Origin of the sequence: Nitrosopumilus sp., from assembly GCF_025699255.1 — an archaeon.
Taxonomy (GTDB): domain Archaea; phylum Thermoproteota; class Nitrososphaeria; order Nitrososphaerales; family Nitrosopumilaceae; genus Nitrosopumilus.
This window is the reverse complement of record NZ_JAILWA010000004.1, coordinates 1-57,671: the sequence shown is the minus strand read 5'-3', so window position 1 is coordinate 57,671 and position 57,671 is coordinate 1. Positions and strand designations below refer to the sequence as shown.

The window sequence follows — 57,671 nt, the reverse complement described above, 5'->3', positions numbered from 1 at the left end:
ATACAAGATGTTAGCATTGGGCAGTCCTGTTGAGTTTATGGAGTCATATGAATACAAATTATTAGCTCAGATGATTGTAGCAGCCAAAAAACAGATTCCACACAACATTCCTTTGCATCTATTTGGTGCAGGACATCCATTAACTATTCCCTTTGCTGTTGCGTTAGGATGTGATACATTTGATTCTGCATCGTATATGCTATATGCAAAACAAGATAGATACATCACAGAAGACGGAACACGTTATTTGTCAGACATTGTGTTTTTTCCATGTAATTGTGAGATTTGTTCAAAATATACTCCTGATGAATTACGTCAATTGGAACAAACTGAAAAAATCAATGAATTGGCAATTCATAACCTTTACGCAATAAAATTAGAGGTGGAAAAGGTCAAACAGGCTATTCATGAAGGAAGATTATGGGAATATGTCATCAAAAAGGCAAGAGCCCATCCAAAGCTATATGAAATGATAGAAGTGATGACAGAAAATGTAGAATTTTTAAAAGTTGGTACACCAAAATTCAAAGAAAAGGCAATTTTTCTATACGATAAAGAAGATCAATATAGACCTGAAGTTCAGTCATTTCACAAAATTGTAAGAGAATTCAAATCAAAGAAAAAGAAATTACTTGTTACAAAAGAATCATCAACAAAACCAGGATATCTGTCACATCAATTTGTAAATCTTTCAAAAAAACTCAAAGATTTTGATGAATTGCAAGTTTGTCAATACAATCCACATTTGGGATTAATACCAATTGAGATATCTGATATTTTTCCTGCAGCACATCATGAGACAGCAAGAATAAATTTTGAACCTCAAGAATTTCTAGAATTTGAAAAGACATGGAAAAAATTCTTTGAAAATAATAAATTTATAGAGATTAGATATGACAAAGAAGATGAGTTTCTAAAATATTTTACAAAGAAATTGCCTAAAGAGATAAAGAAAAAATCTGCATGATTTAAGATTTAAAATCATACTAGAAAAAATGATCACAGATACATTTTGAAAATTAAAAATAAGAAAAAAGAATGTGCTAAAAGATTCTGCTTATAATGCAGCGTCTTCTGCCCAACCTTTGATGAAGATACCGTTTTTGTGAAGAGGTACTGGTTGTCCAGCTGTGTAATTCATTGGTCTCATCCAAAAGATTGATTTTGTTGGGCATACACCGATGCATGCACCATCAGAAATACATCTTTCTGGGTAGAAGACAAATGCTTTACCTCTCTTCCAGCCTTCAACTGGTTTTACTCTAAGGACATCTGGACCAAGAGTTGTACAGATTTCTACACATAGTGCACATCCGATACATCTTTGTTCATCAATGTCTGGAAGTATTGCTATTGGCATTACAAAATTAAGAATGGTTGGTGACTATTTAAACCATGATTGAAATTCATAACCCTGTTATGAAAATGATCGATGCAAAAAACATGCACAGAGTTTAGACTAAAAAATTAAAAAACAAAAAGATAACGTGTCTTGCACGTTTATTTTCTCATTGCATCTATTTGACCAGAAGTAACCCAGTCAAGTAGTTCTGCTGAAGAAGGATTAAGGTCTGCTTTCTGATTCATCAGATTGTTAACCCAAATCCAGTTAATTTGGTTTAGGAGTGGTTTGTTTGCTTCGTCACCTGCACGTGTTTTAGCGACGACGGCTTGATCTTGTTGTCCTAACCATTCTTGGAAGCTTCTTCCCATGACGATCGAATCTTAGCTTACACTAATTAAAGCTTTTGTAGATTCTATGAAAGGCATAATGATCGGATCGCTTCAGAGAAGGTTTTAACGTAGATAAAAATTCATCATAATTCTTGAATGTTAAAGTTTTAGGAGCTGCTAATGAGGTTGGCAGATCAGGGTTTTTAGTTGATTGTAATGGGACTAAATTACTATTAGATTATGGGGTAATGTTTGGACGAAGAGGTACGCCACCACAATATCCACTTCATGTCAAACCAAAAGATTTGGATGCAATAATAATTACTCATGCTCATCTGGACCACTCAGGAAATGTTCCATCTCTTTTTGTTAGCGGGAATACAGATGTATACGCAACTCCACCTACATTTGATCTTTCAAAGTTATTAATTGAAGATATGCTAAAAATTGAAAAAAATGCCCATCCATTTGATCTTCCTGAAGTAAATAATATGATGAAAAATGCAAAAGAGATCGGATTTAAACAAAAAGTTACCAAAGGAAATGCTACCTTTGAATTAAGAGAATCAGGTCATGTGATAGGTGGGAGTACAGTGTTAGTAGAATCCGAGAAAAAACGTCTTTTCTATACAGGAGATATCAAAACAAATGGTTCAAGAATGTTACGAGAAATGGATTTGGATGTTGGAGAAATTGATTTGTTAATTACTGAAAGCACTTATGCAAAGACAGAACAAAAACCAAGAAAAGAATCAGAAAGAGAACTAATAGAATTTGCAAATGAAGTGATGGATAGAAAAGGAACATTATTTATTCCATCATTTTCAGTTGAGCGTTCTCAAGAAATTGCTTGTATTTTAAGAAGTTCAAACTTTAAACATAGAATTATCATGGATGGGATGGCACTGAAAGTCAATGAAATAATGTTTAAACATCCAGATTATTTGAGAGATCCAAAAGTATTTTCAGATGCTATCAAAAGTGCAACATCAATTAGAGAACATACTGAAAGAAAAAGAGCAATGGAAGAACCATGTGTTGTAATTTCTCCTGCAGGAATGTTAGTAGGTGGAAATGCTGTATACTATTTACAACAATTATCGTTTGATAGTAAAAATGGAATAGCACTCGTTTCTTATCAAGGAGAAGGAACACCAGGCAAAAAATTGCTAGATACGGGAATGGTTTCAACTAGAGGTAAAGATCTAAAAGTATCAGCTGAAGTAAAACAATTTCAATTTTCGGGTCATGCAGATAGAAAAGAGCTATTTGATATGATCAAAAAAATTAAAGGAAATCCCAAAGTATGTACTGTTCATGGAGATACGGAATCTTGTGAGATGTTTGCCAAGGAAATTCATGAACAATTTGGTCTAGAGACATTTTCACCTGCAGTAAATGATGAAATTACTGTATAAGATGCAAAAAAATCATATCATAAATGTCGAAAACTCAATCAATAGTGGCCAAGTATTTCTTTGGAAAAAAATTAACAATAATTGGTATGGGGTTAATGGTCAAGATGTATTAAAAATATCTAATTTAGGAAGTGTAAAATCATATCGAAATATCAAAACAGATTTTTTTCGTAAAAGAGACAATATTGAAAAAATAATCAAATCTATTTCAAGAGACACGATTACAAAAAAAGCAGTTAAACAGTATTTAGGATTGAGGATTTTGGAACAAGATCCATTTCAATGTTTAATTTCTTTTATTGTATCATCAAATTCTAATATTCAAAAAATCAAAACCAGTTTAGAAAACATATCAGAAAAATTTGGAACCAAAGTGAGATTTGAAAATCAGGAATTTTTTTTGTTTCCTAATTCGTCAAGGCTCGCTAAAGCGTCAATAGATGACATTAAAAGTTGTGGTGTAGGATACCGTGCAAAATTTATCAAAGAGGCATCAAGTAGAGTAGCGTTAAAAGAAATTGATTTTCAATATTTAAAAAAATCTAGTTATCACCAAGCAAAAGAGGAGATTTGTAAAATTCCAGGAATTGGAAACAAAGTAGCAGATTGTGTAATGTTATTTTCTTTAAACAAACTAGAATCTTTTCCATTAGACAGATGGATGATAAGAATTTTAGAAAAATATTATTCAGAACAATTCCAACTTGAAACTAAAACAATAACAGAAAAACAGTATGATATTCTTCATGAAAAGATTGTAGAACATTTTGGAGAATATGCAGGATATGCACAACAGTTTCTCTTCAAAATGGAAAGAGAAAATTATCAGAAAAAATGGCTGTAAACCCTTAAAATGGTAATTAATTGCTAGGTTTTTGGGCCTATAGCTCAGCATGGATAGAGTGTTGGACTTCTAATCCAATGGTCAAGGGATCGAAGCCCTTTGGGCCCACTTAACAAAATTATTATTCATACCAAATTCTAAACAATTCATGAAAGATCTAGAATTTGAATTAAATTCAATGGACATACATCCAAATTCTGAAATTAAAGGAACCATTTCAGTGGCATATCCAGGAAGATATGATGGTGTTGTTGTAAATACAACAATTTTAGATTCAAATGAACACATTATTTACAAATCATACAATGGAAAAAAAATATCACAAAATGTATCCAGACTGTTTATCAATAAGGATGTCATGCCAGAACACAAAGCAGAATTTTCAGCTGAAATTAATTTTAATACAGAAAAAGAACATGAGGTTAAATTCAGAGTTTCAATTATTGAACAGCACAAAGAGATTGAAAGTAAAATAATCTTTGCAAAATATTCTAACTAGAATCTACTAACCTCTACTATTATAGAGCCAGTCATCCAAGGATGAGGTTGACAGTGATAGTGTACTTCTTGTGCTTCTGTAAACAGAAATTCGTAAGTATCTCCTGGTTTTAGAACACCTGTAGAACCAAAGTCGCCACTGTAAGCATCAGCATGCCTATGATCAGGAGTTACAGTATGAGCAGTATCATCATGATTTTGCCAAATTACCTTATTGTTAATCTCCAACAATGCTTCAGCTTTGTTTGGAACATAGTTTTCATTTCCTTCAATCACAGCACCAGGAACAATTTCAATGATTAGTTCTTTTTCAGGATGTAAGATATGTTCAGATACCGAAGGTTTTGCCAATGATTCTGGGAGATAAAAAGAAGTGTAAAATACAGTTACAGCACTCATTCCAATGATTAGTGCAATCATTCCAATACCATATGCATGACTTGATGTAGCACTCATAATTTTTTCACTCCATCAGAACCAGAATTTGAATTGGCATCAGCACCAACTCCTAAATCTGCTTGAGTTTTTGGTGCAGGTACCTCAGGTGCCAATTCTTTTGCTTCAGGTTTACTATCAGATGTTGTTTCTCCTTCAGAGAGTTGACTTTGTTCAACTGGTTCTTCTGATTCTGCAAGCATTGGCTTCTCCTCAACTACAGGAACAGGAGCTGGTGGAGGTGCATTCTTTTGCTGACTCATAGCATACCTGTAAACATGGAAGAATGCTGCAAATACTAGCAGAATTATTCCAATATAGAACAATGAGATATTCTTCATTCCAATCAAGGCTGCATTGTAAGCTGCAATGTTGAGGAATACTTGGAATGCCAAAAGTGCAACTAATAACCAATTAATCCATTTTTCAGATAGGTTAATTGTAGCTACCTTTTGTGGACCATTACTTTTTGCAAGTTTAGATTTTCTTTCAGCCTCATTTGCAAGTTTAATCATCATGTAAGTGAACCCAAATCCTAATGGTACCAACAAGATCATTGTTGAATAGAAGAACAAAGGATCAATTACCAAACGCTCTACTAATGGAACTGAAATATCTGGAGAAATATAGAATCCCCAATATGTGGTTACCATAATCTGTGCAAGACTTGTAATTCCAAATGCAGTGATAATTGGTCTATCTCTCCAAGAGAATTTCTTGTACCTGTCAATAAATGGAATAAGTACAAACGATATAATGAACAATAACGGCCACAACAATCCTGTAACAAATTTGTCATATTGTGTCCTCATGAAAGCATAGATTCCTGTAAGATACCATTCTGGAACTGTAACACCAGGCGGTACAGTAGGTTCAAACTTGAATCCCATATCAATTGGGAACACACCTCCAGTTATCAGAATAGCACCACCTATTGCCATAACCATAGGGACATCAAACACCAAGAATCTTGGGAAATGTACTGCCATTAATCCCAGCATAACAATAGGTAACAAGAATACATGTTGGGCATAGAATCTTAACACAAAGTCGGAGAATCCACTTCCCAGTGCCGCATCTCTAATCGTCGGTCCTGCAATTGGAATAGAAGTAGTTAGAGACGCTGCAATACTAATTGCAAGTTCTGCTCTTTCACTGAAAATCACATCGTATCCTGTAAAAGCTTCAAGAATTGTAACTGTTCCAAGAATGACACCGGTCATCCATAGAACTTCGTTTCTAATTTTGTATCTTCCACTAAAGTATTGATAATACATGTGAAGAACAGCTAATAGTACCATAGCGTTTGAGCCATGATAGTGAATATTTCTTATGTGAAAACCAAATGGAACTTCATCGTTAATGAATTGAACACTGTCCCAAGCTCTATCAAGAATGGGTTGATAGTAAAACATCAGCAAAGCACCTGAAACACCAAGAATAATGAAAACAATGAAGGTAAGCATGCCCAAAAATCCAAACGGACTAACAAATCTTGCAGGGAATGAAAATTTAATTGCAGTAAAGATGGTTCTGTCTACTCCATCCCATAACCAATAAAGGAATGCTACAACTCCTGTTCTTCTTTCAAGCGAAACGGCCATATCCAATTACTCCATTATCATTTGCGTTAAACTTTGGTGGCATGATAAATACAAAACCATCCGAATCAATATCCAAAGTTAATTTAGGTAAAGTGTTTGATGGCGATGCTTGTACAGATGCAGGTCCAACAAACGCAGTTCCTGTCAACGGATCATACATACTACCATGACATGGACATTCACCTCGTTTTCTACCTTCATCAGGCCAATATTTCCAAAGACACCAAAGATGCAAACAAATCATACTGTAAGCTCTTATTGCAGAAGTGTCTTTTTTTCCTCCACCTAATTCTTCAGGAAGTCTAATGAATTGCCATTTACGAAATGCTTCTGCATCAAGAGCAGCATCGCCAGTGGCAGGATAAGTGATTACTTCAGCATGATTAATTGGATATGTATTGATATTTGCTTGAGTTCCATCAGGTAAAATTACTGGAACTCTTTCAAGAGAAGCCTGATTTGGATTTGGCATAAAATTGCCAAATGGGACAAATGGAGCAAAAGCCAATCCTGTACCTGCTGCCCCTATCAATTTTAGAAAGTCTCTTCGGGATAATCCGTCAGACTTTTTTGTCCCCAGTTCTGACATTCAGCTCTCGTACTCGGCAAATTGCTTATAAACCTTGTTCAGTTACTTAGGAGGTTTTTGTCTCATGATAAAAATCAAAACAATTCCGATCGCAATTCCAATGACTATACCAATACCAATACCAAGATTAAATGGCAATTCAGATTTTGAAGTAATAGAATCAGTATTAGATTTGGTTTCATTAATTATTACAAATTTTTCATTTGTTGTAGGAATTGACATTATCTCAATTTCATTTTGAACATCATCTATTTTCATTTCTGGAGAAATGTTGGTAAATTTAGCTGACAATGTAATAGGTTCAGTTGTTGAAGAACCACCAAACAAAGTTGAATGTGTTAAAAGAGTATAAGTTCCAGTTTGGTTAATTGGAACATATAAAACTGTTGAAGTATCATCTTTGTTCTTTACAGGGAAAAAACCACCACCCTGACTAAAGATAGAGTTACCAAGCCAATCAAGAGAAGCCCATCCCATAAAATGTCCAAATACTCCAGAAGGAACATTTGTTTGAATTATTTCGCCATAAGGATTCATGACAAATACAGACAAGTTTGTGTCATTACTAATCCATGAAAGTTCTATTGCAGCTGTATTGATAGATTCATTTTGAATATCAAAATAATATTGTCTCCAATCACCTGCCATGTAACGATTAACCATATCAAATGCTCCTTTTGTGTATCCATTTCCATAAAGTACATCATCATTTTGGGTTCCTTGTATTACAATAGTAGAATCATTTTCTAGAACAGGTTGTTTAATTACAAAAGATACTGGTGCATTTACTTTATGTTTGTCACCTTGAAAAGTTAGAAATCCTTGATAAACTCCAGTTTGAAGATCATTTGGAGTAATTAATGTGACATCAACAGTAGATGAAGTTTTAGGTTTAACGGTAATTGTGTCAGATTCAGACCAGATAAGAGGCCATTTTTCTTTTTGATAATAGCTAGCAGAAATTGTATAATCCATTGATGTAGAATTTTGTTTTGTATCACCTAACCAATATGAATACCTTGTTGGTACTGGATAAACACCAATTAATGGTACTCCTTCAAATTTATCATTGGGTTCTGAAACTCTAAGTTCTTGAACTGTTCCCCATGAACCAGCTCTATTAACCATAGAAATTTCATCACTTGTAATTTTAGTATCATTATTGTTATCGAGCCAATCATAAAGATAAAGAGATGAAATTTTCAAATCATCAGCATATGTATCAGATGTTTTATTCATAAAATCATTAAAATCAAAATTCACATTTAGTACCATTAATGAAGATTCATCAGGGATGGGATTTTTGTCATTAAAAAATGTCAAAAGTTCAGTAGAATTTCCAAGTTCAGATAATTTAACATAATTTGGTATGAACGTATCAGTCTTATTTAGAATAGAATCTTGTTGCTTAGGTATAGTCGTACCATTAAACTGGGATTTTAACATCAATGACAGAGTTTCTGGCTTTACATTAATTGTTAGAGTATCATTAGTGGGATTGTCAATTGTAAAAGTTGTTGTTGTTCTATCTCCTGGAAGAAGTTGTCCTGCAAACCAGCTCGTCATAGGAAATGAGCGTGAAGACAATTGGAATTTTTCAAATCCTATCGACGTAGAATTTATTTTTTCAACTGCAGGATCAAGTATGTTTTTGATGTTATGATATGAATTATCATTGTGAACAATAAAAACTCCATTTTCTCCATTTATATAATCTAGTGCAGATTCAATGTTTGCCAAACCAGAACCTTGAGTTAGCGGATCATTATACAGATCAGTAGCTGTTGACATTAGGATGTTCTTTATAGAAAATGAATCATAGTCTTGTGACTGTTTTTTTAGTTCTTCAATTAATACAGCTGCACTTCCTGAAACAATTGGTGCGGCCATACTTGTTCCTCCAAACAAAGAGAAGGATTCATCTTTAGAATCTTTTTGTGTCTTTAGAACGTTTGAAGGAGTGAAACCATGAGCACCAATACTCATGATATCAGGTTTAGGATCTCCTATAATACCAGGTCCTCTACTTGAAAAATCAACTATATGATTTGAATGAGTTGTAGTATTTCCAAATCTAGGTTGATCTTTGAATGGACCATATCCAACAAATACATTGTTAGTAGTTGCACCCACTGAAATTCCAAGCGGAGATGCATTTGGTAATCCAATTGTCCCATAGCCATGACCTGAATTTCCAGCGCTTGAAATAATTGTGACACCAGGATAGTTATCATCTAAAGAATTTGGAGTAGTCAATACACTTAGAATTAATGATAAGATATCCATTCCAGGAGATGCATTAAAGGTTGGAAAGTTTGAAACACCCCAGCTGTTGGAAATAATATCAACTTTAGGTTTACCTGAGAATTTCCATTCTTGATCTTTATTCTCAAATCCTGCAGACCATAACCATCCATATACAGTATCACCAAACCATAATGCCTTTACAGGAAGAATTTTTGCATCAGGTGCAACGCCAGTAATAAAATGTTTTTTTGAATCATTGTAAATATCATAAGGCATTATCCCACGTGACGTAATTGATGCTGCACTTGACGTTCCATGTCCCATAAAATCAGTCATCAAACCAAAAAATTCACCATCAGGATCTAATCCAGGAAGCAATGTTCCATTAATTGCTTTTAATGAATCATCAATGTTTGTGTGATTATTTTTGATTACACCATATACATCTAGAACTTGTGCTCCAAATGTTCCTGCGCTATAATCATTTTTACCATCATCGTTTGAATCATAAACAAGGAATTCCTTTCCACTACCTAAAATGATAGGTTTTTCATCAGTGAAATCAAAATCATAGTTTGGTTTTTCTCCAGATTTTAATTCAAACCGAGTGTAATCTTCCCATGAAGTACTTAGATCAGGTATCATTGTATCATATACTCCAGGTGTAAATGAATCAACTAAGAGTACAGGTACAACTTGAATTCTTGCAAGTTGTCCTTGCAAACCACCTTGGTATATTATTCCTACATGATACACACCACTTTTTGATTTTATGTAATTTCTATTGTCTTCTCCAATTTTCATATCAATGGCTAGAGTGCCATTAAAAATTACAGAGTTTCCATATTGTGGATAAAATGAATTGTAAATTGGGATTTGACTTCCTTTGCCATCTTGAGAAACATCAAGAAATACACCATCTCGGGTAACATATGCAGAAGAGGTCATGTGTGAAGGGATTGGTTTGCTATAATTTCTTATTATTTCATTTTCATCTATATATGCAAAAAAAGTTGCATTAGTAAGAACAATTCCTTGTCCATCAGGATCAAGCATTATTGGATGATTGTTTTTGTCACGTGCAACAGAATGCTGTATATCAGGATTGGAAAAATCTACTCCAGTATCAACTATTGCTATTACAGTTCCATTACCAGACGAATTATACTTTTTTTTAGCTAGAGTTGAACCTGTGATTTCACCTATTCTAGATGCATCTTGAAATTCTTCATCCGTGTTATGAAAATCTAATTTAAAATCTTCTATTACTGTATATCCTTGGGAGATTAAATTAAATGCAGATTTTTCAGATAAGACAGATACAGAAAAAAAACCAGTGTCAGATTGAATTTGATATAGTGAATTTAATTTTTTTAAATCATGTTCAGATAGGCCATTTCCAAAAATCAAATATCTTTTGAAACCATTTTCAACAAAAAAATCTTCATCAATATCAATAATATCTGAATTAAATATTATTGATTTTTGTAGATTGTCTTCATATATTGATTCTTTAGAAATAAATCCGTATGAATTTGTTAATGTAGACGATATAAGAATAATGAAAAAGAAAATAGCCGCTTTGGGCATCAGTTAACTTTTGTAATCTGTATTATTATAACTATCTTCTTCGTGCAAGTATAGCAATTTGTAATGCAACAATAATTCCTATGGATGCAATGATTGGGAACAATAATGAATTTAGTTGCGAGGATGCTTCGCTGATAAATTCAACAGAGGTAGAAATAGTTCCAGTACTTTCATCAATTTTTTGACTTGCAGTATCAAGTGTGGACCCAAATCCAGAGATTTCAGATTTTAATGTATCAAGCTCACTTGATGTTTCATCTAAAATTGAATTTAGTTTGATTATTTGTTCTGAGATGCCTCCAAGATCTTGGCTTAGAACATTTGTTGCAGCTGAACCGTGTGAAGTAGTTCCCTGACTAAATGCAACTACATGAAATACATGAGTTCCTTCTTCGATTGGAGTATAATCTACATAGTATAATCCTTGGTGCAGTGTCTTAAAGGAATTAGATAATAAAACAGATGTGCCAGAAGGTAAATGGACATGTGTAGTACCCAATAATTCTGATGGTTCATTTCCAATTAGTAAACCATCACTAGTGGTTTGTACAAATACACGAATTGGTTGATTGATTGCTGCAGTTTCAGGAGCAAAAACCAAAGTATTTACAAATCTTTCTACAGTTACATCAAGTAATTCAGTTGATGATGAAAATTTTACATCAATTTTTTGAGATATTCCATTTTGTTCTGTACTGATTACTTCAACTGTATACGTTCCATAAGGAAAATTTGTTGATGGTTCAGGCCAAGTAAGCAATCCGTAATTAAAAGAACCATCTTTATTAGTTGTAATTTGATCAAATTTTGCAATGGTTTCATCTGGTGCAAATATTCGTATGATGAGATTTTCTTCGGGCAATCCTTTGCCATATACTTGCAAAGTATGTGCAGGTGCATAGACTTTACTATTTGTAAATAATTCAAGTCCTTCTGAATAAGAATTTGGAATATTTACAAACAAAAGAATAATTAAAATAGAAAACAATATTCTATATTTCATTTTAATTAATGACTCATGTTCTCCTAGATATTACTTCTGGAAAAATTGTCTATAACTTACGTTAGGTAGTATTCAAAAAAAAGAAAAAAAGGATAATGTGAACTAGTTTACGCTTACAGTTGTACTGACTGGTGGTGATAATGCCGTTGGATTATCTACAGATTCCCATACAAATGCAGTTGCTGTGTAAGTTCCTGCTTGTGTTGGAATCCATGATAATGCTGGGCTGAATGATTGACCAGCAGATAGTGAACCTGTAATCCATGCTAGTGAGACTGTAACACCGTTACCATCTTGGATCTGTACCAAGTATGCGAATGATTGCTCTCTATCCTGACCATTTGCTAAGTCAGCACTGATTTGCACCTGTTGGTCAACAGAAACAGCATCTAAGCTGTTACCGAAGGCATCAACTGTTCTCAAGTTAGCAGCTGGTGCTCTCTCGAGAGGTGGTACAACAGTACCAATTAGTGAAGTGGCAGTGATATCAAGTTCATCTGCAGTTGTGTACGGATCTGGTAATGTATTGTCCTCATATTCTGCGGTGACAGTGTCACCTTCTGCGACTCTGAGTCTGTGACCAGATGATTCGTCAGAGACTGTAAAGAATACAGTACCTTCGAAGATTCCGGTTGCCTCATTAGTCTCAGTTACAGTAAGGTCAATACCTCCGGCATCGGAGTCAGACCACACATCGACATCGAAGTTGTCGACTGCTTCTGGATTTAAGTTCATGTCTGGATCAATTACTCTTACAACACCTGTTCCGCTAGCTGGATAGCTTGCTTCTAACCATTGTACCTCACCAATATTCCATCTGATAAGTGCTGAACCGACTACAGTTTCATCCTCTGAGAATTCAAAGGAGACTGTAATACCGTCATCATCATCAGTTGGTAGCAGTCCATCAGTTGGACCACTGCCGTCACTGGAAATTGAGCCGGATGCATCGCCTGTAGTACCATCGCCATCTGCATCATGTGCTGTAAATCCTGTGAGGATTACTTCACCTGTGAAGATGCCTGTGTCAGTTCCAGTTTCGACGAGTTTGTAGTTGTCAAGATTGAATCCTCTTGTGGAGACCTTTATTGGGTCTTCAGAAGTGTTTCCAATTTCATCAACTAGATCACCGTCAAAGTTGTGATCTGGAGCGACTATGGTAATGTAGACTTTGTCAGTCCATGAGTATACTTTTTGGTCAAGTTCGACAGTTGCACCGAAGTTAGAAGTGAACAATGTAATGTTTACATCTTCATCTTCATCACCTACATAATCTGAACCGGATGGACCCCAATCGGTGTACTCTAAGATAATTTCTTCACCTCTTTCGAGTTTATCATTACTTAGAGCATCAGGAATCTCGATAACAACCTGGAAGATACCAGTGCTGTCACCTGTTTCTCTGAAGGCGTCGGGTTCTGGGTCAAATGCAGTTGCACCTACACCAAGGTTACCCATGGTTGTGGTAGCAGCATCAGAGTCCCATTCAATTAAGTCCAAGTCATAGGTCTCAGCACTATCATTGTCAAGATCAAGGTCTGGCTCAATGAGTGTTAAGATCATGTCGGAACCGATAATGTATACGGATTTGTCGGATTGCAATACACCGTTTCTTAGGTCAAATGTAGCAGAATCAGTTACAGTGTTAATGTCACCAGAAGCATCAGCTGGATCAGTGTATTCTACTTGGAGAATATCTCCTTGTAGGATACAGTAATCACCAGTTGTTGCGGCAACATCAAATCTGGATGTTTCTGTTGTTGTGCTAGTACCAATAATGTTCTCAAACACAGTGGTTGGAGGACAGGTTGTACTTGCTGGACCATCAGTGTATCTTACGGTTAGATCTAATTCGTAAATTCCTGCATCTGGTGCAATCTCATCGATTGGACCAAATTGTCTGGCAGCTTTTGGTGCATTATCGGCGACATCAATTGGGCCGTCGAGTTCTGCTGGGCCACCAGCATAACCGAGTACAACTTCGCTAGAACCTCTAATTACAGAGATTTTAACTGGGCCATAGCCGGCTGTGGAGTTTGCGGCAATAGAATCTTCACCAGCTGGGTTAACGTCAAAGTCTGGATCATTTACTCTTAAGTGGACAATTAGATCACCGCTAACAAGGAATTCTCCTGCATCAAGTGTAGTATCAGTATCTACTCCAGTTCCTGTTTGGTGTACTGGGAATACTGATCTATTTGATGGAGTTTCAGTTGTACCTGCAGCAAAGTTATCTGGAATACCAAATGGTACTGGATAAACAGTTCTGTCAAGGCTTACTGAACCTGTGTTTGCGCGTACACCTGCTGAATCACCGACTTCGATGATTTCACCAGATGCGTCTCTGTAGTCTACGTAGTTGACTTCAATGTCGAGTCCAGTTACAGATTCTTTTGCTGAAGCTGGGACATCAGTTGTACCATCACTTCTACACCAATTGGATGGAATCTGGAAATCTCCGAGGAATTTTCCAGAATCTTTGCTTGTCTCTACCAGAGTAAATCCAGTAGCGGCAAGACCATCATCACCATCAGCGTTACATGTTGTACCGGTATTAGTCCATTTGAGATCATCGAATGTGATATCAAGGAGTCTACCTTGAGAACCAAATGAAAGGGTCTCTTGTGCAGTTGGTACATCTGAACCAACTTGATCATTATCAACATCACCAACGTCTATGACGGTAGTGTAAATATCAATAAGATCAGAGTCTACGTTAAGATCTAAGTCTTCTAGAGTAATAATTACAGTGTCAGCTATCTTGTAAGAGTCTTGATTGAAAGATACAACACCAGAGTGACTTGGAGCTTCTTCTTGATCAGATATTGGAGTTACTACACCATCTGCACCTAAGTCATTGTATGACAATCTAGGTGAATCTTCGTCAGTCAAATCTTCAATCACAATGAATGAAGGATCGTCTGCGATTGGTGAAATACCTGCAAATGTGTTAACATCAATAATATTGAGTTGGTTTACCATGATATACTCAAGTGAACCTTCAAATGTACTGGTGTTATCACCTGTTTCTTCAGCTTCAACTCTGATGATTTGGTGTGCAATCCTTTCGGATGCTTGTACACCATCATCTGTGAAACCGAATGAGAAGAAGTCAGCAACAATAGCCTCTTTTTCATCAATACCGTTAACACCAAGGCCTGAACCAGAAACATCATTGAATTCAATTAAGAGTCCAAGTTTCTGATCAGCGGCATCTCCAGTATTAGCAAACAACTGATCATCTGAACCGTCTAATGAAACGTAACCTTGACCTGTACCATTTGCTACAAGTACGATTGCGTTATTTCCGGTTGAATTTAGTTGCCAGTTGCTAGAGGAATCAAGAATTGTACTGGTTTGGTTAAGTAAGTAAATACTTACTCTATCTGTTCCAAATGATTCAACGTTATAGTTGAAAAAGTTGAAAATAGCGCCAGTGCTATCTGCTTGAGAGATAGTTTTTTGTAATTCTTCTAATGTTGTGTCTAAGTCAACTACAGCTAAACCAACTTGAGCAGTAGTATTTGCTGTTTGTGTAGTAATCAGTCTTTGACTGAATGTATCCACTAAAGCACTACTTACTGTTTGGTTACCAGCAGTAAAATTCAACACGGCTGAACTTAAACTACCTGCAGTTCCAACATCAGCATTACCTGTTGCTGAAATTGCACCTTTGTTCAAAGTTCCGTTGAATATACTTACTCTGTATCCATCACTGCCATTAGCGGCTTCACCAATTGTAAATGGATCACCGGTCTTTAAGGCAGGAACAAGTGTGATTTCTGTGTTGTCTAAATCTAAGTCTTCATCAACTCTGCTGTTTTTGTTTTGATCACTGTCAACGATGATTACTGGAATCTCTTCACCAGAGCTCCATTCATCATCTGTTGGCTGGATGTCAATTGTTGCAAAGCCGAATCCTACAAGAACAGTTACTGGTGTTTCATTATAATCAACGGATGCGGAGGTTCCCCTCTTTGCATTTGTTGTTATTTGTAATACTGATACATCTGATTCATCATATGTACCAAATACACCACTGTTTGGACCTTGTTCGGTGATTGTTACAGGAACTGAACCTAAACCTAAGGCAGCTGTTTGAGCTAAAATACCAAATGCAGTTGCATTGTTACTTGTAGCTGCAGTTGTTCCTCTGGTTGCATTCAAGTTATCAAGGATAGAATCATCGTTATCTTGAATGGTGAGTACAGGGTTAGTTGAACCTTGTACGTTAGGATTAACTAGAAGTCTACAGTTATCTTCACACATAAGTGAGGATACTGAAGAATCTATGTTAATTGCGGTACCACCGCTTGCTCCGTTTTCATCGAATACTTGGTAGTGAGCACCTCTACTTGTTGCATTAGTGCTAACTGTACCAAATGTCCAAGAGTCTTCATCAGTTGGGTCAATGTTTAACCATAAGTCAGTAATTGTTGCATGAATTTGTGCGCCTTTTGGATATATAGCTCTGTCTAATTCTGCACCAGCAAATTGATCAACAGTATCAAAGGTTAATGTGGTTGATTGAGCACCACCACCTTTGTTGTACTGTACGACAACATTACCAGTTGGATTTAGAGGATAGAGTTGTATAAATGGCCACATATCAGTACTAGCAAGACCAATTTGGCCTGTGCTAACAGCTGAATTGGTGTTTGGATCTTTTGCTTCTCTAACAACGTTTGCAGTGCCATTGGCATCACCAGTAGTTGCAGTAGTACATGTTGCTGTAAGTGCAGCACCAGTAGAAGTTCCATTAGAACCACCTACATCGTTATTTGGTACTGCGATACCTGAAGTATCGTCAACATTGAAACCTATTGCGGTATTGGTTGCTGCGCCTGTTGCACATAATGTACCGAAGTCTAAACCAGAACCACTAATGGTTGTGGTAGAATCTGCGATACTTGCCATTGTTCTGTCTGCAAAGTATCCATACCAGTTACCGTCAACACCTTGAACCATTCTCAGGATCTTTCCGTTGACTGTAACATCGGGTTCACCTTTTGCTTCATCTGTATCATTGATATCAGAATCAATTATGACTACCTCAATTACTTGAGGACCTGACATGTAATTGTCAAACTGTGAGTTTTCTGCGGAAACAAATAGGTTAGCGTTGGCTGCAAATGCAGCTGGCATTACACCAGGTGCTGCAAATGTTAAACCACCGGCTAACATAATTGTCATTAATGTAAGACTAGTTATTTTACGTCCTATTTCGTTATTCATGTTATTGACATTTTTCTTAAAAATTAGTATAAAAGCCTAATGGACGAATTGTCCACAATTACTTATTTTTTTAGAATTTTTTTAGATAATTGTAAATTTTGATATAATTTCTATATTATATGTATATAATTATTACATTTTAATCCTCAAAAGAAGATCTGATTACAATAATTTTTGTGTTTTACCAATAATTTATGAAATTTTTGTAGACTATAATGCCTTGATCTCTTTGCCTAGAAGACTTTTGTAAAGAGATATTGCTTCTGCTTCATCTTTTGGACCTACAACTACAGCAGAACCTTTTTTCATGAAGCTAACAGAAAGATCATTGGTTCTTAAAGATAATCCTAAACTGCCCTGATTGTCAACGATGAATCCTTTTTCCTTTGCGATTGCAGTAACGTCATTTACATCAAGATCAAATATTTCAGTGGGGGTAATAGAATAAGTTCTCTTACCACGATTGCGACCACATAATTCTTCTAAAATTAATTCTTCTTTTACAGCAACTTCCAATTTTCCTGTTCCACAAACTGGACATTCTTCAGCTCTGAATGTTCTAGTACTGTTAAAATTCAGATTTTCTAAATCAATGTGTAAAATTCTTTCAGATAGATTAGGAATCTTTCCAAGTATTATTTTAACAGCTTCTGCAACTTCAATCGCACCAACAATAGAAAGAATTGGTGGATGTACACCTTCAATACTACATGTTGGCATTGCATCTTCATTTAATTCAGGAAACATGCAAAAATAACATGCAGATTTTTTTGGTAAAATAGTAAAGACTTGTCCAGATGTTCCAACTGCAGCTCCAGTTACAAATGGAATTTCATGTTTTACACATGCTTTGTTCAATGCATATCTTGCATTAACACTATCAAGTGCATCAATTACAACATCACATCCTTCAATAATTTCTAATGCAGTATAATCATTTACAGATACAGCTAATGCTTCTACTTTACAATCAGGGTTTAGTTTTTGTAATTTTTTTGCAGCTACTTCTACCTTGACTTGTCCTACATCATCTTCATCAAACATCATTTGTCTATGTAAATTAGATAATTCGATTACATCTCTATCAATGATTCGCAAAGTTCCAACACCCATTGTAGCCAATCTAGAAATAATTGGATGTCCTAAACCACCAGTTCCAACAACACAAACTTTAGCATTTTTTAATTTTAATTGTCCACCATATCCAATTTCTTCTAGCATTACTTGTCTTGAAAATTTATCTAGTTCTTTAGGAGAAAGTTCTTCAGAACCTCCAGCAACTGCAGGTAAAATATAAACTTCATCACCATCTTTAAGATCAGTTTGCATTCCATTAGAAAACTTTGCATTCTTTCCATTGATGTAGATATTTATCAATGAACGAGGTGTCCCGTCACTCTCCAAAACTCTACGCTTAAAGTCATCACCCATAATTTCTGAAATCTTTACAAATGCATCAGTCAGAGAATCAGCTGAAATTTCTGTTTTCTTTTCTCCACCACTCTGATTTAGTACTGACGGAATTGTGAATGTAATATTTGCCACTAGTTAACTACCGCCGATATTTCCCCAACGTCTGCTTTCATGACAGCCGGTTTTTGTAAAACTTCCATAATTGATTCAGTTGCTTTAAGACCATTACCAGTAACATAGCATACTACTTTGTCATTTGTATCAATTTTTCCTTGTTCAACCATTTTTTGAAGAACAGAGATAGAAACACCACCAGCAGGTTCTGTAAAGATTCCTTCAGTTTGAGCAAGAAGTAAAATTGCATCCAGAATTTCTTTGTTGTTTGATTCTTCAGCAAATCCGTTATACTGTTGTAATCGTTTCAAAACATATCTACCATCACCAGGATCACCAATTGCTAAGCTTTTTGCAACAGTATCAGGATTTTCAACTGGAATTACTTCTTTGTTATTTTTCTTAAATGCATCAACAATAGGTGCACAACCATGTGGTTGAGCTGCAATCATATGCATATTTGAGACATCATCAAGAAGTGAAACTGTTTGTAGTTCCTCAAATCCCTTACAAATTGCATTAAGCATTGCACCACTTCCAACCGGAACTATAAGTTGATCAGGAACTTGCCAATCAAGTTGTTCTGCAACTTCAAAGGCAAAAGTTTTGGATCCTTCTACATAATGTGAACGCATGTTAATATTTACTACGCCAATACCTTTACTGTCACCAATTTGTGCAGCTATGGTATTTGCATCATCATATGTACCATCAACTGCAATATAATTAGCACCATAAGATAATGCTTGAGCAATTTTTGCCATTTCAATATTACTTGGTGCAAATACATGACATGGTAATCCAGCTTTTGCTGCATGTGCTGCAGTTGCAGATGCCAAATTTCCAGTAGATGCACAACCAACAGCAGATAATCCAAATTCTTTTGCTTTAGATATTGCAACTCCAGCAGGTCTATCTTTAAATGAAAATGTAGGATTTACAGAATCATTTTTAATGTAAAGATTGTTTAATCCTAATTTTTTACCAAGATTGTCAGCTTTGATAAGAGGTGTCATGCCAGCACCAATACTTACAATATTAGATTTCTCTTCTATTGGCAATAATTCAAAATATCTCCAATAGTTATGCTCACGGTTAGAAAAAGTTTCTTTAGTAATTGGGGGGAAATTGTATTTTACATCAAGTGGTCCAAAACACTCAGCACAAATGTATTTGAAAGCAGTATCATACTCTTTTTTGCATTCTCTACAACATAGTGAAGTTCTAGTCAAGATCAATATCTCCTCTAAGAATATAGATAAAAAATCCTAATATCAAGTTAAGTAACACTTAATTTTTATGATTAAAAAATATAATGAATAATAGTAATAATAAGGTGAAAAATAGGAAAAGCAGAATTTCTGGATATATAGTAAAAATCAAAATTTAAAATTAGAAATTAATGAGGAAGGTTTTTAGATATTTTTAAAATGATATTTTTGTGAACAAAAATGTTATAATTTCAATAGGAATTGGTATTATTATAATAGTTGTAGGAATCATTGCAATAACCAACCAAGAACCTAGTACAATGGAAGTAGAAGATACATTAAACAAAGAACTATTACCAAATGAAGAAATTACTCCGGAAGTTCAAGAAAAATTAGATGAAATTGAGAAAATCAATTTAGAAAATGAATATTCACCAAAAGATAGAGAATGGATTACTTCAGGTCCATTTCAGATAGATCGTAGTGAATATGTTTTAGGAGAAAAAATATTTCTACGTATTGGAGGATTAGGATACGATGAAAAAGGTCAAGTTGCTTTTCTAAGACCACTAAACACAACACATTACTCTGTTTATCTAACGATACCATTTGATGGTGCAGAAAAAACTACTTTTAATTATTATTTAGAACCACAACTTTCTAAGACAAGAGGTTACTGCACTATAGAAGATTTTATTGGAGATTGGAGAGTTGTTTTTAGAGGTACAGAGTATCCAAATTTGGAATTTAAAATAACAGAACAAATACTACCAGGAAGCGAAAGTAACTTTGAACCAGTTTGTTAGCTTATTTTTCTAAAGAATTATGAAAACAAACTTTTTCACCAATATGACATGCAGGTCCTGATGGTTCAACTAGATAAATAATTGCATCAAAATCACAATCAACCAAAATTTCTTTAATTTTTTGAGTATTACCTGATTCTTCGCCTTTCATCCAAAGTTTATTTCTTGAACGACTCCAGAACCAAGAATTTCCAGTTTTTTTTGCAAGTTGTAACGATTCTTTATTTGCATAGGCTAGAGTTAATACATCTTTTGTATTTACATCTTGAACAATTACCGGTACAAGACCACCACTCTTTTCAAAATCTATTTCATCAATAGTTTTTTCCATAAATGAAAATTTCTATATAGCTATTATAATCTTACAGGAATTTCATTTCTCTTCAAATAAGATTTTACGCCATTTACTCCATGAGTATCATAATGAAAAATAGATGCAGCTAATGCAGCATCTACATCTGATTTCTTGAAAACATCAATCATATCTTGAGGTTTGCCACATCCTCCAGAAGCAATAACAGGAATAGAAATTGAATCTACAACTGTTTTAGTTAGCAAAATATCATATCCATCTTTTGTTCCATCTTTGTCAATACTAGTTAGAAGAATTTCACCAGCACCTAATCGTTCGGCATCCTTAACCCATTTAATTACATCAATCCCAGTGCCTTCTTTTCCACCATAAATGAAGACCTCGAACCAAAACTCTTTATCATTTTCAGTAAAAAGATTCTTTGTTTGATCAACATCATAGTTTCTTTTTGCATCAACTGCGACTACAACACATTGTCTACCAAAAATTTCCATTAACTCGGTAATGACTTTAGGATTTTTTATTGCGCCTGTGTTGATTCCAACTTTGTCAGCACCATTTAGTAAAATATTTCTAGCATCTTCTAATGATTTTACTCCACCACCAACAGTAAAGGGTATATCAATTACTGATGCAACTTTTCTAACTAAATCTTTGATTGTTTTTCGTTGCTCGTCAGATGCAGTAATATCTAAAAAAACTAATTCATCTGCACCCTCATTACTATATTTTGCAGCAAGTTCTACAGGATCTCCTGCATCTTTAATTGATTCAAAATTCAAACCTTTGACTACCCTGCCATTTTTTACATCCAAACATGGAATAATTCTTTTAGTTAAAGTCATGATAATTTTTTTGCCTCTTGTATAGTTAGTTTTTTCTCATAAAGTGCTTTTCCAAGAATTACACCAAATGCATTTTTTTCTTTTACATCTTTAACATCTGAAATATTGGAAATGCCTCCACTTGCAATAATATTGGTATTTGGTAAATTACATGCTTGCTCTAAAAATTCTAAATCAGGTCCTTCTAAAGTTCCATCTTTACTGACATTAGTTAATAGAAATTCTGTAAAACCCATATCAAGAAATTCATTAATTGCAGGAATTAGTTTAATTCCAGTACCTTTTTGCCAACCATGAACAACTATTTCACCATCTTTATGATCAACTGAAATTACAATTTTTTCTGGCCCTAGTTCAGATAATAATGATTTTAGGAGATTTTTATCTTTGAATGCCAAAGTCCCTATCACAATTCTTTCAGACAATTTTGCTACGTCTAAAACTAGAGATTTTTCTCGTAATCCACCAGCAACTTCCACTGGAATATTTACTGTATCAAGAATCTTTTTGATTACATCTAGATTAGACCCAATTCCAAGAGTAGCATCTAGATCCACCAAATGAAGGATATCGGCACCAGCAGATTCCCATTGTTTTGCGATTTCTATAGGATTGTTACTATATACTGTCTTTTGATTAGGATCGCCTTTGTACAAACGAACAACTTTACCGTCCATCAGATCAATTGCAGGAATGATTTTCATTTTCTACACTCTTTTAGAAAATTCTCCAACATGATTTTTCCCATAGTACTAGATTTTTCAGGATGAAATTGAGTTCCAAAAAAATTGTCATGTTCAACAACTGCAGGTACTTTGATTCCATAATCAGATTCAGCAGTAATCACATCATTTGATTCAGGTTTTACTCTATACGAGTGAACAAAATAAGCCCAAGAACCATCTACAACACCTTCAAGAATTTTTCCAGGTTTTTTTATCTCAAGATTATTCCAGCCCATATGTGGCACTTTCATAGAAGAAGGAAGTACAATTACCTCACCATCTATTACATTCAAACCTTTTTCTTTGCCTTCTTCACTTTTTTCAAAAAACATTTCCATGCCAAGACAAATTCCCAATACAGGCATATTCTCAACATAATCTTTGAATTGAATTTTTGAAAAATCTCTAATACTATTCATTGCAGGATCAAAATTTCCTACACCAGGAAGTAATAATCCAGAATAGGTGTTGTCATTATCAAAATTTGTAATTACATCAACTGTAGCCCCAGCTTTTTCAAGAGAATTTTTCAAGCTGAAAATATTTCCAGCACCATAATCAAAAATTGCGACACTTACCATTACATTGAACCTTTTGTGCTTGGAATTCCTTTTTGTTTCTTATCTAATCCAGATGCATTTCTTAATGCAACAGCAAGTGATTTGATTGCAGCCTCAACTTTATGGTGATCATTATCTCCATACTTTACAGTAAGGTGAATACAACTATTCAGATTTTGAAGTAACGATTGAAAGAAATGTTCAAGATCTTCTTTAGATACATCTTCAATCTTACTTCGTTTAATTGATAGTGTTAATTTCCAAAATGGTCGTTTGACTAGATCAATTGAAGCTTCTGCAAGAGACTCATCCATAGGAACTGATGCATAACTAAATCTAGTTATTCCTCGTCTAGCACCTAATGCTTTGTCAATTGCTTGACCAATTGTTATCGCAGTATCTTCTATCAAATGGTGTTCAATTCCATCATTTGATTTTGCATCAACTTTGAGATCCATCATACCATGTTTTCCAAAGGAAACAATTAGGTGATCAAGAAAGTTAATTCCGGTTTTAATTGATGTTTTTCCAAAACCATCTAAATTTACATATACAGAAACACTGGTTTCCTTTGTATTTCGTTTAATTGAAGCCTTTCTTGATGCCATTTTTATCACAGATTATCTAACTGCATTATTCTAAATTTAATACCTTTGGTAAGAGATGAATAGAGTCCAAAACCAAAATAGCATCATTTTTTTCAAATAGTTCTAATTTAGCCTCAGGATCTTTGCTGGTTCCTATGATTCCACAAAAAATTGTCTTGTTTCCTAATTCGGTTGCTTTTTTTGCCATGATAAAATCTTCCATAGAATCTCCAACATATATGCAAATAGTTGAATTCATTCCTTGTATGGAATTTAACAATGATTGGGGATTCGGTTTAGCTAGTTCACGAAATTCATCTTCAAGAAACATAGAATTTTGTAAATCAAATTTAGACAAAATAGATTTTAGGGAATAACTTACAGATTCTTTTCCTCTACCAGTCACCATAGCAATCTTTGAATTGAATCTTCTTAGTAGTTTTTGTATTAAAATATCATTTATTATTACATCATCTTGCTCAATAAGACCAGGTTCTAAAAAATTTGAAGTTTTGTTAAACAATTTTTCATATAATTCAGGACCATAGAAAATTTGATCAAAAATATTATACAATGGATTTTCATGATGAGTTCCCGGATATGACAATTTTTTTTTGATTTCAGAGATATTAGTTAGAGTTTCAACATATTTTTCTACAGAAATTATTCCAGTGGAATCAGAATTTTTTATCACATCAAAAATAAAACTAGTTTGATCTTTTTTCAATTGATTTGCAGCAACAAGCGAAAGAATAGCAGCATATGTTAAATCAACTTCATCATTGAATCCACCTGTAGATTTGAAACCATCAATAATTTTAAAATCTATATCTATTGCATTCTTAATGTTAGCAAAGTTTTCTAAAACATATTGTGTTGTTTTAATTATTGCAGAATCATATGATTTTGTTATATCAATTAAAACTCCATCACAATCAAAAATTATTGAATCAGCTTCATTTAGAATATCAATTTTGGAATCATCAACATAGATTCCTTCAGATTTTTTTGTTAGAGTCATCCCAACAAATCACGTATAGCTAGTAAAAATTTTGAATTCATTTCCTTAGTTCCAATAGTAACTCGTAGACAACCTTTATGATTTCCAATTTTTCCTAGTTTTCTTATAGAAATTCCTTGTTCAGCTAATGCTGAATAGACCCGTTTATAGGCACCATGAGCATCAAAGAGGACAAAATTAGCCTTAGAATCAAAGACTTCAAAGGCATCGTATTTCTTCAAAGTTTCAATAATTCTTTTTCTCTCAATTTTGATTATGTCTATAGTGTCTTTCATAGTGTTTGATCTTTCAAGAGCCTGTATTCCAGATTCAATTGTAATTGTACTTATTGGATATGGATATTGTAAAATATTCATGAAAGCCTCAGTGAATTTTTTGCTTGCTAGAAAATAACCTAGTCTTAATCCAGCCAATCCAAATGATTTTGAAAGAGTTTGGACAACAATAAGATTTTCTTGAGTTTTCACCATATTTGAAAGAGAGTATTCGCTAAATTCGCCATATGCCTCATCAATAATTACAAGACCATCAAAAGATTTGACAAGTTTCTGTAATTCGTTTTTTGAAAATTGAAATCCAGTTGGGTTATTTGGAGAATCAAGATATAAGATATCTGCATTTTTTGATTGTTTAACAAAATCTTTAATGTTTAATTTCATACCATCAGAAAATGGAATTGTGATTAATGGAATGTTATACAGTTTGCAGCGCTCTTCAAAAAATCCAAATGTTGGATTAGATGTTAAAACTTTGGTTTGTTTTGAAGCAAAATTTGAGAGAATTAAATCTAAGATTTGATCAGAACCATTTCCAACACCAATCATAGTAGAAGAAATTTTTGTAAATTTTGATATGGCATTGATCAATCTCTCAACTCCTCCAAGTGGATATTCTCTAATGTCAGAGTTTTTTTTCGCAGAAGAAATTATATCATTTTGAAATTGCTTTGAAATTACATAATTTTCATTTGAATCTAATTTAACAGAATCTTGGATTAGTTCTGGTTTTTGATAACCTCCAATGTCGTTGAATTTTTTAATTTTTTCATTAAACCAATTTTTTTTCAATCTAGTCTACCTCTAACTGCCTCATAGTGATTAGAAAGTCCCTCAGATGTCGTTAGTACTTCAAGATATTTTGAGATTTTTAATAGTGATTTTTGAGATGATGTTATCTGAGTGTTAATTTTAATAAAATCTAGAACAGATAAAGAGCCTCTAATTTTCCCAAATCCATTGGTAGGCAAAATGTGATTTGAGCCTAAAATATAGTCACTAGCAGACGAAGGAGTGTTATTTCCTATCAAAACCAAACCTGAAGAAGTGATTTTAGAAGAAACAGATTCAGAATTTTTAGTCATTATTTGCAAATGTTCAGGAGCCAAAATATTTGCTAGTTTTATCATATCAGAAGTTGTCTTGCATATTACAATAAATCCATTTTTTTCAAGACTTGTTTTAACAATTTTTTCTCTTTTAATTGATGGAAGAAGTTCTGAAATCATCTTCTTAACTGATATTGCAAGTTTTTCAGATGTAGTAATCAAATAGCAAAAAGTATCAGTGCTGTGTTCAGCTTGTGAAATCAAATCCAATGAAACAAATTTTGGGTTAGCTGAATTATCTGCAATTATTCCTAGTTCAGTAGGACCAGCAAGCATATCAATTCCAGTTTGCATACTTACTAAAGATTTTGCAGATGTAACAAATGCGCCACCTGGACCTACAATTTTATCGACTTTGGAAATTGATTTTGTTCCATAGGATAATGCCCCAATAGATTGTACACCACCTGTCTTGTAAATTTCATCTGCACCACAAATATCTGCAGATACAATTGTTAGTGGATCAATTTTACCATCAGAGTTAGGTGGAGATACAACGACTATTCTTTTTACACCAGCAATTTTTGCAGGAACAACAGACATGATTACAGAGCTTGGATATCTAGCTAATCCTCCCGGAATATAACATCCCACACTTTGAATAGGAATAAATTTTTTTGAAATCTTTATTCCATCATGATTAATTTGTTTGTTTTTTAATAGTGATTTTACTGAGGATTCAGTTTTTCCTAGTCTAGTTTTAGCTAATCTTATTGCATCAAGTTCAAGTTTTGAGACTTTGGAATATGCATTTTTTATTTCATTTGAAGTTACTCTTAATGAAGAAATATTTGCTTTACTGAATTTTCTTTCATATTTTCTAACAGCAGCATCACCATTCTTTTGAACATTTTTTAAAATGGATTCAACAATGGTTTTGTTATTTTGAGGCTGTTTTGGGGTAATTTGTTCTGCAAACTTTTCAACATTAGATACTTTGATAATTCTCATCAATTTTCTTCGTCACGTTTTATCTCCTCAAGTTCAAGGATTTGTCTTGGTTCATGAACCACAAGACCTTGAGCAATCTTCCTTAATTTAGGAATAAGTTTGTGAAATTCTTCTTTTTTAATGACGGTATTAACTCCAAACCATCCTTGTTCACTTAGTGGACTAATTGTAGGTTTTTTGAGAGAAGGCATCTGTGTCAGGAGTTTTTTTAGGTTTTTTTCTTCTACATTTAGATAAATGTGTAAGAATTTTCTACCATGAACTGCACCTCTCATTAAGGTAACAATATCAAATATTTTTTCACGCTTTTTTGGATCTTTCAATGATTTTTTATTTACAATCAGGTGAGCAGTTGAAGTTAATACTTCATCAACAATTTTGAGTTTATTTTGCTTAAGTGTGGTTCCTGTTTCAGTCACATCCATGATTGCATCAACATCTTCAGGAGGCTTTGCTTCAGTGGCACCAAATGACAAATGAATTTGTACATTTTTGTTATTTCCTAATCTAACCCAAGGAGTTACAATTAGAGGATCTTTAGAACCATAGTATTTTTTATACGACTTGGATTGTTTAAGAAATTTTGATGCAGTTGTAAGATATTCAGATGAGATTCTAAGTGTTTTTTTCTTTTTACCATAATCTGCAATCATTTCATCTAAATTTTTGTATCTATATTTATCAGGAAAAGCAATTACAAGTCTGATTTTACCATACTCTAAATCCAAAATAGGCTCGACATCAGAGTTTGTTTCACCAACCCAATCCTTTCCGGTAATTCCCACATCATACAATCCTTCTGCAACCAATGTTGGGATTTCTTGAGGACGTAACATCTTCACAATTATGCTAGGATCATCCAAGTATACACGATAAGTTCTACTTTTTCTATTTACTCTAGTCCAAGATTTTTCAAGTAGCTTGAAAGTGGCCTCTTCAAGACTACCTTTTGGAATGGCAAATTTTACCTCAGACATTTTCAATTTTTTCACTTTTTAGGTATATAATCGCATGTTTAAATTTGCTCAAGCAATTCTTTAGCTCTATCAAGTGAAATTTTCTTTTCTTCAATCATTTTCTGAACAATTTCATCAATTTGATCAGGTGTCGCACCAGCAGCAGCAGCTAGATTTCTTGCGTGAAGACGCATGTGTCCTTTTTGTATTCCTTCAGTAGAGAGAGCTCTAATAGCACTATAATTTTGAGCCAATCCAGTAGCGGTCATAACACATGCAAGTTCTTGTGCAGATGTTGCTCCCAAAATTTTTGTACAAACTTTAGCAACTGGATGAACATTTGCAATTCCACCCACAATTCCAACAGAAAGAGGAATTTCTAAAATTCCGACCAGATTTCCATCATCATCCTTACTCCATTTACTCAAAGAACGGTATTTCCCAGACTGTGCAGCATATGCATTTGCAGCTGCTTCAATTGCCCTACTATCCTGACCAACAGCATTTGCAACAGCTATAGTACCATTCATGATACCTTTGTTATGAGTGACAGCCCTATACACATCATTATCTGCAAATTCAAATGCAGAAATGATATTATCAACTACTTGTTCTCCTCCAACAGATTCTTTTTCAAATACAGCTTTTGCTTTTACCATTCTTCTAGTAGAGTAATTTGAAAGGATACGCAATAAAGCTCTTCCATCCGTAATTTTTTCAATCAAAGGAGAAACGGCTTCACACATTGTGTTTGTAACATTTGCACCCATTGCATCACCAACATCAATTAACAATTCAACAATAAGCATAATTCCAGAAGGTGTATCAATTTCTTTACAAGAAATATCTTTTGCACCTTTGCCCATTTTTGACAAAGTGTTGCTTTTTGAATTTGCTAGTTCAAGAATTTCATTTGTTGAATTTTTTATTTTTTGGATTGCTGATGTGGGATCAACATCCAAAAGTTGTATTTGGCCAATACTAAATGACTCATTTGAAGTGACTTCAAATCCACCTTTAATTCGAGCTACCTTAGCTCCTTTTGATGCAGCAGCTATTACGGAAGGCTCCTCAATAACCATTGGCACCAAGTAATCCTTGCCATTAATCTTAAAATTTGTAGCAACGCCCAATGGAAGTGAAAATGTGCCAATAGCGTTCTCAACCATCTTATCGGCTTTATCAAAAGAAATTCCCCCATTATCGTTTTGTAGAATTTCTAATTCTTCACTAGTTAGATTTGCAAAATTTGCAACAACATCTAATCTTTCTTTTCTTGATTTCTCAAAAAATTTTGAAATTGACGAGTCTGACATTTTATTTTATTATCCTCAATAGTTTATCATCCATACTATCTGGAAAACCTTTTCCATCAGTATTTGATGTAATTACATAAAGACTACCATCTGTACCCTCTACTACATCTCTTACACGACCAATCCCACTAAGTATTGACTTTTGAGAGCTCAGTCCCTCATCAAAATCTAACTGGTATAGATTAGAAGCTCTCATAGATGCCATAATGAATGAAGATTGAAAATCCAAGGATTTTCCAGAATAATACAGTATACCTCCAGGTTCAATGCTTGGATCATAGCAAAGAATAGCATCTTCAAACTTTTCATTTCCTGAACATTGTTGTTCAGGCCATCCATAGTTTTTACCTGCTTGAACTAGATTGATTTCATCATTTTTCTCTGGTCCAAATTCTGCTACAAACAGATTTCCATTTTGATCCCAAGTCATACCTTGAGGATTTCTATGTCCTAACGAATATACTAATGAATCTGAAAAAGGGTTATCTTCAGGAACTGTCCCGTCATCATTTAGTCGTAGAATTTTTCCTGATAACGAGTTAAGATCTTGTGGAAGATGAGAAGCATCAGAAATAGTTCCAGTACCCACATATAATTTTCCATCAGGTCCAAATTTTATGAAACCTCCATTTGTAAATGATGAACCAGGAACTTTTTCTAAAATAGTTTCAGCGTTTACAAGCTTGTTATCAGATTCAGTAATCTTTAAAATTTTATTCCACAGTTTATCATTCTCTTCATAAGTCAAAAAGACATACAGTTGATGATTAGTTAAAAAATTTGGATGTAATGCTATCCCTAATAATCCACCGTCAAAAACATTGGCAGTACGTAATGTAGCTAATGGAGATTCTAATAATGTATTATTTTGTATAACTCTAATCATTCCATCTTTTTCAGTTACAAAAATTCGATTCTCAGATACTGCAATAGACCTAGGTTTATTTAGATTTTCAGCCAACACAGTTACAAAATCACTTTTAGAATTTGAGTTTGGTTCGGGTAATGGAATAGGATCAGATGGAGATGTTAAAACTAAGACAGAAAACACTGTGGCAATAACAATTGCAGATACTTGGATTTTTTTATCCATGAGAATACAATCTTTTCAAATCCTATTAATTACTTTCAAGAATTTGATAAAGCGTATATACGGCTCAACTTCATTTATGTTCAGCGGGGTGGGGAAGCCAGGTCATCCCGGCGGGCTCATAACCCGCAGTTCAGTAGTTCAAATCTACTCCCCGCTACTTATTTTCTATAAACACAAAACCATGAAAGAGACTCATTAAATTGAGAAGATTTATTCTTCATTCCAATTCGTTGCAATGGTCTTGAAAGATGCCTATGTGCAGAGATTTTTGGAAGATAAAGTTGCTTTTTGATTTTTCTTGGAATTTCATGAGATGTTTTTTTAAATTCTCTTTCTCCACAATGAATACATTGAAAGCCTTGATTCAATCCTTTTGATTTCATTTTTTTGTTACATTTTTTACATTCAGGATTAGAAATTGAAATATTCTTTACGGGTGAGAGAATTTCAAGAAATTCTAAATTAATAATTCTAGGATAATTTTTTGAAGCCTTTCTTACTCCACCTCCAACAATAATTTTATCTCCTTTTAGCAAATTTGAAGCATGAATAGTCATACCAGTAGGTTTGTAGACTGCACACCAAAAATCATGATTATTTGAAGTGATTTTAAAGAGAACATGTCCTCCTTTTACAATTTTTGGAGAAATGGAAACAATTCCTTGAATTTTTCCAGAGGCATAGGGTTTCATATTTTCAAAAGTCAAGTCATTTTTTAGATGATCACCAGTTCCTTGATTTGATTTGAAAATCATATAACCGTCTAATTTTTCAGTAGTTTTTAGAATTTTTGTTGCATGAATCAAAGAATCTACATTTTCACCTCTAACTCCATAAAAAACAGGATCAGGTCCATGAGGAGTTATCAAAACTCTACCTTTTTTGGTATCAAAACTGTTGAAAGTATGAGGTGAAGTTTTTTCTTGCATATTTCTAACACTATCAGTAGAAATTTTTCTTTCTTTTCCAAACTTTGATTTTTTACGATAGCTCAAAAGTTCCAATGTATGATCATGAAAATCATAACCTATTGCACCAATTGCTCCAATCAATCCTTGGCCGTTTCCTTGAAAATAAATTTCAAGATTATTTTTTTTAGCAAATTTTTTTGCATTGTTTCTATTGATTAATTGCCACAGAGCTAATTTACTGAATTTTGTAAATTCAGATGGAATTGAATTGCTTTCAAAAAAAACTAGTCCAGGATTTGCTCCATTTTTTGTATCCGAATATTTAGAAACAAGGTTTTTTATTTGGTTTTTTATTTTCAAGGGATTTTTTGTCTTAATTTTCATAGATACTGCACCATTTCCTCTTGTTTTCCATGGAATATTTGGATTAAATCGAATCAATCTTGGAAAATCTAAAAATTCAGTTTTTTGTTTTTGAAGTAAATCAACAATTTTGTATGCTAAAAAAGTAGTACACATTCCTTTAGGAGAATCAGTGTCATCAAATCCAACATTTAGTATGGTGTCCTTTTCCATGAATTTCTTTGCTTATTCAGACATTTTTAGTTGTTGGAGATTTCAGTTGATTTAAATTAATAATTGGGTACTTTAAGCTAAATTGATTATAGTAGATGAGGAAAGAATTTTCAAAGAAATTGAAGAGAAAAATCCAGCATCAGTGTCATTAAACGGTCCTGATGGAATATTACCACAAGTTCAAGAAACAGCAATTAGAATAACTCAAAAATTTGGGATTCCAGCATATATTTTGGCTGATACAACTTGGGGAACATGTGATCTAAACACTAATGGAGCAAAAGTTTTGGGTTCAGAAATTCAATTTAACATAGGTCATACTATCAATACAGAATCATTAGAAAAAAATCTAATTTTAATTGATGCATATGACGATGTAGAATTTGATAGTGTTGCAAAGAAATGTACAGATTTGTTAAAAGGGAAAATCATATCGCTAGTTACTGACAGTCAGCATTTACATCAAGTGGGTAAAGTAGAAAAAATATTCACAGAAAATGGTATTAAAGTAAAAATTGGAAAAGGAAAAGGACAGTTAAATGATGGGCAAGTTTTTGGTTGTGAATTTTATCCAGCAACAGAACTCAAAAAAGAAGTAGATGCGTATGTATTTTTGGGACAAAGTAATTTTCATGCAGCGGGAATTGCATTATCAACTAATTTGCCAACTTATGTTTTAGATCCTTACTTTAATGAAGTACGAGAGGTTACAGAATTTGCACAAAAATTAAAAAAGAAAGCTACCTTAGCAATATACAAAGCAGCTGATGCGAAGTCATTTGGAGTAATTGTAGGGTTAAAGGAAGGACAATTATCTAAAGTATTTGCATTAAAAATCAAAAAAGAATTAGAGGCTGAGGGTAAACAGGTGCAATTGTTTGCATTAACAGACATTACAAATGATAGATTAAGAAATCTCAAAGGAATAGATGCCTTTATTCAAGTAGCATGCCCAAGGATTTCAACAGATAATCAATTTGACAAACCTGTTTTATCTACTCCACAGGCAAATGCTCTTCTTAAAATTTTGAGAAAAGAAAGTATAGATGAATATTTAGAAATTCCACATTGGCTATAATCATAAAATCAATTTCATAAATTTTGGGTTGGTTGATAAGGATTCAAACACTTTTGATTTTTTTGCTTTAATTTTATATTTTATTCCTTGAGAAATAGCATGTTCAAGAATAGATAGTGCCTCATCATTTTTAGATTGCATAACAAAATTACATGATTTATCAAAGAGAACATCTCCATTGTTAGGATAATCATCTAAAATTTTATTACAACATGAAATTGATTCATCATATTTTCCCATTGAAAATAAAATTCGTTCTTTGTGATATAGTGCAATCTTATAATTTTCATTATTATTTAAAATGTCATTACAAATAGATAATGCTGTAGTAAGATTACCTTGCTTTCTAAAAGTAGATATTTTGTTAACCATAATTGAGAGGTCATTAGGGGAAATTTCTAATGCTATATTGTAACATTTCATGGCATTTTGATAATCTTTGAGTTTACTCAAAGCATATCCCTTATTGTTAAGAGAGCTGATATGTTGTGGATATTCATCTAAAATTTTATCATAATAGACAATTGCTTCATGTAATTTTCCTTGTAAAAATAATCTATTTCCTTCATCTAAAATGGAATTTGTTTTTGGATCTTCCATGCTATCAGAATTCTGGTTTGATTAGGATTTTTCCAAACAATCCTTTACCTTTAAGCATTTTAGTATGAGCTTGAGCTGCATTTTCTAAAGAATAAACTGAATCAATAATTGATTTTATTTTTCCTTGAGACATCCAATACAATCCTTGTTCTAACTCAGCTCTTGTACCTTGGGTTGAGCCTAAAATATTGATACCTTTAAAGAAAATATGGCGCAAATCAGTTTTGGCATCATATCCAGTTGTTGCACCAGTTGTCACAATTATACCACCATAATTCAACAGAGTTAATTCTTTATTCCAATGAGAACCTCCAATGTGTTCAAAAATTACATCAACACCTGGAATATCTCCTGATGGTTTTGGAATTTTTTTTGCAATTGATCTTACTTCTTTATGCCAATCTTCCTTTCTATGATCTATTGCATAATCTGCCCCAAGTTCTAATAATTTATCTAACTTATCAGGACTTGCAGTGGCTATAACAGTACATCCAAAAAGTTTTGCAATTTGAATTCCATAGTTACCAACTCCAGAACTGCCACCCATAATGAGAACTATTTGTCCGGGTTGAATTTTTGCTCTACCAACTAACATATGCCAAGAAGTTAGTAATGTCATAGATGCTGCTGCTGCTTCATCATATGATACAGTGTCTGGAATTTTTACTACGTTAACTTCGGGAAGATGTGTAAATTCACAATATCCTCCCCATAATGGACCAGTTTCAAAACCCCAAATAGTTCGTTTCCTGCAATCATATTCTCTACCATCTGTACACGCTTTACAAACCCTACACGACATATTTCCATGTGAAACAACCCTATCGCCTATCTTGATATGTTTGACATCATTACCAATTGCAGTAACTTCTCCAGCAGCATCCGTTCCAGAAATGTGAGGTAAAGGAATTGCTAAAGGTTTACCACGCATGCCCCAAATATCATCATAGTTTAAAGCTGCAGTTTTTACTTTGATTATGACTTCATTTGACTTTGGTTTAGGAATTGGAATATCTTTAATTTTTAAGATTTTTGAAAAATCATCATTATCAGTATACTGGTCATATACTAGGGCTTTCATGATTTTTATCAAATTTTTGATGATATATGATTTATCAAGATCCTTTTAACCACAAACAATTATAATCATAAAATCAGAATTCTCAATATGTCTGAAAATGCCATATTTCCAGGAGATAAAATAGCATCTATTGAGGAATATGAGGCGGGAGAAAATGCTTTTGATGATGGAGATATGGTTAGAGCAGCAACTGTTGGAGAAAAAGACATTGATAAAGTATCACGTACTGCAAACATAAAACACCCAAAACTTCTATCAATTCCAAAAGTAGGAGATACAATTATTGGAACTGTAGTAGCAGTAATGTCATCTATGATTGCAGTATCTATTGATTACATTAATGGAAAACCAACAACATCTAAAGTAGAATGTGTTTGTTCAACAAGAAATTTAAGAATTAGAAATGTTGCTTTAGTAAATGATATTGTTACATTAAAAATTTTAAGTCATCTTAACGGCACTATTCATGCTACAATCAGTGAGCCAGGATTAGGAATTTTATTTACTAAATGTCGAAAATGTGGAGGCAAAGTTGTTCCAATGCGCGATGCAATAAAATGTACAGATTGTGCATGGATTGATGAAAGAAAACTTTCCTCAAACTTTGGAAATAGTGATTTCGTAAATTTAAGAGGGTAAAGAATGATTTATGTTTCGTTCCAAGGTGAACGAGGTGCTTATAGTGAAGCAGCAGCAAAATCATTCTTCAATGAACAAATTGAAACTATTCCTTGTACCACTTTTGCTGAAGTATTAGAAAGTACTTCTAGTGATAAAACACAATATTCAGTGTTACCTGTAGAGAATTCTATCGAAGGTAGTGTTGGAGAAAGCTACGATTTACTATATTCAACTTCTCTTAGTGCAACTGGGGAAATTTATCATAGGATTGAACATTGTTTGATTGGAAATGGTAGTATTGATAAAATAGATACAGTGTATTCTCACCCACAGGCTCTAGGTCAATGTAGAAAATTTATTGAAGAACACAAGATGAAAACAATTCCTACTTATGATACTGCAGGAAGTGTAAAAATGATTAAAGAGATAAACAAAGAAAATTGTGCATGTATTGCTAGTAAGGATGCAGCAAGTATCTACCAAATGCCAATAATTCAGAACAATATTGCTAACAATTTGAATAACTATACTAGATTTTTGATTCTTTCAAAATTAGATAACGCAGAAACAGGGAACGATAAAACATCAATAATCTTTTCAATCAAACATGAGCCAGGTTCATTATTTAGAATAATAGAAAATTTTCATAAAAATAATGTAAATTTAACAAAAATTGAGTCAAGACCAACAAAAGAAAATACATGGGAATACAACTTCTATGTAGATTTTGAAGGGCATCAGAAAAATCCTAAAATCTCAGAAATGTTAGAAAAAATAAAACAAGATACACTATTTATGAAAATTTTAGGATCTTACCAATCAGCAAAATTAAGCTAAAATCCTTTTGGTTTTCTTAGAGTAAATCCCATACTAAATCCTATAATCACCATCCCAGATGTAATTACCATGATATCAAAAGTGAACCAAATTGGATCAGAACTACGAATTAACTCTCCAGTAATATGTAATTCAGAATTACCCGTATTTTGGATAAGAATTTTTGTTTCTCCATCTTCCAAATGAACCCAATCTAATTTTAGCTCATCTTTGTAAGAAGTATTTGGAATTTGTAATCCTGCACCAGGGCTTTGTAGTTTAAGATCAAAGGCATCTCCTACAATTTTCATATGTTGAGAAGTATGATCAGGTGCAGGTATAGTATACGGAATTGAATCTCCTACTGCCAATACATAATCTTCATTAATTGTTATTGTTCCCACATGTGAAAGTAAAGAATACCCTCCAATTGCAATAATTGCACTTCCAACTATCAATCCAATAATAGTTCGTTTAGAAAGCATACATTGAGATATCTTCAGATACTGTTTAAAAAATTATCTACATTAAAGAAAATCTCAATTTGATATGAAAAATGTATAAAATTCAATGAACTAAAAATTCTTAATCATTTCTAACAAAACTTTGCTTTGGTGTATGGCACGTTCAGGATAGCAATTTAACATCCATCCATTATCAATCCTATCAAATCCCATATCAATACAATCTACATTGTATTCCATAGGACTATTATCAAATTCCCAATCAAATCCATTTCTTATTTGAGATTCAGGGAAATTATGACCTCTATGAAGAGTCATTGAATTATTGTTATAATCAACTATAATTTCAGCATAAAGTGCATTAGGATATAGATATACTACATTAGGATGATTTGTGATTGCATTAAATTCTTTTTTTGTAACATATTCGTTATGCAGTAAAATGACTTTTTTGTATTGTTTAAGAATATCAGGATTTTGATCTAATTCAATATCAGTAATGCTTTCATATTCTAGTAATTTTAATACTTGAAAACCATTACCACTTGAAAAAAAATTCAAAGGAGATTCTTTTTGAATTTCAAGTATGAGACATTCTTCACCACATTCTCCTCTGTAATATGTATAAAATCCAGGTTCACTATATGCTAATGATGTAAAAATTGGATATATGACAACAGTTTTTTCAGTTGGGGAATAGAGTAGTTTTTCATAAAGTTCGTCATTTTTGGGATTTAATTCAAATTTAACATTGTTCCATGTTTTTTTCCCATTAATGATTTGATATTGATCCTCAAAACCATAAATGTTAAACAGAGAAGTAATATCTAATTTAGATTTGTTAATTTCATTAGGCAGTTGATCAGTGTTTTCAAATTTATCATTTGAAAAAAATTGAAAACTTATTACAGATATGCTGATAACAAAAATTATTACATAAATAATAAATTTAATTTTCATGTTAGTTTAAACATTTTGAGATATAATAAAAATTAATTTAAATTCTACATTAAAGAAACATCATGAGGTTGACTTTCTGCAAACCCTGCTCTTGACATTTTGATAAACTCAGCATTTTCTTGCATTTGAGGAATTGTATGAGCTCCACAATAACTTAATCCAGAGCGTACTCCACCTGTAAGCTGTTTAAGAATATCAGTTACTGTTCCTTTGTACGGAACCATTGCTTCAACACCTTCTGCAACATAATCATTCAAATCATCATCAAGTGATATTGAGCCTGTTTCTTTAGATTTCCTTCCAATAGATGCAGCTAATGATGCCATGCCACGATATACTTTGAAACGTTTTCCATTTTTAGTCAAAACTGTTCCAGGAGATTCATCAGTTCCTCCAAGCATGCTTCCGACCATAACTGTAGAAGCACCAGAAGCTAATGCTTTAGTGGCATCACCTGAAGTTCTTGTTCCACCATCAGAAATAATTGGAATTCCGTGATCCTTTCCAACTTTTGCACAATCCATTACAGCAGTTAATTGTGGAACCCCAGAACCTGTAATTACTCTAGTAATACAAATTGAACCAGAACCTACACCGACTTTAACTGCATCAACTCCTGCTTTAATCAAATCTTCAGCTCCTTGAGCAGTTGCAATATTTCCTGCAATTAATTCACAATCAGGAAATGCTTTTTTGATATTTCTACATGTACTAATTGCATTTTCACTATGTCCATGAGCAATATCAACTACAAGAACATCAGTTCCTGCTTCTAAAAGAGATTCACTTCTTTCTAAAAAGTCACCTTTTACACCAACTGCAGCACCAACTAAGGGTCTACCTTTCTTATCTTTAGATGCATTTGGATAGTTGGCATTATTAGTAATATCTTTACTTGTGATTAATCCTTTTACTATTCCTGAATCATCAACTATTGGTAATTTTTCTATTCTATGTTTATGTAAAATTTCCTTGGATTCATCTAAAGTAACTCCTAGTTTTGCAGTAACAACATCTTTTGTCATTACATCTTGTATTTTGTTAGTTTTATTAGCAAATAATAGATCTCTTTCAGTAACAATTCCTATTAATTTTGAATTTGAATCGACTACTAAAAGACCTGAAATCTCTTTGTCTTCAGCATAATCTAAAGCATCTTCAACAGACTTGTCTGAAGATATAGAGTAAGGGTTTTCAATCATTACACTTCCAGAACGTTTTACTTTGAGAACTTCGTTTGCTTGTTCCTCAATTGTCAAAAATCTATGAATAATTCCTATGCCACCAGCCCTAGCCATAGCACCTGCCATAGAAGATTCTGTCACAGTATCCATGTTGGCACTGACAAAGGGTATTCCGATAGACAGATTTCGGGATAATTTTGTAGTTAGATCTGTTTGGCTTCTACTAGTAATATCCGAATATTTGGGTACAAGAAGAACGTCGTCAAAAGTTAAGCCTTCTTTGAATTCCAATGAAACCTTGTTAAGAAAGTAAAATATTGATTATAAGCCTTTGTGTTGTTTAGCTAGTCTAGAGCCGATCGTAACAGCATCTTTTGTTGCATCTACATTATGAGTACGAATAATATCAGCACCATAGATTACAGATACAGCCTCTGCTGCAATAGAGCCAAACAGCCGATCAGACGGATTATCTTTTACTAGAACTTTTCCTATCAAAGATTTGTTGGAAACAGAAATCAAAATAGGATAGTTTTGTTTGATTGAATTTAGATTTTTAATTATTGATAGATCTCTTTCTAACCAATCTCTATCAATTTTAGTGTAAAATGAACCCTTGCCAGTTTTTCTAAAGAATCCAATTGCAGGATCTAACACTATTTGATTATCTGGAATTTTAGATTTTTGAGCTATCTTCAAACTATCTCTAAGTAATTTTTTAGTAGAAGATACAGTATTTCCACGAACAATTTTTGTATCATATGAACATAAAATTAGAGAAGGAGTAAATTTTGATACAACCTCTTGCATTTTTTTATCAAATTTTAATCCTGAAATGTCATTGATTATTTCAACTCCATTTTCCAAAGCATCTTTTGCAACTGCTGCTCTACAAGTATCTACGGAAATGGGAAGATTAGTAGCATTTTGAACTATTTTTATTGCATTTAGAATTCTCTTTGATTCAGTTTTTTCTGAAACAATAGTAGTTAGATATGGTGCAGTAGACATTCCACCAATATCAATAAAATCTGCACCTTGTTCCTCCATGAGTTTAACAGTATTTTTAATGTGGATTTTGTTGGTTTTCACAGATTTTTTATAAAAAGATTCAGGACTTGTGTTAAGAATACCCATAATACGCACAGGATTCTTTCCACCTACCCTTACATTTGCAATTTTTGCCATATGATTTATCAAATCTAATGCAATTTGAGTGATATGATGATTTTAGGTTGGAAGAAAAGATATTTTGAGATTTTAAAGCAATTCAAGTATTCTGAAAAAAAGGATAAAGAATCAGCCATTAAATTAAATTCAATTTTAAAAAAATCAAATGCTGATGAAAAAATTTTGAATTTGATTAAAGATAATACAGTTTTGATTATTGGTTCAGGTCCCTCTTTATCATCTGCCATTCCAAAATTAAAAAAATATAAGAAAATTGTTAAAATTGCTGCAGATAGTTCAATTAAACCACTTGTAGAAAATGGCATTATTCCAGATATCATAGTTACAGATTTGGATGGAGATGAAAATTCTCTCAAAAAAATTGGAAAAACAAAATCAATTTTTGTTGTACATGCACATGGAGATAATTTGAATAAATTAGAATTTGCAAAAAAATTTAAAAATTGTATTGGAACAACACAATCTACACCATTTGATAAAATCCAAAACTTTGGAGGTTTTACAGATGGGGATAGAGCAGTTTTTCTAGCAAATTACTTTCAAGCAAAAAAAATTATTTTATTTGGAATGGATTTCGGAAAACGTATTGGGAAATTTTCAGAAACTAGAAAAATAGATAGAAAGATCAAATTACAGAAATTAAAAAAAGCTGAATCTCTCTTGAAGTGGTTGTCTACCTTCACAAAATGCAAATTATTTACTACCTCAAAGGCAATTAATGGGTTCAAAAAAATATCATACAAAGATCTAGATATTATAATTACCTAGAATGCATTTAATACCCATCCCTGATTAATCAGATTATGAAATTCTCTGAGGAGCAAGTAAAAGAGATTGTTGCTCTGAAGGAGAGCTTGATCGAACAAATTGACAAACATCAAGAAGGAATAGAAATGCTGGAAAAAAATATCAGTATTTTAGATTTATTCTTAAAAGACTCTAGTTTCACAAAAGCCTCAGAATTAGGAAAACGAAAAGATGTAGAAAACAAGCCTGAAATTACAGAAAAACCAACTGAAAATTCGATTCCAATCAAAAGAGGAAATGATGGTAAAATTATTGCCAAAGCATTTGTAACACCAGATCAAGTTTCCATAGTTTTAGATAATGAAATTATAATTAATGCAGATACACCTCCTTTCAAATCATTCTTTTTAGATAGAATCATTGGAGAAATGAAAAGAAAAGATGTAGTTGAAGCAGAAAATGGACGAATACAAAAAGAATCAGTAATTGATTATATTATAAACAAGAATGGTGCAGACATTAGAGAAATTATAATTAAAAATTATAGACAAAAAGAAAGAGTTAACGAGTTAATCAATACTGCAGGATGGTCATTATCTAGAATGCTGGAAAATGTAAACAAGTGATTATATGGATAAAATTGTAGTTTTAGATTTTGGATCTCAATACAGTCATTTGATTTGTAGAAGAATAAGAGAATTTTCTGTTTATGCAGAACTTGTGCCGTATGATATCAGTTATGAAGAATTACAAAAACTAAATCCGACAGGCATAATTTTCTCAGGAGGGCCATCAAGTGTTTATAGTTCTGATGCACCAATTCCAGAAAACAAAATTTTTGACATGAATTTACCATTACTAGGAATTTGTTATGGTCATCAGTTGATTGTAAATAAATATGGAGGTAAAGTAAAGAGAGCAAACAAAGAATATGGATCTTCATTACTCACAATTGATAGTAATAAAGATCTTCTAAATGGAATAGGTGAATCAGTTAGAGCATGGATGAGTCATGGAGATGAAGCAGAACAAATTCCAGAAGGTTTCAAAGTTATTGGACATACAGAAAGTGCTAAAGCAGCTGCAATTGCATCAGAAGAAAAATCAATTTATGGTATTCAGTTTCATCCAGAAGTTGTACACACAGAACAAGGAACAGAGATTCTCAAAAATTTTGTTTTGAAAGTTTGTGGTGCAAAACAGGATTGGACTATGGAGGGTTTCATAGATAATGCTGTTGAGAAAATTTCAAAAATTGAAGGAAATGTCCTTTGTGGGGTAAGTGGAGGAATAGATTCTACAGTTGTGGCATTACTAATTCACAAAGCAATTGGAGATAGACTAAAGTGTGTTTTTGTAGATAACGGTCTCTTGAGATTAAATGAAGAAAAAGAAATAGAAGAAATGTTCAAAGATAATTTCAAGGTAGATTTTACAGCAATAAATGCTGCAGAAACATTTCTTGGAAAACTAAAGGGAATTGAAGATCCTGAGATAAAAAGAAAAATAGTTGGAGAAGAATTCATACAAGTTTTTACTGAGTTTGCTAAGGGAAACGGTCCTTTCAAATGGTTAGCACAAGGTACATTGTATCCAGATGTGATTGAAAGTGGAGTATCTAAAGGTCCAGCAGCTGTTATTAAATCTCATCATAATGTTGGAGGATTACCAGATTGGCTTAATTTGGAAATTTTGGAGCCATTAAGAGATTTGTATAAGGACGAGGTGAGAAAAATTGCAAAAATTCTGGGAGTTCCAGAAAAATTATTCATGAGACATCCATTTCCAGGACCAGGTTTATCAGTTAGAATCATTGGAGAAGTAACTCCAACAAAATTAGAGATATGCAAAATTGCTAGTAAAATTGTAGAAGAAGAATTACTAGAAGCTGGTTTGTATGAAAAAGTATGGCAAGCATATGCAGCGGTTGGTGATGATAGGGCTGTAGGAGTGGTGGGAGATGAACGTAGGTATGGAAATATAGTTATGATAAGAGTTGTAGATTCAGTTGATGCAATGACTGCAGATTGGACTAGATTACCACATGGTTTACTAGAAAAAATGAGCAATAGAATAACAAACGAAATTGAAGATGTTACATGGGTTACCTATACCATTTCCAGTAAACCTCCTGCAACCATAGAACCTCAATAGTGATTAAATTGGAATATGAAAAAATTTGTGAGAAGATTTTAGAATGTGATGAAAATATCCGATATGCCGGAATCTATGATTTCGGAGAATTATATGAGAAAATGCGTCCCGGCATAAAGAGTCATTTATCAAGAGAAGAGACAGAGATGTCATTATCACAAGCAGTATATCGATGGTCAACAAGGAAAAAAACTGCAGATAAAATAGGAAAACCAATTTATGCATTAGCAAAATATGAAAAAATTTACAGAGTAACTATTCCTATTGGAGGTGCTGGTTTAATTTTAGCAAGTATAGAATTAGATGTAGATGTAAATTCTATTGTAGAAAAAATTATAACAATTAAAAATCAATACTCAGCATAATTTGTGATTGATATGGATTTTCATGTTTTTGATACATATGTAAAGGCAAAAGATGGGCATACGATGCATTTTGATGTTGTTACTGATACGAATGATGTAGAAAAAGCAATATCGTTTGCAAAAGAATGGCTCAAGACTATAGGAGAAGAATCTTCAACAGTTACTACAAATGAATGTAAATTTTGTCATACACAGTCAGTACCTGAAGATATGGAAATTGAAATTATGACAGATGGATATTCTATTTCAAAGATGGAAGGATGTCCAAATTAGATCTAATCTATGCTGAGAATTTCTTGAGAGATCAGATATTCTATTGCAGATAATAATTCATTTTCTGAAATTGTTTCCTCTGCGTACCATACAAAAATATCATGAACCCATGTAGGAATTTTTGATTCAGTTTCTTCTGTATTTTCAATTTCAAGTAATTCAACTTCATCGTCAATAATTTCTTCTTGAGATATTTCTGATTCTTGTGTAGGATTCTGAGTTATTGCTAAAGGTTTACTAGATTGTATTATAGAAAATGTAGAAACTGCTTCGCTTGGACCATATTCAGAGAAAATTCTTAAAACATAATCACCAACAAGGTTTACTTCTACATCTTCTGGTTGAAGGTAATGTAAGATTTGAACTCCGTATAAATCATCATCAATTACTTTTGGAAGAATTTCAGTGGTTTTGATTATTTCTCCATCGCTAATTCTAGATATTTCCATAAAATGGTAGCCATGTTGTGGATCATAGTTTTGAATTTGAATGTCAGCTCTAATCATTTGTGGATTTTTATCTAAATCAATTGTATCTCCAGAAATAAAATCTATGGTAATAATAGGATCTTCTTCAAGACCGTAAACAGAATGAATATTAAATAATATAATTATGGAAAAAAATCCAAGTATTACTTTTGAAATCATTTTCTATCATTAGTTGATGAGAATGTATTGGTTATATCTATAATTGACATTATATCCTACAAATAGTTCCAATTTGGAAAAATCAGAGCATGCATGCACCAAAAACACCTGCTGAATCACCTAGTTTATTTTTAAGAATAGGTGTATCTACCAAATCTGAGAAAACTTTGCTATAGATTGATTCTTTTCCTTCAGTATACAAAAAATCAATATTTGACAATCCACCACCTAATACAATAGCATCAGGATCTAAAATATCAATTACATTTGCAAGACCATATCCAAAATTTTTTAAAAACTCATCTTTCCATTTTTTACCATTCTCATTATCAATACTTGAAAGGATTTCTATTAGAGATTTTGATTCTCCTGTAAGTATCTTCCATCGATGTTCAAGTGCAGGTCCACTTATGTAAGTCTCAACACATCCTGATTTCCCACAATAACAAGGATTACCATTACGATGAAGTGTATGGTGACCCCATTCACCTCCGATATTTGTTCTTCCTGAAAGAATCTTTTTGTTATTTACAATTCCACCTCCAACTCCAGTTCCTAAAATTACACCAAAAATTAAATCAAAATCTTTAGCAGCACCCATTGTTGCTTCAGCCATTGCAAAACAATTTGCATCATTTTCCATAGAAATTTTTTTATTAATTCTATCTTCCAAATCTTTTTTGAGTGATTTTCCAATCAAACATTGAGTATTACTATTTTTGATCAATCCTGTTTGTTTTGAAATTGCTCCAGGTGTACAAATTCCAACTGTGAAATTAGTTACACTTTCAGATATTTCATTTACTAGTAATGTTATAGAGTCTAAGATTTTTTGGTAATCATTTTGAGGAGTAGGAATTCTTTTTCTTGAGATCTTATTAAAATTTTCATCTAAAAGAATAGCTTCGATTTTTGTTCCACCTAAATCGACTCCAATTTTATACATGAATTATTGAGAAAAATTCAAACGCTTAAAGCTTTGACAAAAATTTAGCCCATTGGAGGCATGCCGCCACCACCTGGAGCTCCAGATATTGCGATAACATCATCAATTCTAAGTATCATACATGCTGCTTCAGTTGCAGATTTGATAATTTGCTCTTTAACAACAATTGGCTCTACAACATTAATTGCCATCATATCAGCAATTTTCATATTTTTAGCATCAATTCCAGTCCATTTCTGACCATGATTTTGTTTTGCTCTTAGATTAGCCATAGTATCAATTGGATCCATTCCTGCATTTTCAGCAATTGTTAGTGGAATTGTTTCTAAAGCTTCTGCATATTTTTTAATTGCAAGTTGTTCTCTCCCATCAAAATTATCAGCCCAATCTTTGAGTAAAGATGCTGCAAATGCTTCAGGAGCACCACCACCTGCTACAATAGCAGGTTTTTCAATTACATCTTTTACAACCATTAATGAATCATGGATTGAACGATCTACTTCATCAATTACTCTTTGTGTTCCACCTCTAATGAGCATTGTAACTGATTGTGGATGTTTGCATCCTTCAATGAATACCCATTTGTCAGATTCAACTTTCTTTTGTTGTGCTAAATCTGCAACACCTAGATCATTTTCTGAAAGATCATCAAGATTGCTAATAACACGGCCTCCTGTAGCTTTTGAAAGTTTAATCATATCACTTTCTTTCACACGGCGTACTGCCATTATACCATATTTAGATAGATAATGTTGTGCAATATCATCAATTCCTTTTTGACAAATTAGGACATTTGCACCGACATCATGTAATTTATCAACCATGGTCTTTAGCATTCTATTTTCTTCTTCTAAGAACATCTGCATTTGTGTAGGATCAGTAATTCTAATTTCAGAGCTAAGTTCAGTTTTTTCAATTTCTAATGCTGAATTTAGTAATGCAATTTTTGCTTTCTCGATTCTTGTAGGCATACCACTATGTACAATTTCCTTATCCAAAACTATACCTTTGATAACTTGTGTATCATCAATTGAACCACCTGTTTTCTTTTCTACTTTGATGTTCTCAAGATCAACAAAATAATTTTCACCTTTCTTTGTTGCAATACTAAGAATTGCATCTACAATAATTTTAGAAAGAGAAGAACTGTCATCAGAAATTAATTTTGATTGCATGCTTGTTGTTGCAATTTTTAAAAGAGATGGTTTATCATTAGGTTCAATTTTTTTGGCCAAATTAGAGTAAATTTCTAGTGTTTTATCTGCTGCTGCTTGATAACCATCAATAATTGTTGAAGAATGAACCTCTTTTTTTAAGAGATCCTCTGCTCTGGCTAATAATGCACCACCGAAAATTACAGAAGAAGTAGTTCCATCACCGACTTCATTATCTACAGTTTTAGAGATTTCAACCATCATTTTAGCTGCAGGATGTTGGACATCAATTTCTTTCAAAATTGTAGCACCGTCATTTGTGATTGTAACATCACCCAAAGAATCAACTAACATTTTATCAAGACCTCTAGGGCCAAGACTGGTTCTAACCAATTGTGCAACTAATTTTGCTGCAGCAATGTTGTTTTCTTGTGCATCTTTACCTTTTTGCTGTAATGCACTCTCTTTAAGAACTAAAACAGGTCCATTTGGTCCTTGTTGAATTGATGCCATTTAGATTCAGCTTCAATCCCTGAATCCCCCTTTTTAATATTACTTAGTTGATCGGTGAAATGTAGCTGCGCTTTTTCACATCAACGATTCCACCAGAAAGAATTCTCACAGATGGTAAAGCCAAGAAAGGCAAGAAGAGAGGAATCAAATGAGGTCTAGAAAATTTACAACCAGAGTCTACAATAGTATTATTGATTTTTTCAAAATTGCTTGAAACTTTTTCAAAGGAATCAGTAGAAATAATTCCACCAAATTGCAAGGGTAACGATGCAAGGATTTTTCCAGATTTGACTACTACTAGACCACCTTGATTTTTGATTAAATGATTGGATGCAACGGCCATATCAGAATCATCAGAGCCAATTACAATCATATCATTTTCATGAAAACTCCATGTAGAAGCAAATGCACCAATATTTGCGCCAAAGTTTTCAAGTAATCCTATAGAATGTCTATTGGTACCATGAATACGATCAAATGCAGCAACTTTCCAAATATCAGAATCTAAAGAAGATGAAACATAACCATCCTTAGAATAAAGTTCAGCAGAACCAATTTTAGTAATAATTTCAGTTTGCATGTAGATTGTATTTGCAAGAACATTATTCTTTTTTGATTTAATTTGAAAGTCATCTTTTGAGAAATTTTTTAATTTTACTGTTTTCTTAATCCAAGGAGAGATAGATTTTTTCTTGATTGGACTAACAATACGTCCATTTGATACAACAAGTTTACCACCAACAAAGACTTTGTTGGGTTTAAATGATTTTAAATCATCAAATATTAGAATATCGGCAATTTTACCAGGGGCTATACCTCCAAGATCTTTTCCCATATTGTAATAATCAAAATTATTTTTTGATGCCATAGTAACAGCATCTATTGGTTTTAGACCAAGTTTGATTGATTCCCTAATACAATGATCAATATGACCAAATTCAGAAATGTCCAAGGGATCAAGACCATCAGAACAAAACATCAGACGATTAAGATATGTACCGTGAGATAAAACACGGGGAATAATTTCTTTTAAATCACGTCTAATGGAACCTTCTCTAATCATTATCCACATCCCAAGTCTAAGTCGTTCTAAAACTTGATCAAAGTTAATTGGTTCATGGCAAGAGAGTATTCCAGACGAAACATATGCATTAAGTTTTTTTTCACTAGCACCAGCTGTATGTCCATTAATTATACAATCGCACTCTAACATTGCAGAAAGAGATTTCATTGTTTTTGGTTCACGAAGAGTAACTTTTGTCCATGAAAAAACTTCACCCAATCCAAGTACATTTGGATGTTTAACTGCAGATTTTTCTTGTGATAAAGATAGTGATTTACTACTGCTAAATTTTGCATCAACTGGAAGACCTCCTGGCACTACCTGAAAAATTCTAATCGGAAGGTGTTCTCCAAGTTTAAGAAACTCTTGAAATCCTCTATATCCAGCTACACTAACAATATCAATTGGATCAGAAAAAAGTGACGTAACACCACAAAGTAACGCCTTCTTTGCAAATTCAGAAGGCAACACAAATTGATCAATATGCAAATGAGGATCTGCAAAACCTGGACTGATATATTTGCCCTTAACATCAATTACATTGGTGGTTGAACCAACTGTATGTGATGCATCAGGACCAACATATGCAATTCTATCCTTAACAATTGCAACCTGAGTTTTGGGAATAATTTCTCTAGTATAGACAGATAACAAATTACAATTTTTTAAAATCAGATCGGCTTTCTTATCACCCATAGCTACTGAGTTGAGAGACGAGATCGAATTTGCTAGGCTCGAAGTCACGTTTGTTTATTGGATTTTGCGCCTATTATAGATTCAATGCTTAAATTACGGTTGAAGAGGTTTTGTTGATATGAACATTCCAAAGGTGATCAGAAAGTATTGTGCAAAATGTAAAACACATACTGAACAAAAGGTCTCCATTTACAAGGCTGGAAAAAGACGTGGTTCAGCAAGAGGCGAACGTCGTCACGCAGAGCGTAAACAAGGATATGGTGGACAAAAATTCCCAAAATTAGCCAAACCAGCCAAAGTTACAAAAAAAGTTACTCCTATTATGACATGTACTGTTTGTAAAAAGAAATACAATAAACTAGGTGTTAGAATTAAGAAATTCGAGTTGGTGGCAGCATGAAAAAAGATCACGTTGAAATTCCTAAGCCGTCAAGTAAATTTCAAAAAGTCAATTGTAATGAATGTGGTGAATTACAAGTAATTTATTCACATGCATCAACACAAATTGCTTGTAATTCTTGTGGAAATACTATTTCTGAGCCAACAGGTTCAAAAGCTTTGATAAATGGAAAAGTCTCAGGTAGCGCCGAGTAAATCATAATCCTGTTTAGAATTTAGATTAAAAGCAATTCTCTTATCATCGATTATTACAAAAGTTTCAACTACATTTTCCAAAGAAGAAATTTTTTCAGAATTAATTAGAGAAATCCCTGTATAATGGCATGTATTGTTTTCAAAATTAATTGAGTAATCAGAATGTAGTCCTAATGAAGTCAAAAATTTATTTGTTACAAGGATACTAGTCCATGTTTTTTCTGGATCAAAACTATTTGTAATTTTTTGAGTAATTTCTTCATCTAATAAAGGTAAATCACCAGAGACGACAAAAACACTTTCATTAATATTTTGTAATACTAGATTTAGATCTTCAACATATCCTATTCCGGGAGAATCAAAAGTTTTAAAATTATTTTTTTCTACAAGGTTCTTGGTTTTAGGTGAATTACAACTTGTAACTACCAAAATTTTTGAAAAACAATTTGAATTTTTTAATGAATCAAGAACATGGAGAATAATTGGTTTTTTGTATTGCAGTAATAATTTTTCTTCATCTAATTTCATACGAGTCCCTTTACCACCAGCCATTACAATGCCAATCATAATGAAACAAACACCATCAATGAAGCTAAGCGTGTTAATTCATTAGTTGCACCAAGAACATCTCCAGTGATTCCACCAAAACTACGAGTAGAAATTGCTAAGATGAATAAAGTCAAAATAATGGCAATACCCAACATTACTAATCCAGTGGTTTCACCTATGAATATAACTGGAATTAACATAATTAGAAATGCTGTTGAAAGTTTTTTCTTATCTTTCATAAATTCGATGAATGGGGAATTTGAGCCTAAAGAAGCAGATTTACCTAAACTAGCCATCAATACCATGGAAAATTTTGCTAAAATCTCACTGATCAGAATTGCTTTGAACAGATCAAATCCACTTGTAAGTGAAATAGTAATTATCAAACCTACGATATACAAAACAATAGCTACAATTCCAGCTGAGCCAGTAGAAAGATCTTTCATAGCTTGAAGTTTTTTATTTTTTGTACCTTTGACCATAAGTCCATCTGCAAAATCAGCTAATCCATCTGCATGATGTATACCAGTTACAATTGCTATGGAAGCAACAACTAAAAGACTAACTAACAAAGGTTCTAAAATAAAAGATAATCCAAATCCTAGAGAACCAATCAACAATCCAATTACAATTCCAACTATAGGAAAAACAAACATGTACTTTGCAATAGTTTCTAAAGTTGCATTTGATGAAGGGAAAATTGTTAAAAATGAAAAAACAGACCCTATTTCTTTAAGCATGAATCCACCATCCAGCTAATGATAAGGCAATGATCATTGGAATAGTTATTACTACAAAGAAAAGTATCGAAGTGAGTTTCATTATAGAAATAGCAGAATACACATGTTGTTTTGTAAGAACTATTTTACCATCACCTAATTTGTAATGATTAAGTTTTTCAAATTTTGTTTCCAATGCACCAGCTAATGCTGCCATAGGATATCCTGCATTTGGGCTTTCAGTATTTTTACCATCTCGTATCATTATGTTGTAAGATTCTCTCCAATTATTTTGCAAAATTGCAGCAGAAATGATCATGATTAATCCTGTAAGTCTAGATGGAATATAATTTAAAACACTATCAGATGTTGCTGCAAACCAACCTATATTTTTGAAGAGATTAGTTTTGTATCCAATCATTGAATCTGCAGTATTGATAATTCTATAAACAAATGCTCCAGGCAGTCCTATCAATGCATAATAGAATAATGGACCAGTAATTCCATCAACAGTATTTTCACTAATACTTTCTAACACGCCTGAAAGAATATGATTTTTATCTAAATTTTTGGTATTCCTTTTAACTATCATTGATAAGTGATTTCTAGCCATATCTAGATTGTTTTCATCAATAGATTCCAATACAGATAATGCATGCTTTTCCATTCCACGTATAGCAATAGTAGTTTTGAAAAGGAAAGCACCAACAACTACTGAAACAATTATTGAAACAATATCAACAGATATCAAAGAAATACTCATTTCTAAAATTAAAAGTAATGAGATAACTATTCCAGAAGTGATTACTATAATACATACACCACCAAGCTTTTCAATCAAATAATTCTCATTTTTGGCAATTGGAGTAAATTTTGCAATTAAAGTTCCAATCCAAGCTGTAGGATGATATTTATTTTTAGGATCTCCAAATTTAAAATCAATTAAAATTGCAAAACTAATCACAAGTAAGGATTCCACTATCATTGTAAAATCCTCTCAATGGATTTAATGTCAATATTTGATTTTACAGTTTTAGCTAATTTGGTTAATTCAGAATCAATTTTTGAAATATTTTTTTTTGTCCACTCAATTTCTTTTGGATTTACATGAAGAGAATCTTCTTCTGGTAAATCTAATGACATCAAAGGGATAGTTCCCATTACAGGTATTTTTGTTATTTTTTTGAGTTTTTGAAATCCTGGTTTTAAAACTTCCAAGTCTCCTCTGAATTTGTTAAATAGAAATCCTTTTACCAATTTTTGATATTTTTGTTCAAGTAATGTCATAGTTCCAACAAGACTTGCAAAAGAACCACCTTTGTCAATATCTGAAACTAATAATACAGATGCTTTTGCTATATTTGCAATCTTCATGTTTGCAATATCAAATTTTTGTAAATTAATTTCAACGGGAGAACCAGCACCCTCTAAAATTACTAAATCATTGTTTTTTTGTAATGATTTTAGAGATTTTGATGCAATCTTAATTCCTTCTTGGTTTACAAATTTTTCATAGTATTCCTTTGCATGCATTTTCTTGTATTTTTTTCCATTAAGGTATACGATGCTCTTGTAATTACCAACAGGTTTGAGTAAAATAGGATTAAGATTAGCAGTAATTTCACATCTTGATGCAATGGCTTGGATAGCCTGAGCACGTGAAATTTCAAATTCAGGCGTGACGTATGCAAAATTAGACATATTTTGAGATTTGAAAGGAGCTACACGATAACCTTTATCAGAAAAAATTCTACATAATGCTGCAACTAAAGTAGTTTTTCCGGCACCAGATGATGTTCCCTGAACCATCAAAGATTTCATTTTAATTTCTCCAACGCTTTAACTAGTTTTAGATTATCTTTATGTGATTTTACAGCAATTCTAACATAATGATTATTTAATCCTCGAAAATTTTTACAGTCTCGAATTAAAATTTGTTTTTTTAATAATTTTTTTTGTAAGCTTGTTGAATCTTTTTTAGTTTTGATTAGAATAAAATTTGTTGAAGATTTGTTACAATCAAATCCGTTTAATTTGTTGATTTCTTTCGTTAAATAATTCAATTCTTTTTTAATAATTAAATTAGATTTTTTAAGATGAGTTTTATTCTTTAGTGCAGTAATAGCAGCTTCTTGAGCCAATGTGTTTACACTCCAAGGAATTCTTATCTTTTGTAAAATATTGATCATATATTTTGATGATGCTGCATATCCAATACGAATTCCAGCTAGTGCAAAAGATTTAGTTAAAGATTGTAAAACAAAAAGATTATCAAATGTTTTAACATATGAAATTACGGATTCATTAGATTTTGGAACCATGTCAATAAAACATTCATCAACAAATACAAGGGTAGAAAGTTTTTTTGCTTTTTTAATAATTTGTAAAAGTTGATTTTTCTCTAAAAGTTTTCCTGTGGGATTATTAGGATTACAAATAAAAATACATCCATTTTTTGGGATTTTTGAAATAAATTGTTCAATATTTTCTGAGAGATCCATTGTTTTGAAATATGAAATTTGACAGTCATTGAGTTTAGAAGCAGTTTCATATTCTTGAAAAGTAGGGATAGGAATCAAAACCTTAGTTTTTTTGGATAAAAATGCATTACAAAAATTATAGATTATTTCAATTGCTCCATTGCCAACTAAGAGATTTGGTTTATCTAGATGAGTATATTTTTCTAGGCTCAAAATTACTCCAGATGAATTAAAATCTGGATAGTTATTGATTTTATCGATATTTTTTTTAAGAGTTTTTTTTATGGATGATGGGATTCCTATAGGAGAAATATTTGAGCTAAAATCAATTATCTGTAGATCTGTGTTTTGAAATTGATTTTTGCCACCATGAACAACTGGAATATGTCTAATTAAAGATGATTTTGTTCGTATTTTCACAGTTCCAAATAGAATGCGTTGATTTAGTATGTTGTGGTAATCCAGAAAACGATTATTAATTGAAAGCGATCCATATTGTAGTAATGGACAAGAAAAGAGTGGCAATTATCGGAGTTACAGGTTCTGTTGGTCAAGAATTTGTTCAATCATTAAACAATCATCCATGGTTTGAAGTAACCCAAATTGCTGCATCTGAACGTTCTGCTGGAAAAAAATATCTTGATGCAATCAAAGATGCTAGTGGAATTGTAGCATGGGATGTAGGTGGAGAAATTCCAGAATATATCAAAGAAATGACAGTAAAATCAATAGATCAATTAGATGTATCTCAATTAGATCTAGTATTTTCAGCAGTTGAATCAGTTGCAGCTAGAGACATAGAAACCAAAATGGCAGCAGATTTACCAGTTATTTCTACAAGTTCAGCTTATAGATATGAAGATGATGTGCCAATTTTAATTCCAGGAATTAATGATGAACAAAGTGAATTACTTGAAGTACAAAAGAAGAACAGGAATTGGAAAGGTTGGGTAGCACCATTACCTAATTGTACTACAACAGGTTTAGCAATTACATTAAAGCCATTACTTGAAAAATATGGAGCAAAAAAAGTCATGATGACTTCTATGCAAGCAATTTCTGGAGGAGGCAAATCAGGAGTATCTGCAATGGGCATTACAGACAATATTTTGCCATATATTCCAAAAGAAGAAGGAAAAGTAAGATTAGAAACGAGAAAAATACTCGGTAAACTAAAAGATGGAAAAATTGAAGATGCAGATATTAGAATTAGTGCTACCTGTACTAGAGTTCCAGTGATTGATGGTCATACTGAATCAGTTTTTGTTGAAACTTCAGAAAATATTGATCCTTCAAAAGCGAAAGATACCTATAATGAATATAACAAAACTATCTCAGTAGCTGGATTACCTTCAGCTCCAGAAGATTACTATGCATTTCACGAAGATCCAACTAGACCCCAACCAAGAATGGAAAGAACTGTTGGAGATGGAATGACTACAACAATTGGAAGAGTAGAAAAAGAAGAATTGTTTGAAAATGGTCTCAAATACATGCTGTTCTCTCATAACAAAAAAATGGGTTCAGCAAAAGGTGCAGTATTGTTAGCAGAAATGTTATACAAAAAAGGCAAAATTTAGATTATTTTTGCAATTTTTACAATAATAACTTTATAAGATCCAGAAATCTAGATCGTCTCAGGTGTTTTAGACGGCAAAAGTTGATGATTTAGATTTACAAATTTTGTCAGAATTATCTAATGATGCTTCAATTTCAGTTCCAAGATTATCAAAAAAAATCAATGTAAATTCTTCTGTTGTTTATTCAAGAATCAAAAGGTTGGTTAAAAGAAAATTAATTGAACGATTTACAATTGTTGTAAATGATGAAGAACTTGGATACAATGTCAAAGCTTTAACTGGAATCAATATGGATACAAAAAAACGTGATCATATCATTGGTGAATTATTCAAAATTGATGGAGTTAGAGAAGTGGCTGAAGTTACAGGCAGATTCGATATTCTTGTAACAATGTACTCAAAATCGTTGGATCAAATGCACAAAATGGTTTCTGAACGAATAGGAAGAATAGAAGGAATTCAGTCATCAGAGTCATTCATTGAAATGAAATCACGAATGAAAGCAATGCCATATATGCCATCAAAGGATAGTGACTAATATTGCAAAAACAAAAATCACAATCAAGAGTAGCAGTATATTATGAATTAACAAAGCCAAAAATTTGGTATTTACTAGTTTTTACAGCATTTGGGGCTACATTAACTGCGTCCAATATTTACAATATTGAAATATCTCCAGCTACATGGATTTTGATGTTATTTTCAGTTGCTGCAGGATCAGCTGCTGCAAATACTTTGACAAATTATCATGATAGAGATATTGATGCAATAATGGAACGAACAAAGGAAAGACCATTACCATCAAAAAGAATCTATCCTGCAGTCAAAGCAAGGAATTTTGGTCTGGTGTTAGCAGGCATATCATTAGGTTTAGCATTTGGGATTTCGTTTACCACTACATTAGAACAAGGTGCATGGGCAACAGCATTCATTGCATTTGGATTAGTAAATAATATTCTAATTTACTCATATGTCTTAAAACGAAATTCAAGAACCAATATAATTTTAGGCGGATTATGTGGAGGTTCACCACCAATGATTGGTTGGGTAGCTGTAACTATGTCAGATTTATGGACTATGGGTTTGGCAATGGCAGGTTTAGTATTCATTTGGATTCCAATGCATATTTGGGCTTTAACACTACACTTCAAAGAAGATTATAACAAAGTAAATGTGCCAATGTTAACTGCAGTACAATCAGAAAAAACATCTGCTAGAGCAATTGCATTATCGACTGTTGTCATGGTATTGTTTTCAATTGCTCCATTCTTCATCACTACTCAAGAAGGTGAAGAGATGGTAGGCGCAGTATATCTATGGACCGCAATTGCATCAGGGGGATTAATGGTAGGACTATCAGTTTGGGTAATGGTGAAACCTATGGAAAAAGCTGCATGGACATTGTTTAAATTTTCGAGTCCGTATTTAGCAGTGTTATTTATTGCATTAATGGTAGATTCAGCTCTATAACATACTGCCTTTATCATCCAAACTGTTTAGTTCTTTTGTAATTTTAGTATGATTATTTACCAAACTCTCAAGTTCAATTTTTAATTCTTCAGATTTCCATTCAGAAGAAATTAGAGAAGTTAATTTGGCAACAATTCCCCATTGAAGATTATTTTGATCATCAATTAATTTTAAAAATCTTTTACCTTTTTCTTCATCGTCCATATTTTTTGAATATTACTCAATCATAAAAAGTTAGCATAGGTAATAATATAATTTCAAAGTTTTATTAGTTAAGAATTAAGATTTTTTCTAATGCAATGTAGTATTTCAGAATGTAAAGAGAAGGCCATTCAAACAGTAAAAATTAGTTTTAGAGAAACCAGAAATTTATGTAATTATCACTACAATATATTTAAAAATAAAGATAGAAAACATTTTCCAAGATTTTCCAAGGCAACTGATTATTAATTAATTCAAAAAAGTTCCAAATGTAGATTTGTTGAAAGATTTAACATCTACCATAATCAAATTAAAATATGGCAGTCAAGAAAAAAAGTACCTCCAAAAAAACAGTGAAAAAAACAGCTTCGAAACCAAAAAAACAAGCTAAATCTTCATCAAAAAAACCTGAATTTGAAAAAGCATGGAAAGACTACAATTCTGCCTTAAATGGATGGAAAGAATCTCTTGCTCAATGGCAAAAGGCTACAAATGAAACTCTAATGACATATCATGATGCATGTCAGAAAGCATTAGAATCAGATGCTGAAATGTTAAAAAAAGTCAGTTCTAGTTGGGAAGAAACATGGGAAGAAATTGGTCCTGAATATATCAAACAACAAACAAAGATGATGGAAAATATCTTTAAAGAAACCAATATTGAATCAATAAAAAAATTCAATAGCCAATGGGAAAAATTTCTGAAAACTTCAGGAGATGATTCAATTATAGCATATCAAGAGGCCATAAAAAAATTCAATCAGGCGTGGCAATCAGGTCAAATCTGAATGTTAAATAAGATTTCAATCAAACATACTATTTTTTCATTTTTCCAATACGAAAAACTTTACTATTACATATTGAACAAGTTCCTCTGATCCCAGGTCTACCATTTTTTATTATGGTTTCTTCTGGATTTTTTATTATTCTTTTGATTTTACATTTAACACAGTATGCTTCTTGAGACAAAGAATTATTATTTTTAGTTTTATCTAATTTTGGAATGTGAAGTTTACTTTCAATATCATCAAGTTTTTTATTTTGTTTTCGTAATGTTTGAATGATTTCATGTTCAATATCAACAGCCTCAAGTTTTTCAATTTCTTTTTCTAATTCTTTGACTTTAGAGTATTGTTCAGGGGTAGCCTCTTCTTCCTCTGGTTCTGTGATTGGTTCTGAAAATTTTTGAGTTGATAAAATATTTTCTAAATCATCAATTTGTTGTTGTAGTTCATTAATTTGAGATAGTTGTTCAGGGGTAGCCTCTTCTTCCTCTGGTTCTGTGATTGGTTCTGAAAATTTTTGAGTTGATAAAATATTTTCTAAATCATCAATTTGTTGTTGTAGTTCATTAATTTGAGATAGTTGTTCAGGGGTAGCCTCTTCTTCCTCTGGTTCTGTGATTGGTTCTGGTGCAAGATCTAGTTCTTGAGGTAAATCTTCTGTAGATTCTTTTGGCAATGAACCCCTAGGACTAGGAAGTTCTGGTTCTGTGATTGGTTCTGGTTGTGATTCTAATTCTTTAATTTGCCTTTCTAATTCTTCTAATTTTTGTATCTGTTCAGGGGTAGCCTCTTCTTCCTCTGGTTCTGTGATTGGTTCTGGT

Annotated in this window: 58 protein-coding genes and 2 tRNA genes (1 of these 60 running past the window's edge); 21 read left to right on the top strand and 39 right to left on the bottom strand. The window is 32.8% G+C overall.

All coding sequences use genetic code 11. The annotated features are described in order from the left end of the window. On the top strand, positions 1–967 hold the 3' portion of the coding sequence (tgtA, locus tag K5781_RS05590; protein WP_297441632.1) for a tRNA guanosine(15) transglycosylase TgtA. Its footprint begins 542 nt before the window's first position; only the last 967 of its 1,509 coding nucleotides appear in the window; the start codon falls outside the window, past its left edge; the stop codon is at positions 965–967. Positions 968–1,057: 90 nt separating this feature from the next. On the opposite strand, the gene K5781_RS05585 is transcribed toward tgtA, so the two are convergent. Continuing rightward, positions 1,058–1,360, bottom strand: a complete 303-nt coding sequence (locus K5781_RS05585) for a 4Fe-4S binding protein (RefSeq protein WP_007403030.1) — start codon at positions 1,358–1,360, stop codon at positions 1,058–1,060. A gap of 140 nt (positions 1,361–1,500) precedes the next feature. Next, on the bottom strand, positions 1,501–1,713 hold the full coding sequence (locus K5781_RS05580) for a hypothetical protein (protein ID WP_012215921.1): 213 nt from the start codon (positions 1,711–1,713) through the stop codon (positions 1,501–1,503). A gap of 113 nt (positions 1,714–1,826) precedes the next feature. On the opposite strand from K5781_RS05580, the gene K5781_RS05575 reads away from it, so the two are divergent. The 4 genes from K5781_RS05575 to K5781_RS05560 all read left to right on the top strand — a co-directional run bounded on the left by K5781_RS05575 (position 1,827) and on the right by K5781_RS05560 (position 4,435). After that, complete coding sequence (locus K5781_RS05575; RefSeq protein ID WP_297441619.1) at positions 1,827–3,092, top strand: MBL fold metallo-hydrolase; 1,266 nt, start codon at positions 1,827–1,829, stop codon at positions 3,090–3,092. Between the two features lies 1 nt (position 3,093). Beyond that, a complete protein-coding gene (locus tag K5781_RS05570; protein ID WP_297441617.1) occupies positions 3,094–3,936 on the top strand; it encodes a DNA glycosylase in 843 nt (280 codons plus the stop codon). 33 nt (positions 3,937–3,969) lie between these two features. After that, positions 3,970–4,044, top strand: a tRNA-Arg gene (locus K5781_RS05565). A 40-nt stretch (positions 4,045–4,084) separates the two neighbouring features. Continuing rightward, the gene (locus K5781_RS05560) at positions 4,085–4,435 is read left to right on the top strand and encodes a hypothetical protein (protein ID WP_297441615.1); all 351 of its coding nucleotides are present in this window, start codon (positions 4,085–4,087) and stop codon (positions 4,433–4,435) included. Here K5781_RS05560 and K5781_RS05555 read toward each other — a convergent pair. From K5781_RS05555 to K5781_RS05520, 8 genes are all read right to left on the bottom strand, one after another. Then, positions 4,432–4,890, bottom strand: coding sequence for a plastocyanin/azurin family copper-binding protein (locus K5781_RS05555; protein WP_297441613.1), 459 nt, complete (start codon positions 4,888–4,890; stop codon positions 4,432–4,434). The two genes, K5781_RS05560 and K5781_RS05555, sit on opposite strands and share 4 nt — an antisense overlap. Further along, positions 4,887–6,473, bottom strand: coding sequence for a cytochrome b N-terminal domain-containing protein (locus K5781_RS05550; protein ID WP_297441611.1), 1,587 nt, complete (start codon positions 6,471–6,473; stop codon positions 4,887–4,889). Before K5781_RS05550 ends, K5781_RS05555 begins: the two co-directional genes overlap by 4 nt. Next, positions 6,457–7,062, bottom strand: coding sequence for a twin-arginine translocation signal domain-containing protein (locus tag K5781_RS05545; RefSeq protein WP_297441609.1), 606 nt, complete (start codon positions 7,060–7,062; stop codon positions 6,457–6,459). The genes K5781_RS05550 and K5781_RS05545 overlap by 17 nt, the downstream gene beginning before the upstream one ends. 42 nt (positions 7,063–7,104) lie before the next feature. Continuing rightward, positions 7,105–10,899 carry a S8 family serine peptidase gene (locus K5781_RS05540; RefSeq protein WP_297441607.1) on the bottom strand — a complete coding sequence of 1,265 codons (3,795 nt, stop codon included), beginning with the start codon at positions 10,897–10,899 and terminating at the stop codon, positions 7,105–7,107. Positions 10,900–10,930: 31 nt separating this feature from the next. Further along, positions 10,931–11,902, bottom strand: coding sequence for a methyl-accepting chemotaxis protein (locus K5781_RS05535; protein ID WP_297441605.1), 972 nt, complete (start codon positions 11,900–11,902; stop codon positions 10,931–10,933). A gap of 102 nt (positions 11,903–12,004) precedes the next feature. Next, on the bottom strand, positions 12,005–17,137 hold the full coding sequence (locus K5781_RS05530) for a hypothetical protein (RefSeq protein WP_297441603.1): 5,133 nt from the start codon (positions 17,135–17,137) through the stop codon (positions 12,005–12,007). 210 nt (positions 17,138–17,347) lie between these two features. Then, positions 17,348–18,682, bottom strand: a complete 1,335-nt coding sequence (locus K5781_RS05525; RefSeq protein ID WP_297441601.1) for a ThiF family adenylyltransferase — start codon at positions 18,680–18,682, stop codon at positions 17,348–17,350. Then, positions 18,682–19,896 carry a threonine synthase gene (locus K5781_RS05520; RefSeq protein ID WP_297441599.1) on the bottom strand — a complete coding sequence of 405 codons (1,215 nt, stop codon included), beginning with the start codon at positions 19,894–19,896 and terminating at the stop codon, positions 18,682–18,684. The genes K5781_RS05525 and K5781_RS05520 overlap by 1 nt, the downstream gene beginning before the upstream one ends. Before the next feature lie 209 nt (positions 19,897–20,105). Between K5781_RS05520 and K5781_RS05515 the strand changes: the two genes are divergently transcribed. Next, the gene (locus tag K5781_RS05515) at positions 20,106–20,681 is read left to right on the top strand and encodes a hypothetical protein (RefSeq protein ID WP_297441596.1); all 576 of its coding nucleotides are present in this window, start codon (positions 20,106–20,108) and stop codon (positions 20,679–20,681) included. Between the two features lies 1 nt (position 20,682). Here K5781_RS05515 and hisI read toward each other — a convergent pair whose 3' ends face one another. From hisI to K5781_RS05460, 11 genes are read right to left on the bottom strand one after another with little or no spacing between them, the layout of a single operon-like run. Beyond that, positions 20,683–21,012, bottom strand: a complete 330-nt coding sequence (hisI, locus tag K5781_RS05510) for a phosphoribosyl-AMP cyclohydrolase (RefSeq protein ID WP_297441594.1) — start codon at positions 21,010–21,012, stop codon at positions 20,683–20,685. A 23-nt stretch (positions 21,013–21,035) separates the two neighbouring features. Continuing rightward, the gene (gene hisF / locus K5781_RS05505) at positions 21,036–21,839 is read right to left on the bottom strand and encodes an imidazole glycerol phosphate synthase subunit HisF (RefSeq protein WP_297441593.1); all 804 of its coding nucleotides are present in this window, start codon (positions 21,837–21,839) and stop codon (positions 21,036–21,038) included. Then, positions 21,836–22,543, bottom strand: a complete 708-nt coding sequence (hisA, locus tag K5781_RS05500) for a 1-(5-phosphoribosyl)-5-[(5-phosphoribosylamino)methylideneamino]imidazole-4-carboxamide isomerase (protein WP_297441590.1) — start codon at positions 22,541–22,543, stop codon at positions 21,836–21,838. The genes hisF and hisA overlap by 4 nt, the downstream gene beginning before the upstream one ends. Then, complete coding sequence (gene hisH, locus K5781_RS05495; protein WP_297441588.1) at positions 22,540–23,145, bottom strand: imidazole glycerol phosphate synthase subunit HisH; 606 nt, start codon at positions 23,143–23,145, stop codon at positions 22,540–22,542. Before hisH ends, hisA begins: the two co-directional genes overlap by 4 nt. After that, positions 23,145–23,732: an imidazoleglycerol-phosphate dehydratase HisB gene (hisB, locus tag K5781_RS05490; protein ID WP_297441586.1), complete on the bottom strand. Its 588-nt coding sequence runs from the start codon at positions 23,730–23,732 to the stop codon at positions 23,145–23,147. Before hisB ends, hisH begins: the two co-directional genes overlap by 1 nt. A 25-nt stretch (positions 23,733–23,757) precedes the next feature. Next, entirely contained in the window at positions 23,758–24,732 is a 975-nt protein-coding gene (locus tag K5781_RS05485) for an HAD hydrolase-like protein (RefSeq protein WP_297441584.1), read from the bottom strand. Next, positions 24,729–25,799 (bottom strand): histidinol-phosphate transaminase, encoded by a 1,071-nt coding sequence (gene hisC, locus K5781_RS05480; protein WP_297441582.1) that lies wholly within the window; start codon positions 25,797–25,799, stop codon positions 24,729–24,731. The genes K5781_RS05485 and hisC overlap by 4 nt, the downstream gene beginning before the upstream one ends. After that, positions 25,796–27,067, bottom strand: a complete 1,272-nt coding sequence (gene hisD / locus K5781_RS05475; RefSeq protein WP_297441580.1) for a histidinol dehydrogenase — start codon at positions 27,065–27,067, stop codon at positions 25,796–25,798. Before hisD ends, hisC begins: the two co-directional genes overlap by 4 nt. Then, positions 27,067–28,044: an ATP phosphoribosyltransferase gene (gene hisG, locus K5781_RS05470; RefSeq protein WP_297441578.1), complete on the bottom strand. Its 978-nt coding sequence runs from the start codon at positions 28,042–28,044 to the stop codon at positions 27,067–27,069. The genes hisD and hisG overlap by 1 nt, the downstream gene beginning before the upstream one ends. Before the next feature lie 38 nt (positions 28,045–28,082). Further along, a complete protein-coding gene (locus tag K5781_RS05465; RefSeq protein ID WP_297441576.1) occupies positions 28,083–29,339 on the bottom strand; it encodes a hydroxymethylglutaryl-CoA reductase, degradative in 1,257 nt (418 codons plus the stop codon). Between the two features lies 1 nt (position 29,340). Continuing rightward, on the bottom strand, positions 29,341–30,432 hold the full coding sequence (locus K5781_RS05460; protein ID WP_297441574.1) for a PQQ-dependent sugar dehydrogenase: 1,092 nt from the start codon (positions 30,430–30,432) through the stop codon (positions 29,341–29,343). A gap of 82 nt (positions 30,433–30,514) precedes the next feature. Here K5781_RS05460 and K5781_RS05455 point away from each other — a divergent pair. After that, a tRNA-Met gene (locus K5781_RS05455) sits at positions 30,515–30,589 on the top strand. A 1-nt stretch (position 30,590) separates the two neighbouring features. Here K5781_RS05455 and K5781_RS05450 read toward each other — a convergent pair. After that, positions 30,591–31,919 (bottom strand): tRNA(Ile)(2)-agmatinylcytidine synthase, encoded by a 1,329-nt coding sequence (locus K5781_RS05450; RefSeq protein WP_297441572.1) that lies wholly within the window; start codon positions 31,917–31,919, stop codon positions 30,591–30,593. A gap of 82 nt (positions 31,920–32,001) precedes the next feature. On the opposite strand from K5781_RS05450, the gene dph2 reads away from it, so the two are divergent. Next, positions 32,002–32,997, top strand: coding sequence for a diphthamide biosynthesis enzyme Dph2 (gene dph2 / locus K5781_RS05445; RefSeq protein WP_297441570.1), 996 nt, complete (start codon positions 32,002–32,004; stop codon positions 32,995–32,997). Here dph2 and K5781_RS05440 read toward each other — a convergent pair whose 3' ends face one another. Continuing rightward, positions 32,998–33,597, bottom strand: coding sequence for a tetratricopeptide repeat protein (locus tag K5781_RS05440; protein WP_297441568.1), 600 nt, complete (start codon positions 33,595–33,597; stop codon positions 32,998–33,000). Between the two features lie 4 nt (positions 33,598–33,601). Further along, on the bottom strand, positions 33,602–34,678 hold the full coding sequence (locus K5781_RS05435; RefSeq protein WP_297441566.1) for a zinc-binding dehydrogenase: 1,077 nt from the start codon (positions 34,676–34,678) through the stop codon (positions 33,602–33,604). Between the two features lie 87 nt (positions 34,679–34,765). On the opposite strand from K5781_RS05435, the gene K5781_RS05430 reads away from it, so the two are divergent. Beyond that, positions 34,766–35,317 carry an exosome complex RNA-binding protein Csl4 gene (locus tag K5781_RS05430; protein ID WP_297441564.1) on the top strand — a complete coding sequence of 184 codons (552 nt, stop codon included), beginning with the start codon at positions 34,766–34,768 and terminating at the stop codon, positions 35,315–35,317. A gap of 3 nt (positions 35,318–35,320) precedes the next feature. Then, complete coding sequence (gene pheA / locus K5781_RS05425) at positions 35,321–36,136, top strand: prephenate dehydratase (RefSeq protein ID WP_297441563.1); 816 nt, start codon at positions 35,321–35,323, stop codon at positions 36,134–36,136. Here pheA and K5781_RS05420 read toward each other — a convergent pair. The 4 genes from K5781_RS05420 to folP form a co-directional block, all read right to left on the bottom strand. Then, complete coding sequence (locus tag K5781_RS05420) at positions 36,133–36,600, bottom strand: hypothetical protein (protein ID WP_297441560.1); 468 nt, start codon at positions 36,598–36,600, stop codon at positions 36,133–36,135. The two genes, pheA and K5781_RS05420, sit on opposite strands and share 4 nt — an antisense overlap. A 90-nt stretch (positions 36,601–36,690) precedes the next feature. Beyond that, complete coding sequence (locus K5781_RS05415; protein WP_297441559.1) at positions 36,691–37,539, bottom strand: hypothetical protein; 849 nt, start codon at positions 37,537–37,539, stop codon at positions 36,691–36,693. A gap of 44 nt (positions 37,540–37,583) precedes the next feature. Continuing rightward, positions 37,584–39,014, bottom strand: coding sequence for an IMP dehydrogenase (gene guaB, locus K5781_RS05410; RefSeq protein ID WP_297441557.1), 1,431 nt, complete (start codon positions 39,012–39,014; stop codon positions 37,584–37,586). A gap of 30 nt (positions 39,015–39,044) precedes the next feature. Then, positions 39,045–39,911 (bottom strand): dihydropteroate synthase, encoded by an 867-nt coding sequence (gene folP / locus K5781_RS05405; RefSeq protein ID WP_297441555.1) that lies wholly within the window; start codon positions 39,909–39,911, stop codon positions 39,045–39,047. Positions 39,912–39,944: 33 nt separating this feature from the next. Between folP and K5781_RS05400 the strand changes: the two genes are divergently transcribed. From K5781_RS05400 to K5781_RS05380, 5 genes are read left to right on the top strand one after another with little or no spacing between them, the layout of a single operon-like run. Then, entirely contained in the window at positions 39,945–40,682 is a 738-nt protein-coding gene (locus K5781_RS05400; protein WP_297441553.1) for a 6-hydroxymethylpterin diphosphokinase MptE-like protein, read from the top strand. A gap of 35 nt (positions 40,683–40,717) precedes the next feature. Continuing rightward, complete coding sequence (locus K5781_RS05395; protein WP_297441550.1) at positions 40,718–41,287, top strand: hypothetical protein; 570 nt, start codon at positions 40,718–40,720, stop codon at positions 41,285–41,287. A gap of 4 nt (positions 41,288–41,291) precedes the next feature. Further along, positions 41,292–42,815, top strand: a complete 1,524-nt coding sequence (gene guaA / locus K5781_RS05390; protein ID WP_297441547.1) for a glutamine-hydrolyzing GMP synthase — start codon at positions 41,292–41,294, stop codon at positions 42,813–42,815. Next, positions 42,815–43,180 carry a hypothetical protein gene (locus K5781_RS05385; RefSeq protein ID WP_297441544.1) on the top strand — a complete coding sequence of 122 codons (366 nt, stop codon included), beginning with the start codon at positions 42,815–42,817 and terminating at the stop codon, positions 43,178–43,180. Before guaA ends, K5781_RS05385 begins: the two co-directional genes overlap by 1 nt. A gap of 12 nt (positions 43,181–43,192) precedes the next feature. Further along, positions 43,193–43,453: a DUF2024 family protein gene (locus K5781_RS05380; protein ID WP_297441542.1), complete on the top strand. Its 261-nt coding sequence runs from the start codon at positions 43,193–43,195 to the stop codon at positions 43,451–43,453. Between the two features lie 2 nt (positions 43,454–43,455). Here K5781_RS05380 and K5781_RS05375 read toward each other — a convergent pair whose 3' ends face one another. The 4 genes from K5781_RS05375 to K5781_RS05360 form a co-directional block, all read right to left on the bottom strand. Then, on the bottom strand, positions 43,456–44,100 hold the full coding sequence (locus tag K5781_RS05375) for a hypothetical protein (RefSeq protein WP_297441540.1): 645 nt from the start codon (positions 44,098–44,100) through the stop codon (positions 43,456–43,458). Between the two features lie 82 nt (positions 44,101–44,182). Continuing rightward, positions 44,183–45,046 (bottom strand): ROK family protein, encoded by an 864-nt coding sequence (locus tag K5781_RS05370; protein ID WP_297441538.1) that lies wholly within the window; start codon positions 45,044–45,046, stop codon positions 44,183–44,185. A gap of 44 nt (positions 45,047–45,090) precedes the next feature. Further along, a complete protein-coding gene (gene thsB / locus K5781_RS05365) occupies positions 45,091–46,713 on the bottom strand; it encodes a thermosome subunit beta (protein ID WP_297441536.1) in 1,623 nt (540 codons plus the stop codon). A 43-nt stretch (positions 46,714–46,756) separates the two neighbouring features. Continuing rightward, positions 46,757–48,472 carry an adenine deaminase C-terminal domain-containing protein gene (locus tag K5781_RS05360; RefSeq protein WP_297441742.1) on the bottom strand — a complete coding sequence of 572 codons (1,716 nt, stop codon included), beginning with the start codon at positions 48,470–48,472 and terminating at the stop codon, positions 46,757–46,759. 118 nt (positions 48,473–48,590) lie between these two features. Between K5781_RS05360 and K5781_RS05355 the strand changes: the two genes are divergently transcribed. Next, positions 48,591–48,872: a 50S ribosomal protein L44e gene (locus K5781_RS05355; protein WP_297441533.1), complete on the top strand. Its 282-nt coding sequence runs from the start codon at positions 48,591–48,593 to the stop codon at positions 48,870–48,872. Further along, positions 48,869–49,066: a 30S ribosomal protein S27e gene (locus K5781_RS05350; RefSeq protein WP_297441531.1), complete on the top strand. Its 198-nt coding sequence runs from the start codon at positions 48,869–48,871 to the stop codon at positions 49,064–49,066. The genes K5781_RS05355 and K5781_RS05350 overlap by 4 nt, the downstream gene beginning before the upstream one ends. Here the strand turns inward: K5781_RS05350 and K5781_RS05345 are convergent. The 5 genes from K5781_RS05345 to cobD are packed head-to-tail and all read right to left on the bottom strand — an operon-like array spanning position 49,049 to position 53,234. Next, positions 49,049–49,633 carry an NTP transferase domain-containing protein gene (locus K5781_RS05345; protein ID WP_297441529.1) on the bottom strand — a complete coding sequence of 195 codons (585 nt, stop codon included), beginning with the start codon at positions 49,631–49,633 and terminating at the stop codon, positions 49,049–49,051. The two genes, K5781_RS05350 and K5781_RS05345, sit on opposite strands and share 18 nt — an antisense overlap. Further along, a complete protein-coding gene (gene cobS, locus K5781_RS05340) occupies positions 49,630–50,355 on the bottom strand; it encodes an adenosylcobinamide-GDP ribazoletransferase (RefSeq protein ID WP_297441527.1) in 726 nt (241 codons plus the stop codon). Before cobS ends, K5781_RS05345 begins: the two co-directional genes overlap by 4 nt. Then, complete coding sequence (locus K5781_RS05335) at positions 50,348–51,319, bottom strand: cobalamin biosynthesis protein (RefSeq protein WP_297441525.1); 972 nt, start codon at positions 51,317–51,319, stop codon at positions 50,348–50,350. Before K5781_RS05335 ends, cobS begins: the two co-directional genes overlap by 8 nt. After that, entirely contained in the window at positions 51,316–52,155 is an 840-nt protein-coding gene (locus K5781_RS05330) for a cobyric acid synthase (protein WP_297441523.1), read from the bottom strand. Before K5781_RS05330 ends, K5781_RS05335 begins: the two co-directional genes overlap by 4 nt. Continuing rightward, on the bottom strand, positions 52,152–53,234 hold the full coding sequence (cobD, locus tag K5781_RS05325; protein ID WP_297441521.1) for a threonine-phosphate decarboxylase CobD: 1,083 nt from the start codon (positions 53,232–53,234) through the stop codon (positions 52,152–52,154). The genes K5781_RS05330 and cobD overlap by 4 nt, the downstream gene beginning before the upstream one ends. 83 nt (positions 53,235–53,317) lie before the next feature. On the opposite strand from cobD, the gene asd reads away from it, so the two are divergent. The 3 genes from asd (at position 53,318) to cyoE (ending at position 55,864) form a co-directional block, all read left to right on the top strand. Then, positions 53,318–54,394 carry an aspartate-semialdehyde dehydrogenase gene (asd, locus tag K5781_RS05320; protein WP_297441519.1) on the top strand — a complete coding sequence of 359 codons (1,077 nt, stop codon included), beginning with the start codon at positions 53,318–53,320 and terminating at the stop codon, positions 54,392–54,394. Positions 54,395–54,497: 103 nt separating this feature from the next. Next, positions 54,498–54,932 carry an Lrp/AsnC family transcriptional regulator gene (locus tag K5781_RS05315; protein ID WP_297441517.1) on the top strand — a complete coding sequence of 145 codons (435 nt, stop codon included), beginning with the start codon at positions 54,498–54,500 and terminating at the stop codon, positions 54,930–54,932. Positions 54,933–54,934: 2 nt separating this feature from the next. Beyond that, a complete protein-coding gene (gene cyoE / locus K5781_RS05310; protein ID WP_297441515.1) occupies positions 54,935–55,864 on the top strand; it encodes a heme o synthase in 930 nt (309 codons plus the stop codon). Here the strand turns inward: cyoE and K5781_RS05305 are convergent. After that, entirely contained in the window at positions 55,859–56,068 is a 210-nt protein-coding gene (locus tag K5781_RS05305; RefSeq protein WP_297441513.1) for a hypothetical protein, read from the bottom strand. The genes cyoE and K5781_RS05305 overlap by 6 nt on opposite strands. A 314-nt stretch (positions 56,069–56,382) precedes the next feature. On the opposite strand from K5781_RS05305, the gene K5781_RS05300 reads away from it, so the two are divergent. Further along, positions 56,383–56,853, top strand: coding sequence for a hypothetical protein (locus K5781_RS05300; RefSeq protein WP_297441511.1), 471 nt, complete (start codon positions 56,383–56,385; stop codon positions 56,851–56,853). Between the two features lie 28 nt (positions 56,854–56,881). Here the strand turns inward: K5781_RS05300 and K5781_RS05295 are convergent. Continuing rightward, on the bottom strand, positions 56,882–57,671 hold a 790-nt coding region (locus tag K5781_RS05295; protein ID WP_297441509.1), incomplete at its 5' end, for a DUF5679 domain-containing protein.

What these genes read in the sequence shown, in the direction of transcription:
- K5781_RS05460 (WP_297441574.1), bottom strand. Translation starts at nt 30,432, where the DNA reads ATGGATAAAAAAATCCAAGTATCTGCAATTGTTATTGCCACAGTGTTT.
- K5781_RS05540 (WP_297441607.1), bottom strand. Translation starts at nt 10,899, where the DNA reads ATGCCCAAAGCGGCTATTTTCTTTTTCATTATTCTTATATCGTCTACA.
- K5781_RS05350 (WP_297441531.1), top strand. Translation starts at nt 48,869, where the DNA reads ATGAAAAAAGATCACGTTGAAATTCCTAAGCCGTCAAGTAAATTTCAA.
- K5781_RS05585 (WP_007403030.1), bottom strand. Translation starts at nt 1,360, where the DNA reads ATGCCAATAGCAATACTTCCAGACATTGATGAACAAAGATGTATCGGA.
- cobS (WP_297441527.1), bottom strand. Translation starts at nt 50,355, where the DNA reads ATGCTTAAAGAAATAGGGTCTGTTTTTTCATTTTTAACAATTTTCCCT.
- K5781_RS05580 (WP_012215921.1), bottom strand. Translation starts at nt 1,713, where the DNA reads ATGGGAAGAAGCTTCCAAGAATGGTTAGGACAACAAGATCAAGCCGTC.
- pheA (WP_297441563.1), top strand. Translation starts at nt 35,321, where the DNA reads ATGATTTATGTTTCGTTCCAAGGTGAACGAGGTGCTTATAGTGAAGCA.
- thsB (WP_297441536.1), bottom strand. Translation starts at nt 46,713, where the DNA reads ATGGCATCAATTCAACAAGGACCAAATGGACCTGTTTTAGTTCTTAAA.
- K5781_RS05450 (WP_297441572.1), bottom strand. Translation starts at nt 31,919, where the DNA reads ATGGAAAAGGACACCATACTAAATGTTGGATTTGATGACACTGATTCT.
- K5781_RS05420 (WP_297441560.1), bottom strand. Translation starts at nt 36,600, where the DNA reads ATGCTTTCTAAACGAACTATTATTGGATTGATAGTTGGAAGTGCAATT.
- K5781_RS05370 (WP_297441538.1), bottom strand. Translation starts at nt 45,046, where the DNA reads ATGTATAAAATTGGAGTCGATTTAGGTGGAACAAAAATCGAAGCTATT.
- K5781_RS05465 (WP_297441576.1), bottom strand. Translation starts at nt 29,339, where the DNA reads ATGTCAGACTCGTCAATTTCAAAATTTTTTGAGAAATCAAGAAAAGAA.
- hisA (WP_297441590.1), bottom strand. Translation starts at nt 22,543, where the DNA reads ATGAAAATCATTCCTGCAATTGATCTGATGGACGGTAAAGTTGTTCGT.
- hisI (WP_297441594.1), bottom strand. Translation starts at nt 21,012, where the DNA reads ATGGAAAAAACTATTGATGAAATAGATTTTGAAAAGAGTGGTGGTCTT.
- K5781_RS05400 (WP_297441553.1), top strand. Translation starts at nt 39,945, where the DNA reads ATGATGATTTTAGGTTGGAAGAAAAGATATTTTGAGATTTTAAAGCAA.
- K5781_RS05335 (WP_297441525.1), bottom strand. Translation starts at nt 51,319, where the DNA reads ATGATAGTGGAATCCTTACTTGTGATTAGTTTTGCAATTTTAATTGAT.
- hisG (WP_297441578.1), bottom strand. Translation starts at nt 28,044, where the DNA reads ATGTCTGAGGTAAAATTTGCCATTCCAAAAGGTAGTCTTGAAGAGGCC.
- K5781_RS05440 (WP_297441568.1), bottom strand. Translation starts at nt 33,597, where the DNA reads ATGGAAGATCCAAAAACAAATTCCATTTTAGATGAAGGAAATAGATTA.
- K5781_RS05545 (WP_297441609.1), bottom strand. Translation starts at nt 7,062, where the DNA reads ATGTCAGAACTGGGGACAAAAAAGTCTGACGGATTATCCCGAAGAGAC.
- K5781_RS05345 (WP_297441529.1), bottom strand. Translation starts at nt 49,633, where the DNA reads ATGATTGGCATTGTAATGGCTGGTGGTAAAGGGACTCGTATGAAATTA.
- hisF (WP_297441593.1), bottom strand. Translation starts at nt 21,839, where the DNA reads ATGACTTTAACTAAAAGAATTATTCCATGTTTGGATGTAAAAAATGGC.
- K5781_RS05395 (WP_297441550.1), top strand. Translation starts at nt 40,718, where the DNA reads ATGAAATTCTCTGAGGAGCAAGTAAAAGAGATTGTTGCTCTGAAGGAG.
- K5781_RS05360 (WP_297441742.1), bottom strand. Translation starts at nt 48,472, where the DNA reads ATGGGTGATAAGAAAGCCGATCTGATTTTAAAAAATTGTAATTTGTTA.
- hisB (WP_297441586.1), bottom strand. Translation starts at nt 23,732, where the DNA reads ATGGCATCAAGAAAGGCTTCAATTAAACGAAATACAAAGGAAACCAGT.
- K5781_RS05380 (WP_297441542.1), top strand. Translation starts at nt 43,193, where the DNA reads ATGGATTTTCATGTTTTTGATACATATGTAAAGGCAAAAGATGGGCAT.
- asd (WP_297441519.1), top strand. Translation starts at nt 53,318, where the DNA reads ATGGACAAGAAAAGAGTGGCAATTATCGGAGTTACAGGTTCTGTTGGT.
- K5781_RS05430 (WP_297441564.1), top strand. Translation starts at nt 34,766, where the DNA reads ATGTCTGAAAATGCCATATTTCCAGGAGATAAAATAGCATCTATTGAG.
- K5781_RS05530 (WP_297441603.1), bottom strand. Translation starts at nt 17,137, where the DNA reads ATGAATAACGAAATAGGACGTAAAATAACTAGTCTTACATTAATGACA.
- K5781_RS05415 (WP_297441559.1), bottom strand. Translation starts at nt 37,539, where the DNA reads ATGAAAATTAAATTTATTATTTATGTAATAATTTTTGTTATCAGCATA.
- K5781_RS05555 (WP_297441613.1), bottom strand. Translation starts at nt 4,890, where the DNA reads ATGAGTGCTACATCAAGTCATGCATATGGTATTGGAATGATTGCACTA.
- K5781_RS05330 (WP_297441523.1), bottom strand. Translation starts at nt 52,155, where the DNA reads ATGAAATCTTTGATGGTTCAGGGAACATCATCTGGTGCCGGAAAAACT.
- guaA (WP_297441547.1), top strand. Translation starts at nt 41,292, where the DNA reads ATGGATAAAATTGTAGTTTTAGATTTTGGATCTCAATACAGTCATTTG.
- K5781_RS05485 (WP_297441584.1), bottom strand. Translation starts at nt 24,732, where the DNA reads ATGACTCTAACAAAAAAATCTGAAGGAATCTATGTTGATGATTCCAAA.
- K5781_RS05550 (WP_297441611.1), bottom strand. Translation starts at nt 6,473, where the DNA reads ATGGCCGTTTCGCTTGAAAGAAGAACAGGAGTTGTAGCATTCCTTTAT.
- hisD (WP_297441580.1), bottom strand. Translation starts at nt 27,067, where the DNA reads ATGAGAATTATCAAAGTATCTAATGTTGAAAAGTTTGCAGAACAAATT.
- K5781_RS05355 (WP_297441533.1), top strand. Translation starts at nt 48,591, where the DNA reads ATGAACATTCCAAAGGTGATCAGAAAGTATTGTGCAAAATGTAAAACA.
- K5781_RS05300 (WP_297441511.1), top strand. Translation starts at nt 56,383, where the DNA reads ATGGCAGTCAAGAAAAAAAGTACCTCCAAAAAAACAGTGAAAAAAACA.
- K5781_RS05570 (WP_297441617.1), top strand. Translation starts at nt 3,094, where the DNA reads ATGCAAAAAAATCATATCATAAATGTCGAAAACTCAATCAATAGTGGC.
- K5781_RS05560 (WP_297441615.1), top strand. Translation starts at nt 4,085, where the DNA reads ATGAAAGATCTAGAATTTGAATTAAATTCAATGGACATACATCCAAAT.
- K5781_RS05535 (WP_297441605.1), bottom strand. Translation starts at nt 11,902, where the DNA reads ATGAAATATAGAATATTGTTTTCTATTTTAATTATTCTTTTGTTTGTA.
- folP (WP_297441555.1), bottom strand. Translation starts at nt 39,911, where the DNA reads ATGGCAAAAATTGCAAATGTAAGGGTAGGTGGAAAGAATCCTGTGCGT.
- K5781_RS05435 (WP_297441566.1), bottom strand. Translation starts at nt 34,678, where the DNA reads ATGAAAGCCCTAGTATATGACCAGTATACTGATAATGATGATTTTTCA.
- hisH (WP_297441588.1), bottom strand. Translation starts at nt 23,145, where the DNA reads ATGGTAAGTGTCGCAATTTTTGATTATGGTGCTGGAAATATTTTCAGC.
- K5781_RS05375 (WP_297441540.1), bottom strand. Translation starts at nt 44,100, where the DNA reads ATGATTTCAAAAGTAATACTTGGATTTTTTTCCATAATTATATTATTT.
- K5781_RS05305 (WP_297441513.1), bottom strand. Translation starts at nt 56,068, where the DNA reads ATGGACGATGAAGAAAAAGGTAAAAGATTTTTAAAATTAATTGATGAT.